The following is a 57,671-nucleotide window of genomic DNA, read 5'->3' on the forward strand; positions in this document are numbered from 1 at the left end:
GTTCCAGCGTATCGTACATGTATGACAGCTCCGGCTATCCTATTTACGGATATTATGGAGGAAGGCCCATCTATGCCTATGACACGTTCGGAAGCCCCATTTACTCCATCAACCTGATTCGTCCGAATTATTATATCCCCACGTGGGGGCCGGCTCCTTATTACCGCGGGCATTATGTCCGTCCCCACCATTGCCGGCCCATGGCAAGACCGCCGATGAAACCCCAGTTCAGGCCCGACCACTTCCGTCCGGGAAACAACAGGCCGGCCCCACACCCCGTACGGCCCAATCAGCGGCCGAACGTCGGAAAACCCGGCAATTCTCATCGGCCTCCGGTACACCATCCGGGAATCAACCAGCCCGGACGGCCTTCGCGCCCTTCCGCCAATCATCCTTCCCGTCCCGGCGGCTCGAATCGTCCCGGCATCAGCCGCCCGGAAGTCAATCGTCCCTCCAGACCGGATTTCGGACGTCCCAGCCGACCTTCCTCCCCGCCGGCTTCAAGGCCTTCCTCCCACAATCCGGGACATTCCGGCGTCAACCGTCCCGGCAGGCCCTCTTCCGTTTCCAGGCCTTCTTCCCCGCCCCATTCCGTCAACGCACCTGGCAGGCCGTCCTCCCGCCCTTCATCTGCGCCATCCCGTCCGTCTCCTTCTCCTAAACCTTCCAATCCCGGGCATTCCCACGGAACGCACAGAAGATAAGCTTTCCTGAACTGCCATTCATTGCAGGGCTGTGTTGCTCCGGGGATGCAAGATAGCCCTGCGTTATGGTTTCGTCCAGACAGCGGTCATTCTTCTCCGGGATTGTTCCAGACCCGTTTCCTTGTGGGGGGATCCGCCTTGCCTGGGAAGAAGCGTTTTCCGGCATTCAAACGCCGGAAAACGTCTTTCAATGCACCAGCCCCATAGACAGAAGGACCAGGGTCACAATGCCAATGGCGATACGGTACCAGCCGAATATGGAAAAACTGTGCCTTTGCAGATAGGATACCATCCATTTTACAGCCAGCCATGCGGAAAGCCAGCTGACCGCCGTTCCCACGGCCAAAGCTTCCCAGCCGAAAGATTCAAGCATCAGCGCACCGTCCTTATACGCATCATGGACCGTGGCTGCGCCCAGGGTTATCAATCCCAGCAAAAAGCTGAACTCCACGGCCGCCTCCACGCTCAACCCCACGAACATGCCTCCCAGCATGGTCATCAGGCTCCGGCTGGTGCCGGGGATCATGGCCACGCACTGGAGCGCGCCCACCGTCAGCGCTTTGGCCGGCGTCAGGCTTTCAATGGAAGCGCCGGAGTTCCCTTCATTGGAACGGCCCTCCCTGGCGCGCCAGGCGCAATACGCCAGAATAACGCCTCCCCCCACGATCCATGAATAAGCCACCGTGTACGTATTGAACAGATACTCCTTGATCAGGGAGGCGCAGCACAGGCCCACCACGGCGGCCGGAAGAAAGGCCAAAATAATGTTGACCAGCAGTTTCAGCCCGGCGGGGTTCTTGCCGCGCACGCCCTGCGCCATGGTTTTTACCCGGGGAAAATACAGGCTCAGCACCGCCAGGATGGCTCCCCCCTGGATGCAGACGGCCAGGGCGTCCAGGGCTTCCTTGCTCTGAGACATGTTCAACAGGGATTCCGTCAGGAGCAGATGCCCCGTGGAGCTGACCGGCAAGTATTCGGTCAGGCCTTCCACAATACCCAGAATAATAATTTCCAGAAGATTCATAATGTTGATGCGTGTTGGATGTAGTTACTGGTTGTAGGGAGAATTGTTGTTGTTGAAATCTTCTTCAAACCGGGCGATTTCCTCCCGGGTGCGCGCGGCCTCCTTGCGTTCATGCATCCAGGCGAGAATGATGCATATTTCATACAGCGCATACATGGGAACGGCCATCAGCATCATGGTGGCCACGTCCGGCGTAGGGGTGATGATCGCAGCCAGGATAGCGATAGCCACAATGGCATAGCGTCTCGTGGACTTCATCATATCATAGGTCAGCACTCCCAGCTTGACGAAGGGCATCACCACCACAGGCAGTTCAAAAGCCAGGCCGAACATCAAAATCATCTGCGTGGCAAAGGACAGATAATAACCGATGCGCCATTCATTGGAAATGCCGAATTCCAGGGAATAAGTGTAGAAAAACGCCAGTACCCGCGGAAGCACAATGAAATAACAAAACAGCGTCCCGGCCAGGAACAGGCCGAAACCGACAGCCATGCACTTATACAACAGGTGGCGTTCATGTTCCAGCAATCCCGGAATGATGAATTGAAGCAGGAAGTACAGCAGAAGGGGGAAAGAAATCACCACTCCGGCATACAGGGAAAGCTTGATGGTCAGCATGAACGCCTCCCCAGGCTGGAACGCGCTCATCATCTTGAGGGCCCCCCGCCCCGTTCCGTCCGCCAGAACGGCTCCTTGGGCATACAGGGCTTCCGCCAGATCCCGCACGGACGCGGAAGGGCTTCCTTCCCTGATGAAAATCTGTTTTCTGTCCTCCGGCAGCGGCTGCGCGCCGCGAAGCACCAGGACCGCCTCCGTCAAATCTGCCTGGGACGGGGAAACCTGGCGGAGAAACAATTCCCGCTGGGAAGCTCCCAGGCCCGTCATGGCCGTTGCCATTTCCTTGGCCTTGCCCCAGGCCTCCAGGCCAATCCCTGCCGGAAGATGGGATTCCTCAAACATATCCCACACCTGGTTGACGGGGCGTCTCAGGATATCCATCAGATTGGACGCAAACCCGGCACACAGAATCGTGCTGACGGTCAGGCACAGCGCCATCCTCAGCAGCATGGTCCGCAGGTCGTCCAGATGCTCCAGAAAGGGCTTTTCCTCATCTTCCCTCTTAATCTGCCACTTCTCCCGCAGACGGAATATGTGTTTTAAAAAGAACACGGCGTTAAATGAAGCCTAAAAACCCTCTCCAGGCAAGCCGCAAGGCCGACAACGTCCTAAAAAATCCACTGCCTCCGCACCCCCGTTTTTTGGCATGCACCCCCTGTATCTGCTTGACGCGGGCAGACAGGCCCTTACTCTCTTACCCATCATGAGTCACGTCAGAACAAGATTCGCACCTTCCCCCACGGGCTACCTTCACATTGGGGGCGCCCGCACCGCCCTGTTCAACTGGCTGTTCGCCCGCAAGATGGGGGGGACCTTCATCCTCCGCATTGAAGATACGGACAACGCCCGCAACACGGAGGAGGCTACCCGCGCAATCTTCACCGGGATGGAATGGCTGGGGCTGGACTGGGATGAGGGCCCCATGAAAGGCGGCGATTGCGGCCCCTATTTCCAAAGCCAGCGCAACGACATTTACGACGCCTACTTCAAGAAGCTTCAGGACGCCGGCCGCGTGTACGAAGACGGCGGAGCCTGGCGTTTCCGCTTTGACCGCTCCAAACCCGTCACCTTCCATGACCTGATTTGCGGAGACATCACCATCGACTACCGGGACGCTTCCAACACGCCGGACATGGCTATCCGCCGTGCGGACGGTTCCTACATCTTCCACTTTGTCAACGTGGTGGACGATATTGAGATGAAAATGACCCACGTCATCCGCGGGGAAGACCACATCATGAACACGCCCAAGCACATCCAGCTGTTTGAGGCTTTCGGCGTCACACCCCCGGTTTTCGCCCACATGCCGCTGATTTTGAACCAGGACGGCTCCAAAATGTCCAAGCGCGACGTGGGCGCCGCCCTGGGAACTTACCCGGAAGAAGGCTTTCTGCCGGAAGGCGTCATGAACTTCCTGGCCCTGCTGGGCTGGTCCCCCAAGGACGATACGGAAATCTTCTCCCCGCAGGAGCTGATCGAACGCTTCTCTCTGGAAGCCGTCAACCACTCCGCAGCCAAATTTGACATCACCAAATGCCGCTGGGTCAACCAGCAGCATATCATCGCCCTGCCTGCGGAAGAATTCGCTCTCCGGGCACGGCCTTTCTGTCTGAAATCCGGTTTGCCGGATTCCCCGATTCTGGACGCCGCCATCGCCACCGTGCAAACGAAAGTGCAGACCCTGGCGGAAGTTCCGGATAAAATCCGCTTCTTTTTTGACCTGGACATGGATCCGGAAGCTGTCTCCAAGGTTCAGCCGGAAGCGCTGGAACTGCTTTCCAAACTGGCGGACAGGCTGGAACAGGAACCGGAATGGGACGGACATGAACTCATCGGCGTGCTGAAAGCCTTTGCCAAGGAAAACGGCGTCAAAATGGGAGCCGTGATGTTCCCTGCCCGGGTGGCTCTCACCGGGTTAAGCGGCGGCCCGGATCTTTCCTCCGTCTTTTCCCTGCTGGGTCGGGAGGAAACCGTAAAGAGAATCCGCTCCTTTTCTCTGAACTGATTCCCGCAGGAATCAGCTTTCTCTTCAAACGCTCCGGAGAATTTCCGGAGCGTTTCCTGTTTACAAAGGGGCATTCCCCGGGAATTTGGAAAATGCCCCGCCCTTTCCATACGGCTTGCTCTGAAAAAACGGGCTTCTCCTTGTGAAGCTCCCTTCCGTCAGCAGGAGAATATATAACCTTGACCGTAATGCCCGCAGCCCCTAGAACAGGGACCATTCATGAGCATCCCTGATTACCGGATCTTTTTCCGCCGCTGCGCCGCCTTTTTTCTGGCGGGGTTTCTGGCCTCAGGCTCTGTGTTCGCACAGCAGACGGAACCGCCTTCCGCCGCCCCGGAACAGGTGAAGGAAGCCAGGACGGAACAGCCCCAGGCGCAGCCGGACCAATCGGAAATGGATGCGGTTATCATGGCCCTGTGCCATGAAATCACCATCCTGAAAAAGAATGAGGAAAAAAGGATGGCCGTCCGGGAAGTGCTCGTGAAGAACGCGGACGCCACCTACAATTATTTTGACACCAGGGTATATGAAATGTCCGCCGTGCTTTACGCCCTGGACGATCAAAAAATCTTTACGCTGGCTTTTTACTGCAAGGCAGCCACCAGGCTGGTGGAAATGTATTACGCCCAAAAACCGGACTTCCAGGAACAGGAGGAGCGGCTGGGCAAGGAAATAGAACGCATTAAAAAACTGGCTGAATCCCTGGAGGAAGTCGACACGGCCAACCTGTCGGAACCATCCCTGGTGCAAAGGGACGAAGCTCTGTATGCCTGCCAGGAACTGGAAAAATCCCTTCAGGAAGAAAAGGAGCAGTTCATTTACCTTAAGGAACTTTTCAATAATCTGAACAGGAAGATAGACACGCTGAACTATGAAAGCGCCCAAATGTTCACCTCCCTGTTCAACAGGATATTTTACACTCCGTCCCATGCGGCCAGGTATATCTTTCTCAAGCCGCTCAAGACGTATGAAATATGCATGAGCGTATGGGAAACATCCGCGGACAGCAAGCTCCAGCTTCCATCAGACTCGGAAACGCTCAAACACTACGGCCTTATCCTGCTGGGCATCATCCTGTGCTCCTACTGCCTTGCCCGCTTCATCGTCTTCCTGGGCTTCAAAAAAACGCTGAAAAAGACGGGCAACTACAACAAGCGTCATGCGTTCACCAACGTCACCACCATTCTTATCGTGGCGCTGATCCTCGTCATTGCCTCACTGCGCACGCCGAACTACCTGCTGGAGAGCGCGGCTTCCCTGGGCGCGGAATTCCTTCTGCTGGTCAGCGCCATCCTGTTCTCCCTGGTCACGCGCCTCCCCTACGGCACCATTAACTCCGGCATCCGCATCTACATGCCCTACCTTCTTCTGGGCGGATTCTTCATGCTTCTGCGCATGTTCATGGCCCCCAACATTATCGTGGATATTTCCATGCCCATCCTGTTCACGCTGGTTTCCCTCTTCTCCCTGCTGACCTGGGTGCGGCAGCGGCACAAGCTGCCCCGGCTGGACCGTTTCTTCTCCACCGTATCTTTGGTGTTTACTATCCTGGGCAGCGTTCTGTGCTGGACTGGATTCAGTTTCATGGCCTTCCTGGTCCTGATGACCTGGATCATGCTGATGACCAGCATCCTGTTGCTGGTGGGCCTGTGGGATCTGCTCCACCACTATGAAAAACGCCGGAAGGAACGGAACAAGCGGGTCATCCTGTGGTTCCGCCCTTTCGTCTCCAAGCTGGCGCTTCCCTGCCTGACCATCTTCCTCATCCTGTTCAGCCTCATCTGGCCCGCCGCCACCTTCGACATGGGGGACCTCATCATCAATAAAATTTTCGCCGCCACGGAAATCAAGGATCTGTTCACTTTCAGCTGGAGCAGCGTCATCACGGTCATCCTGATTGCCATTGTTCTCAACTACCTGATATTCCTGGGGAAAAATACGCTGCACGAAGTCTATGGAGAAGATTATGAAGTAGGCATCATCCCCACCTTCGTGACGCTCTCCTCCCTTTTTCTCTGGGGGCTCTTCGTTTTTACGGCGCTCATCATCATGAACGCCAATTACAACGGGCTGCTAATGGTCATGGGAGGCTTGAGCATGGGCATCGGCTTTGCCCTGAAAGACACCATTGAGAATATCATCTGCGGCCTCTCCCTGATGCTGGGGCGCCTGCGCCAGGGCGACATGATTGAATGCGACGGCTACCGGGGCCGCGTCTCCTCCCTGGGCTACCGCTCCACCATGATCGAGACGCTGGACGGCTCTATCATCGCCTTCCAGAACTCCCAGCTCTTCAACAAGAACTTCCGCAACATGACCCGCAACCATAAATTCGAATGCGTGAAGGTGGAAGTGGGCATTTCCTACGGAACGGACGTGGAAAGGGCGCGTAAAATCATTCTGGAAACGCTGGCTTCCCTGCCCTTCCTTTCCAAGGTCAAAAAAACCAGCGTGGTGCTGGACAATTTCGGAGACAGTGCCGTCAATCTGGGCGTATGGGTCTGGGTTCCCGTCATGACAAAATCCTCCAGTCTTTCCTCCGTGCGGGAACACATCTATAATGCGTTCAACGAACACGGCATTTCCATTCCGTTCCCTCAACAGGACCTGTACGTGAAAGAATTCCCCGGCGAAGAACCCGTCCTGGAAAAAGGCGCCCCCGTCCAGGGGGCCTGAACCATCCATTACCATACTACATCAACCATGTCCGACGACCATCTGACTCTATTAGGCTCTCAAAGCTCCTTCTTCACCAGCCCTGACGACGCCAGGCTGGAATCCTTCCCCAACCGCGGCACGCGTCCCTACACCATCACGCTGGATACCCATGAATTTTCCTCCCTCTGCCCCGTTACCGGGCAACCGGATTCCTGCCGCCTGACGATCACCTACGTTCCCGCGGAAAAGTGCGTGGAAACCAAATCCCTCAAATACTATCTGGCCTCCTACCGCAACTACCCGGCTTTCAACGAACAAATCGTCAACCGCATCACGGATGATCTGGTGGCCGCCATTTCCCCGCGGTGGCTGAAGGTGGAAGGACGTTTCTCCCCCCGCGGCGGCATCCAGCTGACCGCAACAGCCGAACACAATCCGGAAAACCGCCCTCTTTAATCCAGACCATGGACAAGATGGAAACAGCCGTACTGCTCAGCGGCGGACTGGACTCCAGCGTAGCCCTGCACTGGGCGCACAGGAACCACCGCGTCCGGGTGGCCCTCAGCTTTGACTATGCCTCCAACCACGCGGAACGGGAACTGGAATGCGCTGCCTGGCAAGCCGCCAGCCTGGGCATAGAGCACCGCGTGATTGACATCTCCTCCATCTCCGCCCATTTGAAATCCGCCCTTCTCTCCGGCGCGGACGATATTCCGGACGGTTCCTATGATGAAGAACTGATGAAACAGACCGTCGTCCCCTTCCGCAACGGCATCTTCCTGTCCATCGCCGCCGGGGTTGCGGAAAGCTGCGGAGCGCAGCAGCTCGTCATTGCGGCCCATTCCGGTGACCATAGCATCTATCCGGACTGCCGGGAGGAATTCATGGCCGCCATGACGCAGGCCATTCGCCTGGGAACCTACGCCGGTCTGGGCATCCTGCGCCCTTTCATCCACATGTCCAAGGGCGGCATCGCCGCCATGGGCCAGGATTTGGGCGTGGACTTTTCCCGCACCTACTCCTGCTACAAGGGCGGAGCCGTCCACTGCGGCGTCTGTTCCACCTGCATGGAACGCCGGGAAGCCTTCAGGGAAGCCGGGATTCCAGATCCAACGGCTTATGCGCCTGCGAAATAGCGGTTAAATGCCAGTAATGACCCGCCAAGGGAAAATCCCCGGCCTCCGGCCGGAGGGATGCGCCTATGCTTCAATGACATCGGGAAAACGCGCGGCAAGAGACCTCCGCACTCTTGCCGCCACTTCTTCCTCTCCGGCGTCCGCTTCTACGCGGAGCATCCAGGGAGCATGGACGGAAGCAAACACGCTGCGGCAGGCCGCCAGACCCTCTTCCGTCTCAAAAGCGTCGCGTTCCCCGCGGTTTCCGATGCGTTCCAACGCCGCGGAAACGGGAATATCCAGCCAGACCACGGCATCCGGCACCGGGGCAAACTCTTCATTGGCGGCACGGATGGCCTGCGGGTCTATGCCGCGCGCGCCCTGGTAAGCCATCATGGAAAGATAGTAGCGATCCAGCAGAACCCATGCCCCCCGTGCCAATGCGGGAGCAATCAGCGTCCTTACATGTTCCCTCCTGTCTTTCAGGAACAGGGCCACTTCCTCCTCTGCGGAAAGGCGTCCGGTCACGGCGGAATCCCGGAGCATCCGGCCCCACCGGCCGCGCGTGGGCTCAAAACTCTGCACCACTTCCAGACCCTGCCCTTCCAGATACTTCCGCAAGTGGCCGATGTGGGTGGACTTGCCCGTGCCGTCAATGCCTTCAAAGACGACCAGCCTCCCCTTTCTTTCTCCTGTAAAACTCATGGCTCAAAAGTGTAGCGGCGCCCCGGCTCAGGAACGACGATAGTGGAATCCGGCATTTTTGCGGATAACGTATGGCGCATCCACTCCACGGCATCCGGGTCCCCGTGCACCAGAACCACCTGCCTGGGATTCAGCTTCACGGCATAATTGACCAGGGCATCCCGGGTGGCATGCCCGGAAAAATCAAAACAGTCCACGGTGCACTTGCGGCGCACCGGCTGCCCCTTGGGCCGCATTTTCACCAGTTCCCCTTCAGGCGTTGCCTTCAACAGGCCCGCGGGAGAATCAGGATCCGCATATCCTACGAACAAAATAGCATTCTTCTCCTGGGGAAGAACCTGTTCCGCCATAACGTTGGAAAGCGTGTTTTCCGTCATCATGCCGCTGGACACCACGTAAATATTCCCCGGTGAACACACCAGCGGAGCTTTTCCCTTGCGCGGAAGGGGCACGGTCTGAATCTCCTCCTTCAGTTTAAATTCATGGTCATGCCTGCGCGTTGACCCGGCAAAACGGTCGTACAACAGGGAAACTTTCGCGCTCAGACCGCCGAAGTACACGGGAGTATTGGCGGGAATCACCCCCATCTGCTTGAAACGGTGGATATTGAACAGCATCTCCTGGCTCTTGCCGATGGCGAATACCGGAATCAGTACGGCACCGCCGCGCTCCAGCGTCTCCGCAATCGCTTTCCCGAACCTCACCATCTCTTCCGGCCTGGAATAGTGGGCGCTGCGCTGGAAACCACCGCGCGTGCACTCCATCACCAGCGTATCTACGCCGGATTCCGGAAAATCAGCCCCGGGAATCATGCTCTGGTCCTCAAACTGCACGTCCCCCGTGTAAAATACGGTATGGCCGCTCTCGCTCTCCAGCATCACGCCGGCAGACCCCAGGATGTGCCCGGCATCATAAAACGTGGCCAGCACGTTCTGACGAAAGCCCACGCGGAACACTTCGTTGCAGGATTTGGCATTCCAGGCGTCGCTCAATCTGTCCAGATCGTTATGGGTGAAAAAAGGATACTCCACAATGCCCAGGTCCAGCCTCTTGGCGCTCATCACATTCACGGAATTGTGCAGCATCACTTCAGACAGGGCTGCCGCGGCGGGCGTCATGAACACCTCCGCCGCAGGCTGTTTCTCCTGAAGCACGGGCAGCGTCCCCAGATGGTCCAGGTGGGAATGGCTTAAAAAAACGGCTTCCACGGAATTAGGTTCCAGGGAATCAAAGTCCGGCATGGCCGCCTTCCCCTCCTTCTTGGGGTGCATCCCGCTGTCAAGCACGATCCTGGTGCCGTCCATCTCAAGCAAATAGCAATTGGCCCCAATTTCCTCGGCTCCGCTGATATTGGTGAAACTGATCATTATATGCCGCAGGAGAGTACCCCGTGCCTCCCGCCGTGTCAATGCCGCAAGCCCGGGCATTCCTCTTCCGGGAAAGGAATGTGGGCAGATGGGGAAGACGCTATCTTCTACCCTGCGGAACGTTGTCGCGGCTGGTGGGAACAGGCTCGGAAAACGGCAGGGACAAGACAAATGTTCCGGTTTCTTCCGCGCTTTCCGGCACCTGTCCTGTCCTCTTCCCTTCCTCTTGCCGATGACAATGCCGGGAAAAGGGATACCCGCACAGCGCAATCGCCGCAAACGCTGCATCCTCTTAAAGCGTAAGAAAACACACACCCGAAGGAAGCCGGTAATTGCTCTGGACGCGGCCGGGGGCGCATGAGATAATAACGGAAGAGTTACCCTTCCATTTACGGCAAATTCCCCCCCAGCAGCCCCATGAAAAACAGGTTTCCCATTCCACCCAACGGCTCCAGGCAGCAACTCCTGGTCAGAGCCGTCAATTACTTCCGCAGCCGGGAAGGAGAACCGCGCCTTTTCACCAAACGCAAGATTGTTCTCCTCATCCTGACCGCTCTCTACGCTTTTTCCCCCATTGACCTGATTCCGGATTTCATTCCCGGATTTGGACAAATAGACGACCTGACCGTCATTGCTTTCACTTTCCTGGCCCTGTTCATGCCTCCCATCAGGGAAGATGGCTCCCATGAAGATCCGGAACCCTGAATTCCGCTACGCGCAACATCTCATGAGCGGTTCCTCCACCACCTTTTTCCATTCCCCCGCTGTCGTCGCCCTGGCCAGGGGAGCCGTTCTGATCGGTGTGCTGGCCGTATTGTTCTGGGGGGTGCGCTCCTGCATCACCGCCCCGGCGGAAAAGCCGATGGCTGTAGCGGAAAAACTGATTGAAGCCGGCAGGGAAATGGGCCTTACCCTGATCAATAAGGGATTCTCATCCAACCACGGCAGCGTGGCCCTGGTGGTGCAGAAGGATGAAAAAGTCGCCAATCTGGTTACCGTGGAACGGACTTTTGAATATGAATACCGTTATTCCACCACCTGGTGGTGGAGCAGAAAAACGCTGGTTCTGAAAGCGGCCTACCGCGCCCACGGAGGCATCAACCTAGAAGGGCCCGAACCTCTTCGGATTATCATTCCCGCAGACAACAAAAACTCCATTACGGCGGAGGGCCTTCATGGAACGCTGATTTCCTGCGAGATGGTGGAGGGTTCCCTGCGCATCGTGAAGGACGACGCCGGCATCTGGAACAGGCTGACTTCCGAAGATGCCGCCATTGCCGTCAACCAACTGAACGAAAACGCCCGGAAGCACATCATGGAGAGCGGCCTGAAACATCAGGCAGAAGAAAATTTCCTCAAACGCCTCCGGGAAGAAGCCGGTCAGCCGGAACAGCCGTCCGGGAAGGACCGCTGGTTTTGACACGCCCATGCGGGGGAGATAGGGAAAACATTTCCAATCCAGTTGCTGCACAAGCCTGCAAAACCCCATGAAACACAATCCCCCATTCCGCTCTTTTATCTTGCCAAACCGGGCTGTGTCCTATAAAGGAACGCACGTCATGGCCAATTTAACATTCACCCCTCCCGCAGACGGTGCAGCCGTCACCATGCAGAACGGCAGGCTTTGCGTTCCGAACAGACCCGTCATTCCTTTCATCATTGGTGACGGAACCGGTCCTGAAATATGGGCGGCGGCTTCCCGCGTCATTGATGCAGCCGTAGCCAAGGCCTATCAGGGCAGGCGTTCCATCGCGTGGTATGAAGTTTTTGCCGGGCAGAAGTCTTTTGATAATCTGAGCACCTGGCTTCCGAATGAGACGGTGGAAGCTTTCCGCAAGTACCTCATCGGCATCAAGGGCCCCCTCACCACCCCAGTGGGCGGAGGCATCCGCAGCCTGAACGTCACGCTGCGGCAGGATCTGGACCTGTTTGTCTGCCTGCGTCCCGTGCGCTATTTCAACGGCATTGAAACTCCCGTCAAGGCTCCGGAAAAAGTGGACATGGTTGTTTTCCGTGAAAATACGGAAGACATCTACGCCGGGATCGAATTCAAGGAAGGCACGGAGGACGCCAAGCTGTTTTTTGATACCATGAGCCGCATTTTCCCGGACCGCATGAAAAAGGTGCGTTTCCCGGAAAGCTCCGGCTTCGGCATCAAGCCCGTTTCCCGTGAAGGCACGGAGCGCCTGGTGCGCGCCGCCATTGACTATGCCGTGAACAACGGAAGGAAGAGCGTCACGCTGGTGCACAAGGGCAACATCATGAAGTTCACGGAAGGCGGCTTCCGTGACTGGGGATACGATGTCGCGCGGCGCGAATACGGCGCCATCCCCATCGGGGACGGCCCCTGGCTGAAACTTCCCAACGGTATCGTCATCAAGGATTGCATTGCGGACGCCTTCCTTCAGGAAATTCTGCTCCACCCGGAAAACTTCGACGTGGTAGCCACGCTGAATCTGAACGGAGATTACATATCCGACGCCCTGGCGGCGCAGGTAGGCGGCATCGGCATCGCTCCCGGAGGCAACATCAACTACCTGACGGGGCATTCCATTTTTGAAGCTACGCACGGCACCGGTCCAAAACTGGCCGGACTAAACAAGGCCAACCCCAGCTCCGTCATCCTGTCCGCGGAGATGATGTTGCGCTACATGGGCTGGACGGAAGCCGCCGACCTGCTGATTCAGGCCATCGACCGGGTAATTTCCGAAAAAACGGTCACGTTCGACCTTGCGGAAATGATTCCCGGTTCCACGGAACTTACCTGCTCCGCCTACGGGGACAAGCTGGTGGAAGCCCTGAGCTGACCTTTTTCCCAAACCTCTTTCATCAGGCTGCCTTCCGGCATATGGTTCGGAGGGCAGTCTTTTTTGTTGCAGCGGACCCCAGCCCCCCTGTCTCTCTCCTCTTCTTTCAGAACAGTCATGAAGCGGCTATCGAAAGTCCGGACCGTCACAGCTCCCGGCGAATGGCGTCCATCTGTTCCGGCGTATAGGCCGCTCCTTCCACGCCTCCGAACTGGCGGCGCAGGAATGTGAGGAGGTTGGCCAGATCCCGGGAATTCGTGATGCCGGGCGGCAGCATGGTGGAATCCCATGCCTTGCCATTCACCGTAATGGGGCCGGTCAGCCCCTGGAGGATGATCCTGACGATTTCCGCATCAGGCTTTTCTTTCAGCCATTCGGAACCAGCCAGGGGAGGATAGGTTACCCTGTCTCCCAGGCCGTCGTTGCCGTGGCAAATGGCGCATTTGGAGAGATACACGCCTTTCCCCTTTTCCATGACGGCAGCGGCGCGTGCTTTTTTCAGGCGTTCCATGTCCACGGCGGGAGGATGGGCGGCATAATCCGGGTGAATATGGGACATTCCCGGGGAAGAATGAATACGGTCGCGTTTCCGGGAAGGCTCCACCCTTCGGAGGGAAGCCAGGTAGTTCAGCAGATGCTTCCCCCGTTCCGTGGGAACCAGTTCCCGGCCCGGTTCCATCTGGACGGGGAGGGCCTCCGGGGAAGGAGCATTCCCTTCTACGGGGCGTTCCTCAAACAGTCCGGGCATGGCCGGACACACCGTCCAGGGCTTGTTGAACTGCGTTTCCCGCGGGTTGTAAAGATGCAGGGCCAGCCATTCCCGCGCCTGCGCGGCGCGGCGCGTGCCGCCGGACACGGCATCCTCATATTCCAGCCTGCCTGTGATATACTCCGCAGCATTGCTTAAATCCGGTCCAACCGCCGCCACGCCCGCCTGCGGCGCTCCTTCCCTGTTGAATTCGGCATCCATGTCTTCCGGCTCACTAACCCGGTAGGGAAAATCCGGATCCGTCCCGCGGTTAATTGCCGTCTGCCAGTCTTTTCCGGACAGGGAACGCCGGATAATCTGGGTATGGCACAGGGCACACCCCTCCGCGGCATAAATACCGGCGCCAGCCGCATCCTGAACGGGCCTCCTGACCTCCATGGAATCTGGAGGCGGAGCATGCAGGAAAATGGCAGCAGCAGCCAGCGCCACAACCGCCGCAACGGCTGAAATAAAGAAGAAGCGCGGCAAAAACGGAGGTTCCGGCTCCCGGCTTCCGTCTTCCTCTTCCACAGGCTGCCACAGGCAGAGACTGCCCGCCAGGCAAAAAGCCATGGCAACGGCGTGGACGCAGGCAGCCATGCCCACCCAGCCGCTCATCAGCTCCGCACGACGCGCCTCAGGAAAAGCCTGAACATCCAGGACGGCAAGCACGCCTACGGCATACGCCAGAAACACGCCGCAGACGCCTGCGCCCAGTAGCCGCCATGCCGCAGGGAAACGTCCGGGAGCCTTCCCCCCTGCCATCATCAACACTCCGGCCCCCGGCAGAATCCATAATTCCGGCTCATGCCACGCAGACAGGGAAAACTGCATCAGCTCCGGCGCACCTGCAACAAACACGTTCCATGCCGCCAGCAAGGCAAGCAGGGAAACCCCGGTCTTCATCCATATTCCTGTCTTCGTACCGGATTTCATCCAAAAAAGCGCCGCCGCCACAACGGCGGGAAGAACGGCGCACCAACACCAGACGGTACCGGCCTCCACCAACATCCACGGCACGGGAACCCCCTGAAGCCCCCCCAGCCCTCCGATCACCGGCGCCGCCGCCAGCACCAGGGCCATCCAGACGGACAGAATTCCAACTGTCCCCCCTTGCCCCATATCCAGCCGGAGCGCCGCCGCTCCCAGGGCAGCAAACATCAGCCCGCAGGACAGGCTCCCCCCCAGGGCGGAAACATCCAGCAGGCCATTCATGGATAATCCCTGCGTATATCCCAGCACCAGAAGGGCCGCAGCCACGCACCCGGCGGAAGAACTGAACAACAGCCGTACAGGCCACGGAAACGGCCGGAACCATGCGAGACACGCCGCCCCTGCGGAAAGGAAAGCGAAAACCGGACAGACCCACCAGTCAAAAGGCATCAGGAGCACGCCGCTCCCATTCCCCGCGGCAATGGTCGCCACCCCCAGCGCGACGCAGGCATGCCAGAGCCATTCTGCGGGTTTCCTCCACCGGCCCCCGCTTCCCGCCGCAACAGAAAACAGGACGGGGAGGGCCCAGCCGTACACCAGCATGCCGTAGAATGCGAACATGAGACGGCCGGCCGGCCACGGCAAAGGCCCTTCCTCCACCAGACCGGAGGCGTACGCCAGCGACCACAGGAAACCCAGCATGAAAGCACCTGCCAGCCAGAACAAGGGGAAAAACTCTCCCGGACGGCGGAGAAACAGAAAAAAAACGGCGGGGGTACGGTTCATCATGGTTTGGGAAATACCCTGCGGACGCTCAAGGCCCCCAGGAAGGAAAAACAGCAGATCAGGCCCATTCCCACCAGGAGCAGGACGAACGGAAGCCATGCCTTCCACGCGGCAGGGTTCAGCCCAAGGCCTGGGCCGAACATCCAGCACGCTTCCAGCAGGGAGCCCAACAGCACTCCGGCGCATACGGCGCCCAAAGCGGACGGACGGCGTCTCAACACGGGAAACAGCAATATGAGGAAAGGAAGCAAAAGCTGAAGAACGAGAGCCGCGGCCAACATCCCGGACCAGCCGGAAGAAGCGGCGTCTTCATAAAAGGACATTTCAGCCGGAATGGAGGCGTACCAGGTAATCATGTACTGCGAATATACAATATAGGCTTTCACCAGAACCATGGCCGTCAGCATGCCTCCCAGGCGGGGCCAGGGCAGCTCCTTCCCTCCGTCCAGCCGCTTCAGGAGCACGGCGGACAACACAGCGAACGCCAGGGACGCCAGCAGAACATATGCAATCATGTATACGGGGAACATGGAAAGAACGCTCTTCCCCGTTCCTCCCAGCATGTCCACCCCCAGCAGACCCAGCATCATCACCGTCACGATCATGCAAAAGGCAGCAGAGCCCCGGCGGAAGGAAGGCTGCCAGACATTTTTTTCCGCAACCAGCGTTTCCCATACCTGGGCCAAGCTCCAGGAAAGCGCCGCAACGCCCCCCACGCGCACGTACAGCCATGCCGGGTTCCACCATGAGAAGTCAGCCAAATCAAGAACGCCAAAGGCCTGGACACCGGGAGAGGAAACATCCGCTACCCCCCAGTAGCGTGCTGTTTCCGGAAAAATCACGGTAGTCAGGCAGCCGACCGTTCCGGCCAATACCAGAACACCGGGTAAAAACCCCCAACAACCCGCCGCCAGCACCCTTCTCAGAGCGATCCCCCAGCCGGAACCCGTCAGTGAAGACAGGCAGAGCCAGAACAGGCACCCCAGGCAGAGGCCGGAGCCGAAGACGCCTGCGGCCATTCCGGCAGCGGCGAACGGCCTTCTCAATTCCTGCAGCCTTTCCCCGGCAACCGTCATGTCGTCCCAGGGCATGGCCGTAAAAGACTGGCGCATCAGCACGCACCACAATAGAACGGAAAGTATCCACAGGGAGAGGGCTGCGGAACGCCCGGCCCAGCCGAATGCCGGACGGTCCCGGCGTTCCCTGCCTGTTGAAGATGTATTGCTGTTCATGGATGCTGTTCCTTCTGTTTAACGGCCGGTTCTTCCGGCAGCGCTTGCAAATGGCGGACAAACGCCGCCAGACACCAGATTTCCCGCGCCGTGAGAATGTTTCCGAAAGCGGGCATGTTCCCCTGCCCCGACCGAATGCTCCTGAACATTTTTCCTGGGGAATAGGAAGCGTACTTTTCATCCCGGAAGGAGCCTATTTGCGGATAGGTGTCATAAGCGGCCATGCTGCCGCGTCCGTCTCCGTCCTTTCCATGACAAACGGCGCAGTGCGCCAGATAAAGCGCACGCCCCTCCGCCTGCACGTCGCGGTTGCGGGAGATGCCGCCCAGTTCCAGAGGCATGGAATCCTCCTCTCCGCCCAGCATGCGGCCGGAGGAAAAATAGGAACCTTCCGCAGCAAAGGAATCCCGGTCGCCTTCCCGTTTCCAAGCCGTTCCGACGATGCCCAGGGACTGCGCCACGGAATGGGGGGGCGTCAGACGGGTTTTCCGGCCTGCGGGGGCAGAAGGCATCCCCACCTGCTGGGCATCCGCCAGAGGGCGTTCATTCATATTGTCAAACAGACGGGGAGCAGCATTTCTCCCATCGTCGTCTCCCGCCAGAAACCAGAACGCTCCCAGCAGAACCAGGGCGGCTGCCGCCATAATGCCGCCTCTCATGGCCGGCCTCCTTTCCCATGAACATGCTCGCGGGCATCCGGATTCAGGGCCTCAACCAGGGCGGCGGAACGCTCTTCGCATCCACCTTCCAGCAGAATGAAGTACCCGTTTCCGTGCTCATCCGTCCTGAAAAAATCACACTCGAACGCCCAGTCATGCCACTTCGGAAGAAGAGCCCCCCTCAGGAATCCGGCGGCGGTCAGCAATCCGGCCCCCAGCAAAGTACCCTCAAACAGGGGCGGAACGTATGCGGGCCAGTTGTCCCAGCCCTGCACCCTGCCCTGGGTCACAAGGGGATCCGCGCAGAACTGCGTCCAGTAAAGCCACAGGGCCACGGCCAGAAACCCGCAGACGCCGCCCGCAGCGGCCCACAGCCGGATGCCTGCGCCCACGGCCCTCCCGGCGTGTCTGTTGGCAAGCCGGACGGCGGCGCAAGGATAAGGGGCGCAAACTTCCCAGCGCAAATTTTCCTCCTTCACCAGCATGCGGACGGCCTGAAGAAGCGCCTTCTCCGAACCGAAGGAAAGCACCCAGCCGGAAATGACGGCCTTCTTCATGCCCCGCCCTCCTTGTTCAGGGATTGCTGTTCCCGCACGTCGCACAGGGAAAAGAACGGAGCCATACGCACCAGCGCCATATACAGGGCCATAAACAGACCCACGCTCCCGGCCATCATAGCCAAATCCGTCACGCTTGGGAAATAATCTCCGATGTTGGCGGCAAGCAGAGAGGCCTTCAGGGAATTCACGACAATCCAGAAACGTTCCATCCACATGCCCGCAAGCACTCCCAGAGCCACGGAGGCAATCACCCGGCGGTTGGTTCGCAGAGGGCGGAACCAGAACAACTGGGGCAGCGCCACGTTCCCGGCAACCATGACGATGATGAACACGGCATTCACGGGATTTCTGCCTGGAAACGGCTCCTGAGCGCCTCCATTCAGAATGGCGGCCAGATGCTCCCATAAATACATGGCCCCCATCACCAGGCTCAGGGCCAGCACCAACCGGGAACTTAAATCCAGAATGGCCGGAGTAACGGCCTGGCGAACGCCGCTGCCGGCCATCAGACGGCTCACCCCCAGCAGAATCAGCTGAACCATCGCCATGCCGCTAAGGATGGCCCCTCCTACGAAATAGGGCGGGAAAATGCTCTGGTGCCACCCCGACACCTGAGTTACGGAAAAATCGAAACTCACCACGGAATGAACGGATACCACGAGCGGAGTCAGAATAACCGCAAAAAGAAGGCTGGCCTTTTCATAGGCGCGCCACTGGCGCCCCGTACCCTGCCAGCCCAGCGCCAACCACCCGTAACGGCGCCTCAGACGCCCCTTGCAGCAGTCCCTCAGCAGCGCGAAATCCGGAACCAGGCCGATATACCAGTACAACAGGGAAAGAAGAAAATAGGTGCTGACGGCCATGACATCCCACATCAAAGGAGAGGCCATATCCGGCCAAATTCCGCTTACTTCCGGCAGGGGGGAAGCCATCCACGCCATCCAGACACGCCCTACGTGCACTACAGGGAAGACGGCAGCGCAGATGACCGCGCACAGGGTCATCTGTTCCGCTCCGCGCGCAATCGGGCTTCTCCATGACTGGCGCGTCAGCAGCAGGACGGCGGAAATCAGGGTGCCCGCATGCCCCAGGCCTATCCAGAAAACAAAATGCACAATGTCCAGCCCCCATACCACGTTATTATTCACCCCCAGCACGCCTGCCCCCTCTGCTGCAATGCGCCAGGAACTCCACCCGATGCCCCACGCCGCCAGCAATGCGCTGGCGAGAAACACGCCCCACCAGACAGGCCCCGGCGGCTTCCGCACCTCTGCCAGCATGGCCTCTACCGGAATATCGGCGGAGGGAACTGCTGGTGCTGGTCTGTTCATCATCTGCATAGGGACGCAAGCTCGTTAAAGCTTACTTGAGCGCTTTTTCCCGTCAATTCAAAAGGGGAACGCACGTGACATGGCGCACGGCTTCAGGAAACAGAGGCGGAATTCCCTTCGGGCAGGGAAAGATAAGCCACCCTCCTGCTCCTTCAGCGGCGGGGAAAAGGCCCATGGGAACCGTTACCCCCGCTTCATCCGCACTTTCACAAACATTCAAATAGCTGGAATTCCCGACCATGGCATTTTAACATGAATGGCGCATGGACATAAAAACGCTGACTTCCGGAGCCCTGATCAAGCACCCTTCCCGCGGCCTTCTGCTCGGAACCGGGCCTTTCCGGGAATCGGCGGAACCACCGGATTCCGGTCCCGCTTTTTATGTTGATACATTCCGTCTGGACGATCCGCGGCCATGGAAAATACCGTCAGCCCTTCTTTCTCTTTCACCGGAGGAAAGCCTCCTGCCGCCCGCTCCGGAAATCCGGTGGTCGGAACCGTCTCCGGACGCGTACGCGCAGGTTTTTGCGGAAATAATGGAACAAATCGCCACCGGGCAATTGGTGAAAAGCGTTCCGGCGATGCCTCAGTTCGGGGAAATGCAGCCGCCACACACCCCCCGGGAACTCATACCGCGGGCCATTAACAGCTCTCCGTCCCACTATCCCTACGCCTGGTGGACGGAACGGGAAGGATTCTGCGGAACCACTCCGGAAACACTGTTCCGCCAGCAGGGCCGCCTCCTGGAGACAATGGCCCTGGCAGGGACGGCCCGTCCGGAAGATGTGGGGGTTTTCATCAACGACGACAAGGAAATCCGCGAGCATGAAATCGTGGCGGGCAGCATTCTTTCCCGCCTGTCCCCCTACGGCAGCGTCACCAGAACGGCCCGCAGCGTGCTGAACCTCGGCACCCTGATCCACTTCGTCACCTACCTCACGCTGGAATCGGACGAACAGCACACTCCGGCTCACTGGATACGGCTGCTCCACCCCACCCCCGCCCTGGGATCCCAGCCCCGCACGGAGAAAACGCTCGCCCAGCTGGACGACTGGCGTTCTCGCCTGCGCTGTCCGCTTCGTTTCGGCGCTCCGTTCGGGTTTCTGGATGACGGAGACTTCTTCTGCCTGGTAGGCATCCGTTCCCTGTACTGGCAGGGGCAAAAGCTCTCCCTCTGCGCCGGGGGTGGCGTCGTGGCATCCTCCACCCTGACGCATGAATGGCGGGAGCTGAAACTGAAGAGGGATACGGTCAGGCGCAGTTTCCGCCTTCCATGACAAATCCGCCGGGCGCCTCCCGCCCTTAACGGCAAAAACATCATTCCGTCGTCCAGCAAACGGAAAGCGCATCAAATTTATCCTTCACCGGTATCCTCCATACCCGGCCTTCCCTCGTTACGCTGCGGCAAGGAACGCCGTCCATGCATGCGCTGACGGAAATACCCGCAGGCAAGCCGTGCAAAACCACTTCTGCGGACTCATGGAATGCACAGGGATCTCCCTCGCAGTTCCAGTCCAGCTCCAGGGAATTGGAGCCGCCGCGGTAAAGGAACTCATGCACGGCGCATTCCCCGTTCCGGTATGCATACCCGTCCCCTGCATCCTCATACAAATGGGAGGCCACCTCCCCTTCCGGCGCCCACCATACATCCAGCGTCAGCGGCGGGCGAGGCAGTTCCCCTGCATATTGCTGCACCGGCCAATGGGGGATCACCGCCCCTCCGCGGACATACACGGGCAGGAAAGAAAGGGGGCACTTCACCCAGACATCCTTTCCGGTGTCCTCCATCAGGCTGTCCGTGTGATAGGAATACCAGACGCCCTCCGGAATGTAGAGGAACCGGCCGCCTTCCTGCGGCTCATGAATGGGAACGACGTACAGATGGTCGCCGAAGAAGTACTCCGCCCCTCGCCAGTAGGTGTCCTTGTTGGTAAAACATTGCAGGGCCAGGGAGCGCAGCACGGGCATGCCCGTCTCCGCGTACCGGCGGAACTGCGTATAGATATAGGGAAGCAGGCGGTAGCGGCCCTCTATGGCGGCTTTCACGCAAGAGGTGACTTCCTGTCCAAACATCCATGGTTCCTGACCGCCGAACTCCCCGGAGGAATGATTGCGGAAAAAACCGTGGAAAGAAGCCATCTGCATCCAGCGGCAAAATAATTCCGGCGTGGGATGCCCCATGAATCCCCCCGCATCCGCTCCCGCGAAGGAAATGCCGGAAGCCGCAAGCCGCTGGCACTGGAAATTGGCCAGCTTCAAATGTTCCCAGTTGGACCGGTTGTCCCCTGTCCATGTGGCGGCAAAACGCTGCAGCCCGGCAAAACCGGACCGGGACAGCAGGAAAGGGCGCCGGTCCGGAGCATGGCGCTTCATGCCCAGCCAGGAGGCTTCCGCCATGCACTGCCCGTAAATGTTATGGGCCTTCTCATGGGAACAGGGCATGCCGTCATATTCATGCCGCGTATCCATCGGGAAAGTGCGGTCCGGAAAAACGACAGGTTCGTTCATATCGTTCCAGAGGCCTCGCACGCCAATTTTCCCAATATCCCGGCTGAACAGGCCCGCCCACCAGCCGCGTACGGCCGGAGCCGTAAAATCCGGGAAATTGCAAAGCCCCGGCCATACTTCCTCCGACAATAAATTGCCTTCCGACCGGCGGCAGAAATAATTGCGTTCCATCCCCTCTTTCCAGACCGGATTGGCGGGGTTGACCTTCACGCCGGGATTGACAATCAGGACCGTCTTCACACCGTCCTTCTCCAGGGCGCGGACCATTCCTTCCGCGTCGGGAAAATTCTGCCTGTCCCACGTAAACCCCTCCTTCCGTTCCATGTAATGATGGTCCAGATGCACGGCATCGCACGGAATGCCCAGGCTCCGGAAGCGTTCCACCAGGTTGTACACGGCCTTGTCCGGATAATAGCTCCACTTGGACTGGTGGTACCCCAGCGCCCACAAAGGCGGCAATTCAGGCGTACCGGTAAGGCGCGTATAAGCGGAGATGATGTCCAGCGGGCTGCGGTCGTAAATGAAATAATAATTCATCAGGCCTCCGGAGGCCCCGAAAGAAAGAACCTTTTCATCCGCAGAGCCGAAGTCGAAGAACGAACGGCACGTGTTGTCAAACAGCAGGCCGTACGCCTTCCTCTCCCGCAAACTGAGGAAAAAGGGAATACTTTTGTAAAGGGGATCCGATTCCTCATGAAAATCATAATGGTCCGCTCCCCACATGGAGAAATACTTGCCTCTCAGGTTCAAGGCGCACGGCTTGTCTCCAAGCCCGAAAAAATGCTCCGTTTCCTGAAGATTTTTCCGTATCCATACCCGGGCGTCTCCGGTCCAGTCCTTGCTCTCCCGGCCAAAGCCGCCCTCATCCGTCAGCAGGGGCTCATCCGTGGCAATATCGTAAAAATCCACCTTTTGCTCTTCCGGGCGGATGCGGATGCGAAGCAGGGACGTTTCAACGACATGCGCTCCGGACTCGTCATACTCACGGATTTCCGCTCCCGGGGCGGAATAACCCGGGCTGACGGCATAACTTGGCTCATCTTCCGGCACTGCCCCGGGGAAGTACGTTACGCGAACAATTCCGGCATCAGCAAGACACACGCTGAGAGTTATTTTGGAAACCGCATTCGTGTACTCCCATTTGACGAAACGCCCCCGGAGAGGAGGTTTTTTTCGTCGTTCAGGGATGTTGGACACGGTGCACATCGAAGCCGGGCGGAAGAGAGAATCAAAAGCGTTCAGTCCAGACTAAATTAATTTCATGACGAACGCAAGATTGAACTAATGCAGCGCTTTTCTTTTCATTATTAGAGTAAAATTATTCATAATAATCTAGACCGAACATGAAAAATCTGGTTTTATTGCGTTGGTGCACAACACGGCACGAGTCCGTACCCTTCCCGACACCGACAAACCACATCAACCGATGAGCACAATTCGAGTTCTTACATTAGGATGGGAATTCCCGCCCCTGGTTAACGGAGGGCTGGGCATTGCCTGCCTGGGTCTTTCCAAGGCGCTGGCAAAAAAAGTGGATTTAAGGGTAATCGTTCCCAAGGCCGATCCTTCCGTTCTTTTTGACGGATTCCAGCTCACCGGTCTCAATAACGTCTCCTACCGGGAAGTGGAACAAGTGGACCGGAAATATTCCTATGACAGCTTCGCCTTGGTGGAGCACGCCCCCATTGAACTGGATCCCTATACTACCGTGGAAGGAAGCTCTGGAGTAGTGAAATTCACCAAGGAAGGCCGCATCACCTTCTCCAAAACTCATGAAGCCGACCTCCAGCTGTTCAGAAACAAGGAAGACCTCTACGCCGGAGATCTGGCCCTGAAAGTCATTCAATTCTCAAAAATAGCGGTAAAAGTCGCCCTCCAGCAGGATTTTGACATTATCCACGCCCACGACTGGCTGACCTACCTGGCTGGCGTGGAAGTGAAAAAAGCCACGGGCAAGCCCCTGGTGGTGCATCTGCACGCTTCCCAGTTTGACCGGGCCGGAGCGGATGCCCGCGGCTGGATTTACGACATTGAAAAATTCGGCATGGAACAGGCGGATGCCGTTATCCCGGTCAGCAAATACACGGGGACCATTGCCAGCGGGCACTATGCCATTGACCCACATAAGATATTTCCCATTCACAACGGAGCGGATCCGGTCAAAGTTTTCAAAGGCAAGAAGAAATTCCCGGAAAAACTCGTGCTGTTCCTGGGGCGCCTGACGGCGCAGAAAGGCCCGGGATTCTTCCTTCAGATTGCCGCCAAGGTTCTGGAACAAACGGACGACGTACGCTTCGTTATGGCCGGCACGGGAGAAAAACTCCGCCAGTTGATTGAATCCGGAGCTTTCAAGGGCGTGGGCGACAAATTCCACTTCACCGGTTTCCTGAACAAGGACAAAGTCAATGAACTCCTCTCCATCACGGACATCTACTGCATGCCTTCCGTATCGGAGCCATTCGGCCTTTCTGCGCTGGAAGCGGCCCAATTCAACATCCCCGCCGTGATTTCCAAGCAGTCCGGCGTAGCGGAAGTCATGAAGGGAGCCCTGAAAGCGGACTTCTGGGACGTCAACAAGATGGCGGAGCATATCGTCCATCTCTGTACGGATGAGGAACTGTACCGGAAAGTAGTGGAACAGAGCACGGAGGACATCAAAGCCTCCACCTGGGACGCCGCCGCGGACAAGGTCATCCGGGTCTATGAACATGTGCTGAACCGCTAAAAACGCCTTTTTACCCTATTTAATAACTCTCAGCCCTCTCCCCCCCCTCCGTCCATGAGCAACATTTCCCTCACTTTCGTGGCTCATCAGCCCAACCGGCTGATTCATTATGACTTCTTCAAAATTGGAGAACACGCCTTTTATGAAGATGATGATCTGAATGCCCGCGTGCTCAGCACGGTGGCGGAACGCTGTTACTTCCCGGCAACCCGGCTGATGAAACAGCTTATTGAACTAACCGGGGGTAAATTCCGTTTTGGGCTGGCGCTCAGCGGAGTCATTTTGGAACAGGCCCTGTACCACAGGCCGGATCTGATTGCCGCTTTCAAGGATCTGGCGGAAACCGGCTGTGTGGACTTTCTGGCAATGCCTTACTACAACTCCCTGGCCTCCGTTTACTCTCCTCAGGAATTTGCCGAACAGATTGAAGAACACCGGGAACTCGTCAAAAAACTCTTTCATCAGGAATCGGACGTCCTGATGAATACCGGCATGCTGTACTCCAATGCCATTGCGGCGCAGGCGGAAACGCTCGGCTTCAAAGGCATCATGGCGGACGGCAACCCGGCCATGCTCAAGGGATTCACCAGCAATGAAGTCTTCCTGGCCCCCTGGGTGTATAACACCACCACCATCTTCCGCAACCGGGAACTCTCCAATGACCTGGCAATCATGCGGACTGATCCGGAATGGTCGGAATACCCTCTTTCCCCCACTACGTTCGCGGATTGGTTGACGCACCAGCAGGGAAGCGTCACTACCCTGTCCATGGATTATGAAACGCTGGGTGAACGCCAGTCTGACGCTACAGGCGTCTTCGAATTCTGGCGGACGATGATTCTTGCCTGCGTAGACGCCGGCAACCGGTTCATGACTCCGTCCGAAGTGGCGCGGGAAATCAAACCCGTTTCCGTCTGTGAATGCACCCAGGAAATGACCTGCTCCACTTTTGGAACCATGTCCCATTGGAACGGAAACGTCATGCAGGATGAAGCCCTCCGCAAAATCTACCGTCTGGAAAAACCGGTCAAGGCGGCCCATGACAAGGATCTCACCCACGTTTGGCGCAAACTTCAAAGTGCGGACCACTTCCACTACATGCAGAAGGAAAACTCCTTCACGCCGTATGCATCCGCCTTTGACGCATATATCTACTACATGAACGCCTTGGCGGATCTGCAAATACGCGTCAAAAGGGAATCCGGGAAAACGGTTCAGCCAAATCAGGGAAAAGCGTCCTGACCTCTTTTCCCCGAATACTGAAAATCCGGGTGGATTGCAGCCTGTTTGCCGGAAACATCATAGGATGATTCCCGGTTGCAGAAATTGTGTGGTCCCGGAATGCGGTCTTCCCTGGCCGCCTCTTTTGGATGCCATAAAGGCCTGAGGAGGTTCACGGGAAAGTTTAATATCCCAACGCCAGACGCTTCAATTTGTTGCGCAGGGTAATCTTCTGTGCGGAAGAAACGCGCTCCACAAAAAGGATGCCGTTCAAATGGTCGCATTCATGCTGCAGGCATCTGGCCAGAAGGCCGTTGCAGTCAATCGTTATTTCTCTTCCGTCAATCAGAAGCACCGTAGCCTTGACAAAGTCCGGCCTCACGACGGAAGCGCGTATCTTCATCACGCTCAGGCAGCCTTCATGAAAAGGATGCATGGGGCCGTAAGGTTCCAGAACGGGATTGGTAAACATCAAGGGCATAATGTCGGAAAGTTCCTTGTCCTCTCCGTTCACTTTAAGCCAGGTGACGGACTCTTCCTCCTTCGGGATATCAATCACCACCAGTTGCATGGGAATGCTCACCTGGGGAGCTGCCAGGCCGATGCCCTCTGCGGCGTACATGGTTTCCAGCATGTTCTCCGCCAGCGTTTTCAGGCTGTCGTCAAAATGTTCTACGGGGCGGCATTTTTCCTTCAATACCGGATTTCCATACTGCGCTATTTCCAATAACATCGGGAGGGGGGATAATATATTGTTAAGGCGCTTACCGTGCGCCGGACTTGTTGATTTCTATTCTGGCAGGAACCTCCCCTGCGTCAATACCCACAGACGTCAGCGCATCCCAAATGCCGACAATGACGCCGAACTCTGCTTTTTTATCCACGTCAAGTTGCAATTTGACGCCCGGATTTTCCTTTTTCAAGGCCTCCAGGACAACAGCCAGTTCATTCATCTCCACCAGCCTTCCATCCAGGGAAATGGCGGATGTCCCCGTCACGGCCAGAACGGCCCTCTGTTCAGAAGAAGGCTCCCCTTCCATGAATTCCGCACCGGGTACATCTATTTGAAGCAGGGACTGCGGCTTCTTCCACTGCGTATGGACAATGAAAAAAATCAGCAGAATGGTCAATATGTCAATCATAGGGACGATGGGTACCCCCATGCTCCTTGCTTTCTTGCGGTAAAACTGCATGGCCTTGTCAGCGTTGGGAATGATGGCAGCGGAAGGAAACCAGTCCCGTCAGCAAAACTTCCATGGAGGCGGAAATGCGCTCCAACTTGCGGGAATAATAAACATGGGCAATCACGGCCGGAGTGGCGATGGCGAGCCCGGCAATCGTTGTATTCAGCGCCTGGGCAATCCCCTGAGCGATCATGCCGTGACTATCATCCATTCCGAAAACGCTGAAAATCTGCACCAGGCCGCTGGCGGTTCCCAGGATGCCGAACATGGGGGCGATCATCACAATCATGTCCAGCAGGGGCAGGCCCGCCTGAAGCGTTACGAATTCCTTGCGGGCTTTCACCTGGATCATCTCCTTCAGGGAGGCTTCATCCTCCAGCGGGGAATTCAACGCATCCAGCACCAGGCGGCCCTCCACGGAATCCGAGTCCGCGGCAATTCTCTCCAATTCATTGCGCTCCACGGCGCCGCGGGTGTACTGCTCCACGGCCCTGGTCAGCGCGGCAGGGCAAATAAAACTCTTCTTCATATTGAACATGCGGTAAATAACGGCCGCAATAAGAAGAACGGAACAGGCCGCCAGCGGGTACATGAAAACGCCGCCTGCCTGGAAGAATGTAATGCAGTCCTTAATCAAGTTCATCATCATATATCTGTGAATGGTATTTGTTGTAGAATGGTAGGTTGTTAAAAATTGAAATCGAAATACATTTCCAAAGAATCCCCCACAACCATATTCCTGACCTCCGGAGGCATCGCAGGAAGCCTGGCGAGTTTGATGGCAAGAAAGGTAAAGGACTTCTGCACCTCGCTGGCTCCCACGCGGGAAGTCTGCCTCATGGAGGAAACCTTGCCATTCTTGTTAATCAGGATGCGGATGCGCACGGTTCCGGTAACAATCAGGTCGCGGTTCAAATCGCACTGACGGTACCACTGTTCCCCGATGGCCCGGTAAATGATCGCCTGGTACGTTCCCATAGGCGTAGCTTCCACATCCAATGTCGGACGGCGGCCAAAGCTGAATTTGCCGGTCTGCCTGGTCTTCCTCTCATGAGTCTTGAAGCCGGGCTGGCTTTCCGCATTAAACATGGGATCATACAGGGGCTGTTTCTGAACCGGTTTCGTATTGGGCACCAAACCCAGATCAGGAAGATTCAGGGGAGGATTGTCCGCTCCTTTCGCGATGCTCCTGGCCAGTTCCTCAAGCGGGTCCGGCTTCTCCGAATCTCCGGGTCTGGGCAACACTACCGCATGGGGAAGCTGCATGGCCCTCTCCTGTGTATGACGGACGTTTTGCTGGGCCGTTTTTTCCTCTTCCGATTTGCCTGGAATACCCTTTTTGACGGTAGAACGGGCCAGGGAATCGGGATGACCGGAAGACGGCATGGACGGTTCCAGAGGCTGGTAAGGAACATTGGAGGAAGCTCCGGGGGAGGCATTTTTGTTGCCGTCCCGTTCATGGCTTAAATCCCCATCCTGCCTTTCCTGGTTAAAAAGGACAATCTCTCCGTTTTCCCGTTCCACGCCATCCTGGGCGGGCATGTCCCTGTCGCCGTCCGGATCCTTCCGGCCTCCTTCCGCCCGCGTGTTTCTGTCGCTTTGGAATTTGGGAGCTTCCGGCCTGGTGGCGCTTTCCTGCTCCTCATTGGTCTTCACGACGGCAGGCAGATATTCCGCGGGCTCTTGTTTCCGGCCCTCCTGTTGAGGTTCCACTTTCTTTACCATGCGCGCGCTTACAGCCACTTTCCTCCGCTCCGCTTCAGCCGGACGTGGGGAAGCCAGCCATTCTTCAGGAACCAGACAGCTCCCCGCCAGCAAAAACAGGTGCGCCAGCACAGACAGCAACAGGCATGTGCTCCAGGAAACCCGGAACAGTCCGTTTCGCCGCCGTTGCCTGAAACTCATGGAGGTAAAGTTTTCACGGTTCCATGACGAATGCAATGTAGAAAGGAGACATGATGAAGGACGATTCCGTAATTTAGTATTGCACAAAACCATGTGCAGGATCATACTTGCTAGCGACCAAACACATGCCTTGCCATAAACGGCAAGGCCCTTATCTTATATACCATACACCTCGTTAACACCCATCTTATATGGCCAATCTCAACAAAGTCTTCTTAATGGGCAACCTTACCGCTGATCCCGAACTGCGCTACACTCCCAAAGGAACCGCCGTTACGGACATTCGCCTTGCCATCAACCGTTACTACGCAGGCGACAACAGCGAACGCCAGGAAGAAACCACTTTCGTGGACGTTACCCTTTGGAACCGCCAGGCGGAAGTCGCCGGCAACTATCTCAGCAAGGGCCGCGGAGTCTTTGTGGAAGGACGCCTGCAACTGGATTCCTGGGAAGACAAGGCCTCCGGGCAGAAACGCACCAAGCTGCGCGTGATTGGAGAAAACATCCAGCTCTTCCCACGCGGCGGTGAAGGCGGCGATATGGGCGGAGCACCGCGCCAGCAGTACCAGAATGCTCCCCGTTCCAATAACTACGGACAATCCCGCCCGGCCCAGAACTACAACCCGCCCCCCATGCCCTCCTCCAATCAGCCGTCCAACGACTTTGGAGACATGGACGACGAAATCCCGTTCTAAACGCAAATACCTCCTTTTCTTTTTACAGGCCGCCTTTCCTCCGGGTCAGGCGGTCTTTTTATCATTACCTTCCCCATGAACAAACGGCAACGCCGTGCTGTGAAGGGAAAAAGAGATACAGCCCCATTCCCGGCAATGGAGAAAAAGCACGGGAACAACGGACAAAAGGAAAAGCCTCACCGTTCATTTCAGCTTGGCAAAACCAGTCCGTCCCGGCATACTGGCGGCGTATGAAAATAGCCGTTATTGGAAAAGGTGGACGTGAACATGCACTGGTCAAGGCGCTCAAGGAATCTCCCTCCGCACCGGAAATGTTCTGTTTCCCGGGGAGTGACGCCATCAACCGTCTGGCTACCCCCATCCCGGCCAAGGATCTCCCCTCGCTGATCGACTGGATGGTTTCCAATAAAATGGATCTCTGCGTTGCCGGAGAGGAAAGCTATCTGGTCAAGGATGAAGGCTTGGCCAATGCCTGCACCCGTGCGGGCATCCCCTGCTGGGGACCGGTAAAAGAAAGCGCCCAGCTGGAAGCCAGCAAAGAATTTGCCAAGGACTTTCTGCTCCGCCACAACATCCCTACCGGGCAGGCCCGCGTAGCGGCCACATTGGAGGAAGCCCGGCAATTCATCGGAAACACCTATCCCACCGTGCTGAAATTTGATGGCCTGGCCGCCGGAAAGGGCGTAGCCGTCTGCATGAGCAAGGAAGAAGCCGACTCTTTCCTGAAAGAAGTATTTACGGACAGGCGCTTTGGTGAAGGGCGGCTGCTGGTGGAAGAATTTCTTACCGGGCCGGAAGTCTCCATCTTCGGCGCTCTGGTGGACGACCATTACCTTATTCTCTGCCCGGCACGGGACTACAAGCGCCTCAAGGAAGGCGATGCAGGCCCCAACACAGGCGGCATGGGAGCGGTGGCCTCCCGCCGGCTGGTGGAGCCGGAAATGCTGGAACGCATTGAAAAGGAAATCGTGGCCCCGACGGTAGCCGGGCTGAAAAAAGACGGACTGCCCTACCGGGGGTTCCTGTACTTCGGCCTGATGCTGACCCCAAACGGCCCCAAAGTCATTGAATACAACTGCCGCTTCGGCGATCCGGAATGCCAGGCTGTCATGCCCCTGCTCTCCGGAGACTTGGCCTCCTTCTGCCTGCATGGGGCCAAGGGAGAATTTACACCGGAAGAAATTTCCTTCCAAAACGGCTGGAGCGTCTGTTGCGTGCTGGCCTCCAAAGGATATCCGGAGACCTCCCATTCCGGCGACGCTATTCAGGGACTGGACGATATTTCAAATGCTTCCGTTTACCACGCCGGCACCAAATGGAATGCGGACAAAAACTGTTATGAAACCAACGGAGGCCGCGTCCTGGCCGTCGTGGCACAGGGGGACACTCTCTCCGAAGCGCGCCAGCGCGCCCACAACGAAATTAAAAAGATTCAATTTGACGGCATGCAGCGCCGGCCGGACATCGGCTTTGCCAGCTTCGTCTGATTTTCCATCTCTTTCCTCCCCGTCTGCCCCATGAAACCGGCAGCCCTTCTCTCCTTCCTGTTTCTTTCCTGCTCCGCATGCCTGATGGCGGACAACGCCGCGTTGGCCGCCAAGGCGCGTGAACAGGTAGGAGTGACGGTTTCCTACAATGGAGACTATCAATCCATCCCCTACCCCAACGGGGATGTTCCCCTCGAAACGGGAGTATGCACGGACGTAGTCATCCGCGCCATGAGGGCTTTCGGCCTGGACCTTCAAAAAGCCGTGCATGAGGACATGAAGGCCCACTTTTCCAAATACCCTAAAATATGGGGGTTGAAAACGACGGACCGCAGCATTGACCACCGCCGGGTCCCTAATCTTCGTACCTTCTTTGCCAGAAAAGGCTGGGCCGTTCCCATTACGGAAAACGCGGCGCACTACAAGCCCGGTGACCTGGTTACATGGAACCTGTCCGATAGTATTCCCCACATTGGCATCGTTTCCGACCGGAAAACGAAGGAAGGAACGCCGCTGATCATTCATAATGTCGGCTCCGGAACGCAGGAAGAAGACTTTCTGTTCTCCCACACCATCACGGGCCATTACCGTCCCGTGCTGGCTGAAGGGAAACAGAAAGCGCACCCCTGATTCTTACCCCGTCTTAGCACAACCTGCCATCACGGGCATTTCAGGATATTTTCCCGGAGTTGCGCGGGTCATCCAAGGAAAGCCGCGGAACAGGCAGAAGACGGTTCTTGCCGCCTCATTGATTCATCCGGCCCGGAATGCCCATGAACCTTCTTGCCAAAAGAGGGGGCTTCCGTCATCATGTGCGCATGGCTACACCTGCATTCTCCGACTGTATCAACAAGCTGGGCGTCGATGAAAAAGACGTCATCCCCTTCGGCCGCAACAAGGCCAAAATTTCTCTGGACGTATTGGACAGGCCGGCAGCCCCCGGCAAACTCATCCTGGTATCCGCCATCACTCCCACTCCCTCCGGAGAAGGCAAAACAACCGTTTCCATCGGCTTGGCGCAGGGATTGCAGGCCATCGGCAAAAAAGTCTGCCTGGCGCTCCGGCAACCTTCCATGGGGCCGGTGTTCGGCCGCAAGGGCGGAGCTACCGGAGGCGGCAAAAGCTCCCTGACGCCGGCAGAGGAAATCAACATGCATTTCACAGGGGACTTCCACGCCATCACATCCGCCCACAACCTCATCAGCGCCATCATTGACAACGCCATGTTCTTCCACACGCTGAACATTGACGAACGCAAAGTCATATGGAAGCGGGTCATGGACATGAACGACCGTTCCCTGCGTTCCATCATCGTGGGGCTCAACAAACAGGGGTTCCCCCGGGAAACAGGCTTCGATATCACCCCGGCTTCGGAAATCATGGCGTGCCTGTGCCTTGCCACTTCCTACAAGGATATGGAGGAACGCATCAACCGCATCGTGATCGGATTCACCACGGATGACAAACCCGTGTTCGCAAGGGAACTGGGCATTACCGGTTCCGTCATGGCCCTGCTGAAAGACGCCCTGATGCCCAATCTGGTTCAATCCGTGGAAGGAGTGCCCTGTTTCCTGCACGGCGGCCCGTTTGCCAACATTGCCCACGGCTGCAACTCCGTGCTGGCCACCAGGATGGCCCTGCATTTTGGGGACTATGCCGTCACGGAAGCCGGATTCGCGTTTGACCTGGGTGCAGAGAAATTCCTGGATATCAAATGCCGCCAGTCCGGACTGGATCCGGCGGCCATTGTCATCGTAGCTACGGCGCGCGCGCTGAAGATGCACGGGGGCACTGCCCTGGCGGATCTGAAAAACACGGACGTGGACGCGTTGAAAAAAGGCCTTGCCAACCTGGATGCGCATCTGGACGCTGCCGCCCACTACAAACGCCCCGTCGTGGTTGCCGTCAACAAATTCTTTGACGACTCCCGGGAAGAACTGGACGCCATCGTGAAACACTGTGCGGAACGCGGTATTCCCTGCGCCATTGCGGACATCTTCTCCCAGGGAGGAGAAGGAGGAAAAGACCTGGCCCAAATGGTAGTGGAAGCTGCGGACAAACACTCCGCTCCCTTCAAGCCTCTCTATGAATCCGCCCTGCCGGTGGAAGAAAAACTCAACATCATTGCCCGCAACATTTACGGGGCGGACGGTGTGGAATTGACGGCCGCCGCCAAAAAGAAACTGGCCCAGTTTGAAGCCAGCCGCCTGACGGACCTTCCCGTCTGCATGGCAAAAACCCAGAACTCGCTTTCCGACAACGGACGCCTACGAGGACGCCCCACCGGCTTCACCATCACCGTGCGCGACTTTGAAATCGCCAACGGAGCCGGCTTCCTGGTGGCCCTCTGCGGGGAAATCATGCGCATGCCCGCCCTTCCCGTCTCACCGAACGCCATGCACATCTATCTGGACGACAAGGGCAACGTCCAGGGGCTCTGAAAAATATCGCCAAACGCGCTGCACGCCATGAAAATCGCCATTCTGGGAGCCGGAGCCCTGGGCTGCTATTACGGAGCCAGGCTCCAGGAATCTGGCCAGGACGTATCCTTCATCGTACGTTCGGAATACGGCTATCTGAAAGAACACGGCCTTCAGGTGAAAAGCCTGCATGGGGACATCTCTCTGCCTCACATCAACGTTTACCGGGATACGGAGGAAGTCGGTCCGGTAGATCTCGTTGTAGTTGCATGGAAAAGCACGGCAAACGCCGGATTTTCCAGAGCCCTTCCCCCGTTGATGGGACCGGATACGACTGTTGTTACACTTCAGAACGGCATGGGGAATGCGGAGGAAATTGCCCGCATCATCCCGGCGGACCGTATCTATGTGGGCCTGTGCTTCATCTGCGCCATGCGGGAAAAACCGGGCCATGTCAACCATCTGGAAGGGGGCAACATCCAGTTTGCCCCCTTCATCCCCACTCCGGAAGGGACTGAAAAAGCCAGGGAACTCTCCGAGCTGTTTGCCAATGCCGGCATCAAAACGCGCGCCTTTGACGCCGCAGAGCAAATCCAGTGGTACAAACTCGTCTGGAACATCCCGTTTAACGGACTTTGCCTTGCTCTAGGAGGCATCAGCATTGCGGAACTTTACCAAAACCCGGAAAACGTCATGCGGGCGCGCCGCATCATGGAGGAAGTGGTGCAGGCAGCCAAAGCCCGCGGCTATGCCCTGCCGGAAGATTTGGTTGAATTCCACCTTTCCCGTACGGAAACCATGGGGGCTTTCATTCCGTCCAGCGCCGTGGACTACAACGAAGGCCGCCCCGTCGAATACACGGCTATCTGGGGAGACCCTCTCTCCAAGGCCCGGCAAGCCGGAGCCTCCGTGCCGGAATGGGAACTTCTGGACAAGGCCATCCGCAAGCGCCTGAACATGAATAATCATTCTGATTCTATTTAATAAACCAAGATGATACAAAGGTCTTATTATTCCAATGACCTACAATCTTTTTGCACCCAAACTCTAGAAGAAATTTTAGGGCAAATTGCTCTCCATACCCCATTTCCTTTAGATCAAAATTCACGTAATTCTTTTGTTCACGAAATTAGATTACTCCAACGCGTTCTTAAAAGTGTTCCCGATGGATCCATAGCCCTTGAATACACTATTCCTCGCATCGGAGAGCGAATAGATGTCGTCATCGCTTGTGCTGGTATTCTCTATATCCTTGAATTTAAAGTAGGAGAATCATCTTATCCAAGACATGCTACTGATCAGGTTGTAGATTATGCACTAGCATTAAAAAATTTCCATCAAGAAAGTTTTCAAAAGAAAATTGTTCCTCTGGTAGTTTGCACTCATGCTCCTTCTAAAGATTATCAACTTTTAATGAATCCAGATGGAGTTTATCTCCCTATCCTCTGCAATGATAATACCTTAGGTCCTATTTTAACAAAACTCACTAGCACTCTGCGTGATGACGAATTCCATTTTGGACAATGGTTAACTTCACCATACATGCCCGCTCCAACGATTATTGAAGCAGCTCAAGCGCTCTATCGTGGACATGGCGTCAAAGAAATTTCACGTAGTAGTGCCGGAGCTTACAATCTTAGTCTCACAACAAAGGTACTAAACCGTATTATTGAACAAAGTAAACAGCATCATCAAAAATCCATTTGTTTTGTTACTGGCGTACCTGGTGCCGGAAAAACGTTGGTAGGCCTTAATATTGCAAATGAACGGCATCAATACGATAAACAAGAACATGCAGTCTTTCTTTCCGGTAATGGTCCTTTGGTTGCTGTCCTGCGAGAAGCTCTAGTACGAGATGAAATTAAACGCTGTAAAGGAGAAATAACAAAAACAACATCTAAAAGAAAAGTTGCTGCCTTTATTCAAAATATCCATCATTTTCGTGATACTTATCTACCTCCTTCCGAACAAATTCCTGCGGAAAAAGTAACTATTTTTGACGAAGCACAACGTGCTTGGACAAAAGAGCAAACAGCTAAATTTATGTTAAAACGACATGTTCCCTCCTGGAACATGTCTGAACCTGAATTTCTCATTAGTGTAATGGATCGTCATCAAGATTGGGCTGTAATCATTTGTCTAATTGGAGGTGGCCAAGAAATACATACTGGAGAAGCTGGCCTTTTAGCTTGGTTTGATGCACTAAGAAACCATTTCCCCCATTGGAATGTTTATGTGTCCCCTCAAATCTCTGATGTAGAATATACGCGAGGAAAGTCACTTGAATCTCTCTTTACAGGATTACATCTTTATCAGGAAAAAAGCCTTCATCTTTCTGTCTCACTTCGTTCTTTCCGGAATGAAAAAGTTTCAGCGTTTGTAAAATCTCTATTGGACGAAAACTTACCAGTAGCTCAACAACTCTATCCAGCGCTCTCAATTAATTATCCTATTGTAATTACGCGTAGCCTAGAAAAAGCCAAACAATGGGTACAAAATAAATCCCGAGGTACAGAACGTTATGGGCTCATTTCTAGTTCAGGTGCCAAACGTCTACGCCAATTTGGTATTTGGGTACAGAACAGTATTCATGCAGAAAATTGGTTTTTAAACGATAAAGAAGATGTACGCTCTTCCTTCTTCCTAGAAGAAACGGCAACTGAATTTGATATTCAAGGTCTTGAAATTGATTGGGCAATCGTTGCATGGGATGCAGACTATCGTATAGAAAAAGGACATTTTAAAGCCTATAATTTTAAAGGTTCTAGTTGGAAAAAAGTTCATAAAAAAGATGCACAAATCTATCTTAAAAATACTTACCGTGTTTTATTAACACGAGCACGCCAAGGGTTTGTTATTTTCATTCCAAAAGGATGTGACGAAGATTTGACTCGTCAGTCCTCCTTTTATGATGGTATTTATTCTTATTTAAAAGAAATAGGTATCAAGGAGCTATGCCTTTCTGAAGAACAATAGCTTTCTCAAATTTTGTAAAACTATGCTGAAGACCATCGTCATTTTCATCATTGCCCTGCTGGGCTTCGGCATGATCCGCCTGCCTTTGCAGAATCATATTCTGGAACAGGAAAAGGCGGCGGGGCTGCTGGATAATCCGGCAGAGTTTTCCTCTTCCGATTATCTGGAACAACAACTCGCCATGGTCTCCCTGGGAGGGCTCCGCTCCCTGGTGGCGGCCGTGCTGAGCATGGAAGCTTTCGACTGTTTCCTGATTTCCGACTGGGCCAACCTGGAACGCCGCTACAACCAGGTTACTGCTCTCGCTCCTCACTCCGATTTCTACTGGGACAACGGATCGTGGCATTTGGGCAATAACGCTTCCTCCAGTTATCTGGACAATAAACGTCTTTCTCCCATGGAACGCCGGGAAGGCTTCCGCAAATACATTCAAAAGGGGCGCCGCTTCCTGGAAAAAGGCATCAACGCCAATCCTGACAGCTGGTACCTTCAATCCCTGCTGGGCAACATGTACAGCGATACCTACCGGCAGCCGGACTTTGAAAAGGCGGCGGAAGCCTACCGCAAGGCACGGGATTTGGGAGCGCCTCCCCTTACGGCCCGCAAAGAATTTTATGCGCTCGTCCGTGTTCCTTCCAAATCCAAAGAAGCTCTGGAACTGGGCCGGGAGTTATTCAAGGATCCCCGCAACAGGACCCCCAGCCTGGTGAGTAATATTTTTGTTCTGGAAAACAGGCTGAACATACCGGAAAAGGAGCGCATTCCCTTCCGGGAACTGTTTCCTACGGATGAGATCGCCCGTGACCTGATGACCAGCCATCTGGCCAATTCCCTGAAGTATCCGGTAGACGGGCTGAGAGAAGCCCTGGAATCCTTGCCTCCGGCAAAAGGCGAGTAAAGTAAACAGACGCAAATAAGGGTACATGGGAGGGACGGGACCCTGTGCCACAACCATGATTTCCTGTGAGCAAACGCGCTTGGCAAAACCTGCCCAAAGTGCTATGCTCTTTGCTTGCAATACCATGAGTAGAATAGCCCTGATTAGTGACATCCATGCCAATCTGCCCGCTCTGGAAGCAGTAATGAAAGATATAGAACAGCTTCAGTGCAACGCCGTTTACTGCCTGGGAGATGTTGTGGGCTATAACGCTAATCCGTCCGAATGCCTTGAATTCATCCGCAGCCTCCAGATTCCCACCGTGCGCGGCAATCATGATGAGGAAGCCATTAGAGAAAACAATCCGACGGGAATGAACCCTGTGGCGTATAATGCCCTGATGTGGACGCGGCAGCAACTTTCCGAAGAACAGAAAAAGTGGCTTCGCCGCGCTCCTTTCCAGCGCATTCTCCCTAATGAAATCGTTCTGGTGCACGCCACACAGGACAAACCAAACTCCTGGGCTTATGTCACGAATGTAGATACGGCCACCCACAGCGTCAATATGCTGCGTGACAATCAATTCCTGTGCTTTAACGGACACACGCACGTTCCCCGCACATTTATCCGCCATGAAGGAAGCATCCATGAATATGAATCCGGGGATATTCAGCTTCTTAAAACTAACAAATATCTGATTAATGTGGGTTCCGTGGGCCAGCCCAGAGACGGCGATCCCCGCGCCGCCTACGGCGTTTTTGACGAAGACAGCATGGTGTACTACCAGCGCCGCGTGGAATACGATGTAGAGGAGGCCCAAAGACGCATTCTGGCTGCCGGCCTTCCGGACATGCTGGCGCGCCGGCTGGGAGAAGGAATGTAATATTCCCCGCCTCTCGAAAGGCCATTCAGGAAGATGAATGGGAATTTGCCGTATTTTATTGTTTCCCTTTCATCTTAAGAAGAACAGGGCCATGCTTCATGTTAGCAAAGGCTCACAAATTTGTATTGCTACTTGCCTCACCTTCCACAAACCGGTAGAGTTCAGCGCGACGAATGAAGACCTATATCATCAGACGACTCCTTCTCATGCCCTTGACGCTTCTGGGGGTTACGTTTCTCGTCTTTTGCATAACCCGTTTTGTTCCGGGAGGTCCCATTGAGCAGATGATGCAGCAGCAAAGCATGAGCGCCCTGTCCGGACAGAAAGCCGGCTCCCAGCGCGGCGACAATAACCTGAGTGAAGCGGATATGGAGCGGCTGGAAGAACAGTACAGCCTGCAGGAGCCTATCATCACGGCTTATCTGCAATGGCTGGGCGTCCTGCCCAAAAAGATTTTCATTTCCCGTGAGGAATTCGGAGAAATCGGCGGAGCGGGAGAGGAAGACAAGGAGGATGAATATTCCGGTATTTCCGATACGCATACACGGATCAACCTGAATGAAACAGGAGAACAAGTCGTCGTCGTTCGCCAGGACAAGGATTCCGGCAGCGTGAAAGATGCTTTCTTTTCCGGCACGCCGTCCCGGAAAGCCTCTTCAGAAGGCTGGACCGTGGATATAGAATCCCCCATGGACCGCGCCGAACGCTGGGCGCGCCGCATGAGGCAGACGGATAATACGGAGGCCGTCCGCGACAAGGCCCGGGGCTATGCGTGGCGGGCCGTTATGTACAAGACCAGTTTTGACGGGCTGCTCCAGGGCACTATGGGCAATTCGTTTAAGTACAATGAACCCGTATGGGACATGATCAAGGAACGCATTCCCGTTTCCCTGTACTTCGGCATCCTGAGCGCCATTATTACCTACTCCGTCTGCATTCCCCTTGGGGTAGTAAAGGCCATCCGCCATAAAAGCCTGGTGGACAACATCTCTTCCGTCCTGATTTTCCTGGGATACTCCGTGCCTGGATTTGCTTTGGGCGCCGTACTGGTGGTGTATCTGGGCGCTCGGCTGGAATGGTTTCCGCTCTGCGGGCTGACGTCTCCGGACTTTGCGGACATGGGGTTCTGGCAACAGGCCGGAGACCTGCTGCACCATACGGTGCTTCCACTGATTTGCTATGTAGTCAGCTCCTTTGCCATCACCACCATGATGATGAAAAACAACCTGATGGATAACCTTTCCGCGGACTACATCAGGACGGCCATGGCCAAGGGCGTGAGTTTCAGAGGGGCCGTCATCAAGCATGCCTTCCGCAACTCCTTTATACCCATTGCTTCCACTCTGGGCAGCCTCATCAGTCTGATTGTGGCCGGCTCCATGCTGGTGGAAAAGGTTTTCGATATCCAGGGATTCGGGATGCTGAGTTACCAGGCTCTGATGGACAAGGATTACGCCCTGATCATGGGTACGCTGCTGCTTACCTCCTTCCTGATGGTGCTGGGCAACCTTCTCTCCGATATCATCGTGGCCGCGGTAGACCCGCGCATCAAATTTGAATAATACACATGGTTAGAAAACTGGCATACCTTTTGGTCATCCTGGCGGTGCTTACTGCCGCGGGAGAGCTGTGCGGGCTGCTCCTGCCCACGTTAAGCTGGCCCTTCACCGTCTCGCGGGAAATGAGCATGCTCAACATCGTCTGTACGGACCAGAACAACAGCGGCCTTCTGACGCCTCAGGGGAAATTCCTGTGGTTTGGCTGGGTTTGCGTGCTGGTCATGGGAGGCCTCGGTTTCTGGCTCATGCTGAAAGGCCCCCGGAGGTTCCATCCAACGCCGATCACCAGGCGCCGCATCCAGCGTTTTAAAAGCATCTCCCGCGGCTATGTATCCCTCATCATTTTGCTTGTATTAACGCTGCTGGCCTGTATGGACCAGTGCTTGGTGGGCAAGCGGGCCCTCCTTGTCGTTCAGGACGGCTCCTGGTACTTTCCGGCCATTATGCGCAAAGTATACAAGGGTTCTACATTTGGACAGACCGGAGATTTTGCGGATGCGGAAGCCAACTACCGCGAACTGAAAAAACAGGCAGGCCAGCCGGGAAAACCCTCCCTTGTCATCATGCCCCTGGTTCCGTACGATCCCACGGGAGATTCCACCAACCCCGGTTCGGAAGCTTTGATGGTGAATGAAGACGGCCTCGTCTGCGAGCCCGGCGGCAAGCCGTATTCCGGTTTGGCCTCCCGCTTGCATAAGGATGAAGAAGCCCTACCCCACATCAGCTACAAATTCCGCAAAGGAAAGAAAGTGGACCGGGCCACCGGATGGCTGGAAGACAGAACGGAGGTGTACAGCGCCACGTATGAAAACAACCAAATTGTGGCGGAACATTACAGCGGCCCCGGCACCAAGGAAGAATTCCTGAAACAGACGGATGAACATAAAATCAGCCGTATCTTCTACCACCCCTCCCCGCCCCTCAAGGGGGGCCACCTGCTTGGCACCAATACCCAGGGGGCGGACATCCTGGCCTATCTGTACGGCGGCCTCCAGGTAAATATGAAAGCCGCCCTATTCTACCTTCCTATCGTATATTTTATCGGCATCACTTTCGGAATGATGATGGGATACTTCGGCGGCATGTTTGACCTCGGCATGCAACGCCTCATAGAAATCTTCTCCCAGGTTCCCTTCCTTTTCATCATCATGATTATTTCAGATATGGTTCCCCTTCACATGAAGGGCATGTTCCTGATCATCAGCCTTCTCATCATGTTCGGGTGGATGTCCATGACCTACCAGCTCAGAACCTCCACCATGAAGGAAAAAGCGCGCGACTACGTAGCGGCGGCCCGCGTGCTTGGGGCTTCCACCAGCCGTATTCTTTTTGTCCATATCCTGCCCAACCTGGTCGCCATTCTGGTCACTCTGGTTCCGTTCAGCGTTTCCGCCCTCATTCTGGCTCTGGCTTCCCTGGATTATCTGGGCTTCGGCCTTCCTGACACATACGCCAGCTGGGGCCGCCTGCTCAATGACGGACTGGCGGATCTTTCCGCCAGCTGGGTGGTCACCTCCGCCTTTTCCGCCCTGGTGATTACCCTCCTGCTCGTCACCTTTATCGGAGAGGCTGTCCGTGAAGCCTTTGACCCCAAAAAATTCACTACTTATAAATAAAAGATTCCTGTTTTGCCATTCCCTATGCTCAAGCTGTCCACCATCTTCCGCTCCATCCTTTCTTCCGTGACGCTATCTCTTTTGCTGACAGCCGGAGCCGGTTGCAAGGATTCCTCTCAATCCCAGGGAGCTGGCTGGCAGCCAAACGTGCCTTTCGGCACGCTCCCTCCGGGATTTGATTCCTTCCCGGAACGATGGAACAAACAGATCAATGACCGCCTGGCCCGTGAGGAAGCCGCCAAGCAAAAGGAAATACGGGAACTCCGGGACAAATTTTTCAAGGAGGAAGATTCTAAAGTCAGGGAAAAACTGCAAAGCAAACTCATTGCGGATGAAGCAGCCCTGTCCGTCATTCACCGCAGGCAGACGGAAGGCGACTACATTAAATTCAAAACCCCGGCGGACATTCCCCAAGACCTGAAATGGGAAGATGGACTGGACAATCCGGAAATAGGAGATCCGAATGCCAAAAAAGGAGGCGTGCTGCGCCAGTGGGCCCCCGGCTCCTATCCGGACACATTCCGGCCCAACGGCCCGAACAGCAACAGCGGCTTCCGTGGCCCCCTGTATGATGAAATCATCATCGGCCTCGTTTCCATCCATCCGGTTACGGGAAAAATCATTCCTGGAATCGCTCATAAATGGGCGGAATCCCCAGACAGGCGCACCGTTTACTTTGAACTGGATCCGGATGCCCGCTATACGGACGGAGCCAAGGTAAAGGCCATCGACCTCCTGGTGAACATGTACATCCGCACTTCGGAATACAGCCGGGATGTGTTCTATAACAACTTTTTCTACCAGAACGCTTCCAACATCACCATTTACGACGACAGCCGCTTTTCAATCACGCTCCCCTTCGCCAAACCTCTGCTCCCGTACTACTGCACGCTGTTCATTCCTTCCCCTCCGCACTTTTACTGCGAGTTCGGCCCCAACTACGTGGAACGCTACCAGTGGCGCGTACCGCCCACCACGGGTGCTTACGTTGTCAAGCCGGACGGCATCATCCGCGGCCGCCAGGTAACGCTCCAACGCGTGGCGGACTGGTGGGCCAGGGACAAAAAATTCACGAAATACATGTATAATGTGGATCAAATCGTATACAACTTCATTGCGGAACCTTCCAAGGCCATCGAACTCTTCCGCATCGGAGAGCTGGACGTTTTGAACATCACCAAACCGGAACTGTGGCACGAACGCATGGAAATACCGGAGGTCCACAACGGCTACATTAACCGCAGCACATTTTACACCATTTACCCCCGCCCTCCTTACGGAGTCTTTCTGAATACCTCCAAGGCCCCCTTCAATGACCTCCATGTTCGCCGGGGGTTCCAGCACGCGCTTAATATCCAGAACATTATTGACATTACCTTCCGCGGAGACTACCAGCGGCTCAATTCCTACAATTCAGGTTTCGGCAAATTCACCAACCCTTATATCAAGGCGCGCTCCTATTCCCCGGAACAGGCCCGCGCTTATTTCGCCAAGGCGGGCTACACCATTCCCTGCCCGGACGGCATCCTCCGCAAGCCGGACGGCACCCGGCTCACCGCAGCCATCACCTTCCCCAATTCATCTCCTTCCCTGGCTTCCACCCTGGGCAAGCTGAAGGAAGACGCGCGCAAGTGCGGCCTAGAAATCCAGCTTGACCCTCTGGACTCCACCGTAGCTTTCCGCAAAATCATGGAAAAACGCGCCCAGGCCTCCTTCATGGCATGGGGATTCACTCCCCCCCATCCGATGAACGAGCAGGGATTCCACTCCCGGTACGCCTATGATGAGCGCGGTGGCCTTATTACCTATACCAATAACATCTGCGCTTACGCGGACAAGGAAATGGACAAGTTGCTGGACGCAGAAACAAACGCAGCCACGGAAGACGAACTCCAAAAGGCCACGTGGAAAGTGCAGCAGAAAATTGATGACGAAGCCCTGTGGGTTCCCTGCTGGACCACGGAATTCATCAGGCTGGGCTACTGGCGCTGGGTCAAATGGCCGAACAGCGCGACTACGCAATTCTGCCACCCCGTCGTATTTGACCCCATGGAAAGTTATCTGTACTGGGTGGATAACGATATTAAAAAGGAGACGCTGGACGCCAAGCGGGAAGGAAAAACATTCGAGGAAGTGGATGCCGTGTATGACCAGTACCGCTACATGGACTCCATTGAAAGCCTGGATAACAAGGATGGAGGCGGCAAGCTGCCGTCTGTGCCTGTCATCCCGGAAAGCGGCGCCCTTCTGGAACCTTCTGCCACGGAAAAATAACACATGAGCGATCCCCTGTTGGAAATCAAGAACCTGGTCACCGGCTTCGAAACGGAATCCGGCCTGTTGAAAGCGGTGGACGGCGTCAGCTTCACCGTCCCCAAAGGCACCTGCGTAGGCATCGTAGGGGAATCAGGCTGCGGAAAAAGCGTTACAGCCATGTCCATCGTCCGGCTGCTGCCTCAGCCCATGGGGAAAATTCTGGACGGGCAAATTCTGTTCAAGGGCCGCGACCTGGTTCAGGCAAAAGAGACGGACATGCACAGCATCCGCGGCCGCCATATCGGCGTCATTTTCCAGGAACCAATGACGGCGCTCAATCCCGTACACAGCATCGGAAGGCAAATTGGGGAATCCCTGATGCTCCACCGGGGAATGAACACCAGGGAAGCCCGGGATGCAGCCATCCAGCTCCTGCAGCGCGTCCGCATCCCCGCTCCGGAACAGCGTGTGGACGAATTTCCGCATCAGCTCTCCGGCGGCATGCGCCAGCGCGTCGTCATAGCCATTGCCCTGGCCTGCCATCCGGAACTCATCATTGCGGATGAACCGACCACGGCCCTGGATGTCACCGTTCAGGCTCAAATCCTGTCCCTGCTCAAGGATCTTCAGGCGGAAATGGGGTCATCCTCCATCCTCATTACACATGACTTGGGCGTCATCGCACAGAGCTGTGACTCCGTAGTCGTCATGTACGCTGGCCGCGTGGTGGAAAAGGCCCCTGTCCGGGAACTTTTTGCCAACCCTCGCCATGCTTACACCAAGGGACTGCTGGCCTCCATCCCTCAGCTAAGTTCCGTGCGGAAAACCAAACTGCCCACCATTCCCGGGCAGGTGGCCTCTATTGCGGATTTCGTTCCCGGATGCCGCTTCTGCCAAAGGCAGGGCGTGCCCGCTGAAGAACTCACGGAACGCCCTCCCCTCGTGGAAATATCCCCGGACCACTTCGTGGAAGCCTGCCCCCGTTGCGCCAACCTTTAACTTCTTTTTCTCCCAGCCATGCCGGAACCTCTCTTGCAAGTAGACAATTTGAAAATGTACTTTCCCGTCCGCTCCGGAATTTTCCTGCGGCAAGCGGGATGGGTCAAGGCTGTGGACGACGTTTCCTTCAATATTTACCCGGGGGAAACGCTGGGCCTGGTGGGGGAATCCGGCTGCGGAAAATCAACCATCGGTAAAAGCATTGTCCGCCTGTTGAAACCCACCGGGGGCTCCATCCGGTTCAACGGCAACAATATCGCCAGACTCTCCCAGCGCAAAATGAGGCCTCTGCGCCCGCACATCCAGATGGTCTTCCAGGATCCTGCGGAATCCCTCAATCAGAGGCAATCCATCGGTCAAATCGTAGCGGAACCCTTCGTCATCCACCGCATGGGCACCCCCGCCGCGCGCCGGGAATGGGTGCGCGGCCTGCTGGACCGCGTAGGGTTGCCGGACAGCGCTATTGACCGCTTCCCCTTTGAATTCTCAGGCGGGCAACGCCAGCGTATCGGCATCGCCCGCGCCCTGACGTTGAATCCCAGCCTCATTATTCTGGACGAACCTGTTTCCGCCCTTGACGTATCCGTCCAATCCCAGGTGCTCAACCTGCTGCTGGAACTTCAGGAGGAACGCAAACTCTCTTACCTGTTCATTGCCCATGATCTGGCGGTCGTCAAACACATCTCCGACCGCGTGGCAGTCATGTATCTGGGTAAAATCGTGGAAATGTCAGATGCGGAAACCATCTACCAAGCCCCCAAACACGCTTACACCAAGGCTCTTCTGGACGCAATCCCGGAACCGGACCCTGCCAGGGCCAACAAGCACCAGCCCCTGCCGGGAGACGTTCCCTCCCCCATCAATCCTCCGCTCGGTTCTGCTTTCGGCCACCGCATCCAGCACCCCTCCTATCCGGAGACGGTGGGCGCGGACCTTACCCCTGTGGAAATAGAACCGGGCCACTGGGTAGCCCCGGATCCCTGCGCTCTGGAGCCGGAAGACTGGAATAAGATCCGCCAGCGGTAAAAGTACGGTAAAACATTCATCCGTGCCCGCCGGGGCACAAGATATCCGCAAACAAATCCCCTGATTTTTCCGGCGGCAGGCAACAGCTCCCAATCGCCTGGCATCCGCACCGTTTCAGCTGACAGCAGGCATCCTCCTACACGTAAATCCGGGGCACGCGGGCGCTGATGCTGGTCAGAACGTTGCTGGGGATGGTATTGGCGCGGCGCGTCAACTCCTCCCAGCTTACATTTGGCCCCATGATTTCCACCAGGTCTCCGGTCTCCACATGGTCCATATAAGTAACGTCCACCATGATCTGGTCCATCGTCACACGGCCCAAAACAGGACAGTACTGGCCATTGATATACACCCTCGCTCCCTGGTTGGACAGGTATTGAAGATAGCCGTCCGCATAGCCGATGCCGATAGTGGCCACCTTCGTGCTCCCCTTCGTTATATAACAGTGGTTGTAGGAAACGCCGTGATTTCCCGGCAGCGTGCGTATCAGAGTAATGCGGCTGTACAGGGTCATGGTAGGCCGCAGCTCCTTATTATAGGGAGACGGCATGGGGGAATACCCGTACAGGATTCTGCCCAGCCTCACCATGTTGGCGCAGGGAACCTTGTAATTAAACACAGCGGCGCTGCTGCACAGGTGCCGAAACTTGTACCGGTGGCCTTGGGAAAGTTCGTTTACGGCCTCCGTAAAGCCGCTGATCTGCCCGTGGGTGAAGGAAATATCGTCGGAAGCTGCGGATAAATGGGAAAACACGCCCTCCAAATCCAGATAACTGAACTGTTTGAGTTTGTCCGTCAGGCCATGCAATTCGCTCGGTAAAAAACCGCTGCGCCCCATGCCGGTATCCACACCCAAATGAACATGGACGGTTTTACCGTAAAGGGCGCCCAGGGAATTGAAATGCTCCGCCTCTTCCATGCTGGAAAGAGCGGCGCGCCAGCCGTTCTGCACAATTTCCTCCCGCTCCCCCGCAAAACAGGGACCGAGAATAAACGGGCATGTTATTGCCCCGGCATCCCTCACCCGGCAGGCCTCCGCCACCGTGGCAACGCCAAAAAAAGCGCAATCTTCGCCATCCAGGGCCTTCACCACCCCTTCCAGACCGTGCCCATAAGCCTCCGCCTTCACAATAGCCATCAGACGGTGATCCGGCATGACGCGACGGACGACATTCAAATTGTGTCTCAGCGCATTGGTATCAATCTGGGCCCATGCTCTGGGAGGGCTTGTGCAACTCATGCCCGGAGTGTAGGAAGACGGTTGATGCTGTACAAGCCGGAATTAAGCCACCTTTCCACTTTTCCAAACGTTCCTTGAAGAAGACAGTACGCCGGTCAATCCCCCGGGAACTTGTTGACGGCGGAAAAGCGAAATCCTTTTTCACCCGATTTCAAAAAACTCCTTGCCAATCCCCGGCACGAACGATATATTCCCTCCGCACTGCAAATGCGCGGTTAGCTCAGTGGTAGAGCACATGCTTCACACGCATGGGGTCACTGGTTCGAAACCAGTACCGCGTACCATTTTCCTAAACACCCCGGAATTCAATATTCCGGGGTGTTTTTATATTTAGAACAGTCAGCAGATAATACTCAATTGGTTAGATATCCCATTTTGTTTCATGATGATTGTCTTGTCATCCATCCCTCATAAAGATAGTATGGATCAAGTAACCTTCCCACATCTGTTTAATGCCGCTTTTCAATTCAAATTCAAAACTGGAAATATTGAACCAAATCAAGGAGATCCCGTTCCAGCTGGAACGGCAAATTCAACATTTGGTGGAAGCAAATTTAAATACGTTGCTTGGGCTGGAATTCGTCAAATCCGAATTCACGATATCCGGTTCCGTTCAGAGGTTGAGAATTGATACATTGGCTTTTGACGGAAAAAATAAGGCTTTTGTCATCATCGAATACAAGCAGGATAAAAATTTTAGTGTTGTAGACCAAGGCTATGCCTATCTTTCTGCAATGCTTAATAATAAAGCCGATTTCATTCTGGAATACAATGAAGCCCGGAATGAACCGCTCAAGCGCAGTAGCGTAGATTGGTCTCAATCCCGGGTTATTTTTATTTCCCAGGGCTTTACCTCTTATCAAAAAGAAGCCATTAATTTTAAAGATCTTCCGATTGCTCTGTGGGAGATAAAAAGATACAGCAATCAAACCATCAGTTTTGAGGAAATCCGAAAACTCAATGCAACGGAAAGCATCAAAACAATTTCATCGAAAAACAGCGATGTAGATGCTGTCAGCAAAGAAGTAGTAGTTTACACGGAGCAGGATCGGTTGAAGAACATTCCGGAAAAGGTACAGGGTATTTACAACAGCCTCAGAAATAAAATCCTCGATTTAGGGGACGTCGAAATCAAAGCCACCAAGCTTTATGTAGCTTTCACGGTCAACGGTTCAAATTTCACGGATATCGCCTTACAGAAACAAGGACTGAAACTCTGGCTCAATCTTCCAAAAGGGAAATTGGAAGACCCCTACAAACTCGCTAGAGACGTTTCCAATATCGGCCATCATGGAAACGGATCTTACGAACTGACTGTAAAAAATGAGGACAGGATGGATTACATACTTACCCTGATTAAACAGTCTTATACACAAAAAGCTTAATTTCTACTGAGAGAAAAGCTTAACCGCGCCATTGCTTTCTTGATGAACGTTGCGTACTCCCGACAGTATGGGCATTGACTTGACTTCTCTTTCTCCGTATGCTCCGCCCGCATGTCTGCGTTGCTGATCACGTCTTTCATCTGGGCGTTGTCATTCGGACTTCTGGGAAACTGCCTGTCCGGCCTCCCTGCCAGCTTTGTCGCGATGGCGCGCATGGCCGGCTCGCTTGCCGTTTTCCTCCCCTTCGTCCGGAGGGTTCCTTTCAGTCATGCCTTGGGGATGATGGGCATAGGCGCCGTCCAGTTCGGAGGAATGTATCTTTGTTATATCGCGGCCTTTCACTATCTGCCTTCCCACCAGGTTGCCCTTTTTACAGCCACCACGCCGATTTATGTGGTTCTGATTAACGGTCTGATGAAAAAACAGCTTCCGCCGCTCCATCTGGCGGCGGCTATTCTTGCGGCCATGGGAGGAGCGGGCATCCTTTGGAAAGGATATTCCGCCGGTAACGGGGTGTTTACAGGAATTGTTCTTGTCCAGCTTTCCAATCTCTGTTTCGCGGCAGGTCAAATAGCCTACATTTCCTTGAAAAATTCCCGGTTCGGGAGAAGCGAAGCTTCCTGCTTCGCCTATGCCTATGCAGGCGCTCTGCTGGTCACGTTGCCCTCCGGCCTGCCGTCAGGGCTGGCCTGCTGGCAGGGGATTGCCGCCGAGCAATGGTGGCTGCTGGCCTATTTGGGGATCATCGCTTCAGGAGTCTGTTTTTTCCTCTGGAATTACGGCGCCCGGCGGGTAACTCCCGTGAAGCTGGCGGTTATGAACAATCTTAAAATTCCCCTGGCGGCCCTGACTTCCCTGCTTCTGTTCAGGGAGCATCCCAACATGTTCCTGCTGTTCATCGGCTGCCTGCTTATCCTGTCCTCTTTCCTGATCGCCCCCATCCCCTTCAAAAAAACTGCGCAGGAATAAATTCCAGACGCCTATATTCCGGACCGCATGCCCGATTCAGCCCAGCCCCGGGAAAAGCATAACACATCACATCCGTTCCATTTTAACGGAAAATTCAAGGAGCAGGTCTTTTCAGGCAGTGCTTTTCCCCCTTCATATTCAAACGCGGCTCCCATTTTCCTCCATTTTTGTGCTGCTTGCCGCCGCCCGGTGGCCGGAGAACGCGACATGTTACGCCAGATTCACCAAAAAAAACTGCGCGCCCGGCACACGCCGCCCACGCTCCTGATTGCGGACGCGCGCATTGACACGGACGGCAAGGCGCTCCTGCAATTGGAGCGGGACTGACGCTGACCTATTGAATGCCCTCTCTTATTTTCTTCTGTTCCAGCCGGGCATTCCCCTGTAGCATTTCTTTACCATGTCAGGGATGATGAATTGGCAGCAGCTTTTGTCGGACGCACGCTGGGGGTCCAGGCATCGGAGCACGGCGTCTCCGCAGAAAAACCGCAGCAATTATGACCGGGATTACGGCCGCATTCTGTTTTCCAGCGCGTTCCGCCGCCTTCAGGACAAGACACAGGTTTTTCCCCTAGGCCGCAATGATTACGTCCGTACCCGCCTGACCCACAGCCTGGAGGTAGCCCACATCGGTTCCTCCCTCGGCATGCTGGCTGGGGAGTGGCTGGCCAAAAAGGGTTCCCTGCCCGCACCTATCATGCCTTCCGATGTCGCCACCATTGTTTCTACCGCCTGCCTGGCCCATGACATCGGCAATCCGCCCTTCGGCCATTCCGGAGAAGACGCCATTGAAACCGCCCTGAAACGGCACGGCCTGGAGCTGCCTTTTGAGGGTAATGCCCAGGGATTCCGCATCCTGACACGTACAGGGGATCCGATGGAGGGCAGCGGCCTGAAACTGACGGCAACCGTTTTGGGCGCCTTTATGAAATATCCCTGTACGCAATCCTATTCCGCCGCCGTCAAGAAAGGCAGCATAGTTGCGGCCAACAAACTTGAATGCAAAAAATTCGGCATTGGGGAACAGGAAAGGGAAGCTGCTTCTTTCATGGCTGCCCATCTGGGTCTGATCCCGCGTTCCACACCTGATGCAGCCCATCTTTGCTGGAGCCGCCATCCCCTGGCGTATTTAATGGAGGCTGCGGATGATATCTGTTACCGCATCGCGGATATTGAAGACGGGTACTTTTCCGGCCTTCTGGATTTTGCTTCCACCAGGGATTTATTCAGTCCTTTCCTGACGGAATCCCAGCTCCGTTATGTCCGGGAGCTGGAAGAAAAGAAGGAAAAAGATTCCTGCATCCATTACATGCGCGCGATCGCCATCGGAAAAAGCATTCAATCCGCTGTGGACAGTTTTGTGAACCACGAGGAAGATCTGCTGCAAGGAAGGATGGAACAATCCCTGATAGACAGCTCGGAATTGTCCGCCCCGCTGAACGGCCTGTACCAGTACGCCATCAAGAATGTGTACCGCGCCAGGGAGGTTATTGAGGTGGAAGCCATGGGGTACAAGGTTCTGGGCGAATTGATCGACTTCTTTATGGAATGGGTGAACCATCCGTCCTCCGGACAATCCCAAAAAATCGCCATCATGCTTCAGGGCACCGACGTGCCCCAAAATAACGGAGGGGAGGCTGCGCGCCTGGCGCATATGCTTGATTATATTTCCGGCATGACGGATTCCTTTGCCCTGGAGACTTACCGGAAGTTGACCGGAATTCTGTAGCTCCTTCCGGAAAGCCGGCTTGTGGACGGATTGCAGAATTCCCCTCCCTTTCACTGAATAAAAAAGCTGCCCCATGCGGGGCAGCTGCCGTTAATTCCATGAATCCGGATTTCCCCGCTATTTCATGAAGCCGTTAAAAGCAGAAATTGGTTTCTATGTTTTTCAAACGTTCCCTGACGGCTTCCGGTACGGCGGCTTTTTCCTCCTGCGTATTGTAGGGACCGGAATACAGAACTTTCCCCGCGGAGTCCGTCACATGAACTGTGGTTCCCGTCCGGGAATTGGAAGAAACCACGATAGTCCCGTTGGCATCCGACATCCGGACGGAAGACATGCTCTGGCCTCCTCCGGAGACCTTGCCCATGGGAGGCATAGGCATTTGGTGAAGGCCCTGCAAGCTCCGAAGCATCTGCGCCGCGCCGGGAGTCAGGTTCATCCGGCCGATGATGTCGTCCATCCGGGAATCATCCATGGCGGAATCTCCCAAAAACTCATCCATCATCTGCTGAATATCCAGAATACGTTGAGAAAGATGAGGCCGTGCAGACATTCCGGAAAAAGGCGCCGCCTGACGCCGAACGGAGGGAACTGCGTGCGGCTGCGTGCGGGGATCCCCCTGAGCCGCCAATATTTCTTCAGCGGAAAGCGTTCCCCCATCCAGGGTAATTTCAGCAGTCTCCCGCTTTCCTTTCCGGTAGAATACCGCTGTAATCCTGTCTTCGGGAGCCTTTTCAGACAGGGCTTCCGTCACGGATTGCGGACCGGACAGGGAAACATCCCCCAGCTTGACGATGACGTCATTTTCCAGAAGGCCGGCCCTGGCCGCGGGGCTGGCCGGCATCACTTTGGTCACCAGCACTCCGGGGAATCCGCTCAGCTCCAGCTGGGCAACAAGCGCTTGAGGCACCGTGCCCGGAACAATTCCCAGTCTGGCCGGTTTGGAAGAGGGGAGAGGCCTGACCTGATGCGTATATGGCGTCAGAGGAGGCGGCTGAAGGTTATCCGTACTTCCTGCGGGCCGGTCAATGGAATATCCGGAGCCCGAACCTGCCAGCAATCCCAATGTCAGAAAGATACAGGGTTTCATATCCATGTGGGATAATATACAACATCTGTCCATACAATGTTCAAAATTCGTGCATTTTTTCTTCCTTCCCACGCCGCAGAATATCGGAGAATACCATATCTCCAAAATCAAAGATTCTCCCTTTGGGATAAAACCGCTGATTTTCCGGCTTCTTATCACCATGACGCCAGCCGGGCTTTTTTCCTCCCTACCAAGAAAAACTGGAAGGCCGCAACAGATCGCCCATTCCGGCGAGATGCATGCACCGCACTTTCTCAGTATTCCTTTTCAGGAAGAATCCTGCGTATAACGGCAGGAGCAATCACAGGTACACGCTCATCCCCTCCCTGCAGTTCAAAAATAGTGGGCGTCCGGAGCAACTCCCGCTTTTCACCGGGAATTACAGGCGTTTCAGCCTTTTCCGTGGAGGCTTCCCCGGCATTTCCGGCAGCCACCGTTCCGCCGGAAGGCACCAGTGCATGTTGAACCAGCATGACAGCCCCCACAGCGGCAGCCGCAGAAATGCCGGAAATACAGGCAAAACGCCGCCAGAGGGAGATGTTCAACGCTTTTTCCCGTTTCTCATCACTGGCGCAATTCATGGCTTGCGCCATTTTACAGACGGAAAATTCCAGCATGGAAGAAGCGGAAAGCCTTTTCAGCCGGGTTTCCATCTCATGTTCGGATTCCGCGCACATCAGGGCACAGCATTGCTCCCTGAACAGGACTCTTGCCGGAGAGGGCTGAAGACGTTTCAAGAGGGATTCCATCTCATGAATTTCATCATCGGAGATTTCATCGCGGCGGAATCGGTTGTTCAAAGGGAAGATTTCCTCACACTTTCCGGCCAGCCGGGAAATCAGTTCATCAGATACGGGAAGGGGCTGCAGGGCGGCAGTACCGCCGCCTTCCTCCCCTGCGGCAGATGATGTTGTCTCATATTTCATAAGGGCGGAACGGCGTTAGAATTGATTCTTTTTATTTCTTAAAGCCCTGCGGAGCAGGTCAATCCCGTAACGGTACCGGCTCGCCGCCGTATTCTGCGAGATTTCCAGCGTTTCCGCAATTTGCTGAAAAGTTTGCTCCCCCCATATTTTCAGGACAATGACTTCAGAGAACTTGGGAGGGAGCTTCCTGAGCTGCGTTTCCATGAATTGTTTGAGTTCCTCATCCGCCGCAGCGCTGGAAAACCAGGGGTCCGCATAAACATCCTCATCCTGTTCAGCGGCGCAGGCCTCATCTTCCCTTTTCTGGCGGCGGTCGGATTTGCGGCCATAATCCACCGCCAGACGCCGGATGGAGGCAAAGACATAGGAGAGCCACGCCTCCTGCCCTCCCACAAATTCCCCGGAAGCCTCCTTGCGCGCCAGGCGTATCAGGGCATCCTGAAGTATGTCCTCCGCATCTTCCGGTGAGCGGGACTGCTGGCGGGCAAACAACAGCAACTGGGCAGCATGTTCCCGCAGCCACTCATCCCAACTCAGCAAATGGCTGCTTTCTCCCTCAATCACCTCCTCTTTTCTGACATAGGCCGGCGTATTCATTTCTGCATATTCGTTCCCTTCATCAACCATAGCGCAACAGCCCCATTTTTTTGTTTAAAATAAAAAACGGAAAGGCATGGCAGCCTCCCGCAGAAGGCCGCCATGCCTTTCCGGACAACTTCTACTTCTCCTGATTGACAAATTTCCGCATGTTTTCAATCCATGGTTCCAGCTTTTTGGCCGCCTGTGATTCCGGATCGGCATCCCGGGCAATTTTCAAGTATTCCAGAACCTTGGGGAAATTACGTTCCAGGGCATACCCATCGCTGATATATTTGGCGATTTCCAGACGAATCGGAGGGAGCATGTCTTTATTTTCCAGCATATTCAATGCTTCCTTACGGGCGGCGAGCATATCTGCCGCAGAGAATTTTCCCGAATATTTCCGGCAGAATTGCTCCCACATAAGCCGTTGCTTCTCCATGGTTGCAGCCTTTTCAGACTTCCCCGCGAATCCGTATTTATCTTCCGGGTCCAAGACGGAAATTTCTGCAATCAACTCCTTCTGAAAAGGCTGCAAATCTTCCGGAAGCACGTTCAGGGCCTTAACAAGCTGCTCCAGTTTTTCCTTTCCTTTCAGCGGCAGGGCCGCCGCCACAGCCTCTTTCAACTTCTTCCTCGTTTCTCCGGCAGCCTCCAGTTTCTTCAGATATTCCTCCGGCGTCCTGGTCGCACTCATTATTTTAGCATAAGGAGCGCCATTCCCTTCCATCAGCAAAACAGTCGGGAATGAGGAAACGCCGTAACGGCGCATCAGATCTTCATGGAATTTAAGCTGTTCCGGAGGCATTTTCCCGGCGGTCTTGGGAAAATCCAGCTCCAGCAGCACGAATTGATGATCTGCCGCATATTTGGCGAACGCATCCGTGTCAAAAATATTCTTGCGCAGATAAATACATCCGGGGCACCAGTCGGAACCGGTAAAGTCAACCAGTACCGGCTGTCCGCTCTTTCCGGCTTTCTCCAGCGCCTTATTCCAATCAGTCTCCCAGGAGGAAGACGCGGAACAAATCAAAGCGGAGGCCAAGGAAAGAACGCCAATTGCAGGGAAAAATGAACTTCTCATGTTAACCGCACTATAGCATTATCCCTGCGCGTGTCATTCTTTTTTAAGAAGAACCGGCTTCATCAGAAACTCCTGAACAAAGACGCCTACTGCTGTGAGCGACGGCGGACCTCCTGGCTCAGGCGCATAGCGCAAAAATCCGGACCGCACATGGAACAGAAATGGGCTTTTTTGGCGTTGGCATGAGGAAGCGTCAGGTCATGGAAGGAACGCGCCTTTTGCGGATCCAGAGAAAGATTGAACTGATCCTCCCAGCGGAATTCAAACCTGGCCTGGGCCAAAGCGTTGTCCCTCCATTGCGCGGATGGATGCCCCTTCGCCAGGTCTGCGGCGTGGGCCGCCAGCTTGTAGGTGACCACGCCTTCCCTCACGTCTTCCCTGTCCGGAAGCCCCAGATGCTCTTTTCTGGTTACATAGCAAAGCATGGCGCAGCCGAGCTGGCCGATAATCGCCCCCCCGATGGCTCCGGTAATATGGTCGTAACCGGGGGCGATGTCCGTTACCAGCGGCCCCAGCGTGTAAAAGGGCGCTTCCATGCACCATTCCAGCTGCTTGCTCATGTTTTCTCCAATAAGATGCATGGGAACGTGGCCGGGGCCTTCATTCATGACCTGCACGCCCGCCTTCCATGCGCGCATGGTCAAATCCCCCTGCACTTCCAGCTCCGCCAGCTGGGCGAAGTCGTTGGCGTCCGCCACGGAACCGGGCCGCAGGCCGTCCCCGATGGAGACGGCAATGTCGTAAGCCGCCAGAATGGAACAAATTTCATCCCAGTGGGAATAAAGGAAATTTTCCTGTTCGTGGATCATGCTCCACTGCGCCATGATGGAACCGCCGCGGGAAACGATGCCCGTCATGCGCCGCGCCGTATGGTTCACGAACCTGAGCAGAAGGGCGGCGTGCACCGTCACATAGTCCACACCCTGGCGGGCCTGCTCAAGCAGGGTATCGCGAAAAACCTCCCAACTCAGGTCAGCCACCTTTCCTCCCACCTTTTCCAGAGCCTGGTAAATGGGTACAGTCCCGATGGGAACAGGGGAGTTTCTTAAAATCCATTCCCTCGTCGCGTGGATGTTTTTCCCGGTGGACAGGTCCATGACGGTATCCGCCCCCCAGTGAATGGCCCAGCGCAGCTTTTCCACCTCCTCCTCAATGCTGGACCCCAGCGCGGAGTTGCCTATGTTGGCGTTGATTTTTACCAGGAAATTGCGGCCGATGGCCATCGGTTCACATTCCGGATGATTGATGTTGGCGGGAATCAGCGCACGGCCCGAGGCAATTTCATCCCTGACGAATTCAGGCGTAAAGTAAGCAGGCATGCGGCAGCCCTTCCGGCGTTCCGGGGCATGCTGGTGATCCAGCCGGTCGCGGGCCACCATGCTGGACGGCCCAAATCCTTCCTGCGCCTCCAATTCGGACGGCCGCGGCATCATGGTAAGCGTTTCCAGGGCTTCCGCGGCCCCGTCCGGGCGGCTTTTGGCGTTCGGATAGCGGTCGTATATCGCCTTGAAAGCCTGTTCCCTGCCCAAATTTTCCCGGATGGCGACAAATTCCATTTCCGGCGTAATAACGCCCTGTTGAGCGTAATAACGCTGTGTCACAGGCGTTTTACCCGCGGCACGCAGGGAGCGCTCCTGCCCCTCATCCTCTTTCACATCCCCGCGGGCCCGTATCCAGGCGGCACGCAGGGAGGGAAGCCCGTTCTCTGCAGTCCCTTCATACGCAGCGTCCCCCCAGGGGCCGGAGCAATCGTACACGCGCACCGGGTCATTAGGATGGGAGGTCCCGTCGGGCAGCAAGGTATCGCTCAAAAGGATTTCCCTCATGGGAACCCGGACATCCGGGTACAGACGGCCCGGAACATAAATGCGGCGGGAACCGGGATAGGACAAATTGGAGGTATCGTTCATGGGATGAGTGCTGTTCTGTTTCGGCAGGGGAACAGCGGAAACGAAACCTCCCCGAAAAACGGGACAAGCCCGTTCCATCGAACTCCCTGCGGCGGAATTATTCGCATCAGGTTTGAAGGGTTCTGCGGAAACAGCATGCCGTTCCCGCAATCTCAGCCTTTATTTGGGCACCCCTGCCGAACTGGAAAAAGAATAACATGGACTTTCTCTCCATCCAAGCGTTTTCCAGCCCGGCGTGGTGAAACCGGAGAGCCAAAGGGACGGCCTCCATTCCTCCCCCCGGACAATCCCCTTCCGCCCTTGTCAAATCGGCGGGCATGGAAGGAATCCATCAACGCCCCGGCCCCGCTTCTTCAAAAGCGTGAATATTTTCCGGGCTTCGAAAAGAGCAAAAGTTTTACCAGCCCCCTGTGCGAAAAAAGAAAGACCTGTTTTCATCTCGTCAGCCATGTAAAGACAGGATAAACTTTTTTCTGGAATACGCCCTGCCGGCCGCAACCTTTCACCGGACACGGGGTTTATAGAAGGGTATTTCATGGACGAAGCACAAGACATGCCGCCTGCGGAACCAGACGAAGATGCCAAGCTGATGCTGAGGGTCAGGAATGGCGACGCTTCCGCCATGGAAATGCTGGTCCGCAAACACCAGAATTCCGTATATGCGGCTGTGGCCCGCATGTTGAACAACGGTCCGGAGACAGAGGACATCGCCCAGCAGGTATTCATCCGCATCTGGAAGGGAGCCGGGAATTACGAACCTTCCGCACGGTTTACCACCTGGATGTTCACCATCCTGCGCAATCTGGTGTTCAATGAAGTGCGCCGCCAGAAACGCAAGCCTACCACCTCCGCAGACGCCATGGAGGAGGAAGGTGGAATGGCCGTATTTCTGGAACCTTCCCAGGCCCCGGACGAAGCGCTGGAGCATACGGAACTCCGGCAAGCCGTGGACGCGGCAATCGCCGCCCTGCCGGAAAAGGCGCGGCTGGCCGTTCAATTGCGCCGTTTCGAAAATATGCCCTATGAGGAAATAGCCAGAGTGCTGGATATGACGGTTCCCGCTACCAAAAGCCTGCTGTTCCGCGCCAGAAACATGCTGAAGGAAGCTCTTGCTTCCTTTTTATCCTGACAATTTCGTCTTTCAAAAAATTAACAATACACTGCCAGCTT

49 protein-coding genes, 1 tRNA gene and 1 riboswitch (1 of these 51 running past the window's edge) are annotated in these 57,671 nt (G+C 55.5%); of the genes, 29 read left to right on the top strand and 21 right to left on the bottom strand.

The window, feature by feature from the left end:
* On the top strand, positions 1–704 hold the 3' portion of the coding sequence (locus B3075_RS01060) for a hypothetical protein (protein ID WP_290488687.1). It extends 121 nt beyond the left edge of the window; 704 of the gene's 825 nt are visible here — the last part of the coding sequence; the start codon falls outside the window, past its left edge; it ends in the stop codon at positions 702–704.
* A 187-nt stretch (positions 705–891) separates the two neighbouring features.
* On the opposite strand, the gene B3075_RS01065 is transcribed toward B3075_RS01060, so the two are convergent.
* Together B3075_RS01065 and tatC are read right to left on the bottom strand one after the other, a co-directional pair.
* Entirely contained in the window at positions 892–1,728 is an 837-nt protein-coding gene (locus B3075_RS01065) for an undecaprenyl-diphosphate phosphatase (RefSeq protein WP_094137068.1), read from the bottom strand.
* A gap of 24 nt (positions 1,729–1,752) precedes the next feature.
* Positions 1,753–2,901: a twin-arginine translocase subunit TatC gene (gene tatC, locus B3075_RS01070; protein WP_290488688.1), complete on the bottom strand. Its 1,149-nt coding sequence runs from the start codon at positions 2,899–2,901 to the stop codon at positions 1,753–1,755.
* A 151-nt stretch (positions 2,902–3,052) separates the two neighbouring features.
* On the opposite strand from tatC, the gene gltX reads away from it, so the two are divergent.
* The 4 genes from gltX to queC all read left to right on the top strand — a co-directional run bounded on the left by gltX (position 3,053) and on the right by queC (position 8,148).
* Positions 3,053–4,354: a glutamate--tRNA ligase gene (gltX, locus tag B3075_RS01075; protein WP_094137128.1), complete on the top strand. Its 1,302-nt coding sequence runs from the start codon at positions 3,053–3,055 to the stop codon at positions 4,352–4,354.
* Between the two features lie 219 nt (positions 4,355–4,573).
* Positions 4,574–7,030 carry a mechanosensitive ion channel domain-containing protein gene (locus B3075_RS01080; RefSeq protein ID WP_290488689.1) on the top strand — a complete coding sequence of 819 codons (2,457 nt, stop codon included), beginning with the start codon at positions 4,574–4,576 and terminating at the stop codon, positions 7,028–7,030.
* Positions 7,031–7,057: 27 nt separating this feature from the next.
* Entirely contained in the window at positions 7,058–7,468 is a 411-nt protein-coding gene (queF, locus tag B3075_RS01085) for a preQ(1) synthase (protein WP_290488690.1), read from the top strand.
* A gap of 8 nt (positions 7,469–7,476) precedes the next feature.
* Entirely contained in the window at positions 7,477–8,148 is a 672-nt protein-coding gene (gene queC, locus B3075_RS01090; RefSeq protein WP_290488691.1) for a 7-cyano-7-deazaguanine synthase QueC, read from the top strand.
* A 63-nt stretch (positions 8,149–8,211) separates the two neighbouring features.
* On the opposite strand, the gene tmk is transcribed toward queC, so the two are convergent.
* Entirely contained in the window at positions 8,212–8,832 is a 621-nt protein-coding gene (tmk, locus tag B3075_RS01095) for a dTMP kinase (RefSeq protein WP_290488692.1), read from the bottom strand.
* Positions 8,829–10,199, bottom strand: a complete 1,371-nt coding sequence (locus B3075_RS01100) for an MBL fold metallo-hydrolase (protein WP_179218515.1) — start codon at positions 10,197–10,199, stop codon at positions 8,829–8,831. The genes tmk and B3075_RS01100 overlap by 4 nt, the downstream gene beginning before the upstream one ends.
* A 417-nt stretch (positions 10,200–10,616) precedes the next feature.
* On the opposite strand from B3075_RS01100, the gene B3075_RS01105 reads away from it, so the two are divergent.
* The 3 genes from B3075_RS01105 (at position 10,617) to icd (ending at position 13,006) form a co-directional block, all read left to right on the top strand.
* Entirely contained in the window at positions 10,617–10,904 is a 288-nt protein-coding gene (locus B3075_RS01105; RefSeq protein WP_094137075.1) for a YkvA family protein, read from the top strand.
* Positions 10,885–11,619, top strand: a complete 735-nt coding sequence (locus tag B3075_RS01110) for a DUF4230 domain-containing protein (RefSeq protein ID WP_290488695.1) — start codon at positions 10,885–10,887, stop codon at positions 11,617–11,619. The genes B3075_RS01105 and B3075_RS01110 overlap by 20 nt, the downstream gene beginning before the upstream one ends.
* A 139-nt stretch (positions 11,620–11,758) precedes the next feature.
* Complete coding sequence (gene icd / locus B3075_RS01115) at positions 11,759–13,006, top strand: NADP-dependent isocitrate dehydrogenase (RefSeq protein ID WP_290488697.1); 1,248 nt, start codon at positions 11,759–11,761, stop codon at positions 13,004–13,006.
* 145 nt (positions 13,007–13,151) lie between these two features.
* Here icd and B3075_RS01120 read toward each other — a convergent pair whose 3' ends face one another.
* From B3075_RS01120 to nrfD, 5 genes are read right to left on the bottom strand one after another with little or no spacing between them, the layout of a single operon-like run.
* On the bottom strand, positions 13,152–15,476 hold the full coding sequence (locus B3075_RS01120; protein ID WP_290488699.1) for a c-type cytochrome: 2,325 nt from the start codon (positions 15,474–15,476) through the stop codon (positions 13,152–13,154).
* Positions 15,473–16,705 carry a hypothetical protein gene (locus B3075_RS01125; RefSeq protein WP_290488701.1) on the bottom strand — a complete coding sequence of 411 codons (1,233 nt, stop codon included), beginning with the start codon at positions 16,703–16,705 and terminating at the stop codon, positions 15,473–15,475. The genes B3075_RS01120 and B3075_RS01125 overlap by 4 nt, the downstream gene beginning before the upstream one ends.
* Complete coding sequence (locus tag B3075_RS01130; protein ID WP_290488702.1) at positions 16,702–17,364, bottom strand: c-type cytochrome; 663 nt, start codon at positions 17,362–17,364, stop codon at positions 16,702–16,704. The genes B3075_RS01125 and B3075_RS01130 overlap by 4 nt, the downstream gene beginning before the upstream one ends.
* Complete coding sequence (locus B3075_RS01135) at positions 17,361–17,921, bottom strand: quinol:electron acceptor oxidoreductase subunit ActD (RefSeq protein ID WP_290488704.1); 561 nt, start codon at positions 17,919–17,921, stop codon at positions 17,361–17,363. Before B3075_RS01135 ends, B3075_RS01130 begins: the two co-directional genes overlap by 4 nt.
* On the bottom strand, positions 17,918–19,258 hold the full coding sequence (gene nrfD, locus B3075_RS01140) for an NrfD/PsrC family molybdoenzyme membrane anchor subunit (RefSeq protein WP_290488706.1): 1,341 nt from the start codon (positions 19,256–19,258) through the stop codon (positions 17,918–17,920). The genes B3075_RS01135 and nrfD overlap by 4 nt, the downstream gene beginning before the upstream one ends.
* A 260-nt stretch (positions 19,259–19,518) precedes the next feature.
* Between nrfD and B3075_RS01145 the strand changes: the two genes are divergently transcribed.
* Positions 19,519–20,532 (top strand): chorismate-binding protein, encoded by a 1,014-nt coding sequence (locus B3075_RS01145; protein ID WP_290488707.1) that lies wholly within the window; start codon positions 19,519–19,521, stop codon positions 20,530–20,532.
* 40 nt (positions 20,533–20,572) lie between these two features.
* Here B3075_RS01145 and B3075_RS01150 read toward each other — a convergent pair whose 3' ends face one another.
* Positions 20,573–22,960: a TIM-barrel domain-containing protein gene (locus tag B3075_RS01150; RefSeq protein WP_290488709.1), complete on the bottom strand. Its 2,388-nt coding sequence runs from the start codon at positions 22,958–22,960 to the stop codon at positions 20,573–20,575.
* 229 nt (positions 22,961–23,189) lie between these two features.
* Between B3075_RS01150 and B3075_RS01155 the strand changes: the two genes are divergently transcribed.
* The gene (locus B3075_RS01155) at positions 23,190–24,488 is read left to right on the top strand and encodes a glycosyltransferase (RefSeq protein ID WP_290488711.1); all 1,299 of its coding nucleotides are present in this window, start codon (positions 23,190–23,192) and stop codon (positions 24,486–24,488) included.
* Between the two features lie 54 nt (positions 24,489–24,542).
* On the top strand, positions 24,543–25,730 hold the full coding sequence (locus B3075_RS01160) for a glycoside hydrolase family 57 protein (protein ID WP_290488712.1): 1,188 nt from the start codon (positions 24,543–24,545) through the stop codon (positions 25,728–25,730).
* A gap of 163 nt (positions 25,731–25,893) precedes the next feature.
* Here B3075_RS01160 and def read toward each other — a convergent pair whose 3' ends face one another.
* The 4 genes from def to B3075_RS01180 are packed head-to-tail and all read right to left on the bottom strand — an operon-like array spanning position 25,894 to position 28,798.
* Positions 25,894–26,442, bottom strand: coding sequence for a peptide deformylase (gene def, locus B3075_RS01165; RefSeq protein ID WP_094137087.1), 549 nt, complete (start codon positions 26,440–26,442; stop codon positions 25,894–25,896).
* A 31-nt stretch (positions 26,443–26,473) separates the two neighbouring features.
* Entirely contained in the window at positions 26,474–26,902 is a 429-nt protein-coding gene (locus B3075_RS01170) for an ExbD/TolR family protein (RefSeq protein WP_290488715.1), read from the bottom strand.
* Positions 26,903–26,909: 7 nt separating this feature from the next.
* A complete protein-coding gene (locus B3075_RS01175; protein WP_094137089.1) occupies positions 26,910–27,542 on the bottom strand; it encodes a MotA/TolQ/ExbB proton channel family protein in 633 nt (210 codons plus the stop codon).
* Between the two features lie 38 nt (positions 27,543–27,580).
* Positions 27,581–28,798 (bottom strand): hypothetical protein, encoded by a 1,218-nt coding sequence (locus B3075_RS01180; protein ID WP_290488717.1) that lies wholly within the window; start codon positions 28,796–28,798, stop codon positions 27,581–27,583.
* Positions 28,799–28,989: 191 nt separating this feature from the next.
* On the opposite strand from B3075_RS01180, the gene B3075_RS01185 reads away from it, so the two are divergent.
* From B3075_RS01185 to B3075_RS01245, 13 genes are all read left to right on the top strand, one after another.
* Positions 28,990–29,493, top strand: a complete 504-nt coding sequence (locus tag B3075_RS01185; RefSeq protein WP_290488718.1) for a single-stranded DNA-binding protein — start codon at positions 28,990–28,992, stop codon at positions 29,491–29,493.
* A 230-nt stretch (positions 29,494–29,723) separates the two neighbouring features.
* Complete coding sequence (purD, locus tag B3075_RS01190) at positions 29,724–30,980, top strand: phosphoribosylamine--glycine ligase (protein WP_290488719.1); 1,257 nt, start codon at positions 29,724–29,726, stop codon at positions 30,978–30,980.
* A gap of 30 nt (positions 30,981–31,010) precedes the next feature.
* A complete protein-coding gene (locus tag B3075_RS01195) occupies positions 31,011–31,610 on the top strand; it encodes a DUF1287 domain-containing protein (protein ID WP_290488721.1) in 600 nt (199 codons plus the stop codon).
* A 188-nt stretch (positions 31,611–31,798) separates the two neighbouring features.
* On the top strand, positions 31,799–33,421 hold the full coding sequence (locus B3075_RS01200; RefSeq protein WP_094137131.1) for a formate--tetrahydrofolate ligase: 1,623 nt from the start codon (positions 31,799–31,801) through the stop codon (positions 33,419–33,421).
* 27 nt (positions 33,422–33,448) lie between these two features.
* Complete coding sequence (locus B3075_RS01205) at positions 33,449–34,384, top strand: 2-dehydropantoate 2-reductase (protein ID WP_290488723.1); 936 nt, start codon at positions 33,449–33,451, stop codon at positions 34,382–34,384.
* 9 nt (positions 34,385–34,393) lie between these two features.
* Positions 34,394–36,376 (top strand): DUF2075 domain-containing protein, encoded by a 1,983-nt coding sequence (locus B3075_RS01210; protein ID WP_290488726.1) that lies wholly within the window; start codon positions 34,394–34,396, stop codon positions 36,374–36,376.
* Positions 36,377–36,398: 22 nt separating this feature from the next.
* Complete coding sequence (locus B3075_RS01215; protein WP_290488728.1) at positions 36,399–37,274, top strand: hypothetical protein; 876 nt, start codon at positions 36,399–36,401, stop codon at positions 37,272–37,274.
* A 124-nt stretch (positions 37,275–37,398) separates the two neighbouring features.
* Positions 37,399–38,136, top strand: a complete 738-nt coding sequence (locus tag B3075_RS01220) for a metallophosphoesterase family protein (RefSeq protein ID WP_290488730.1) — start codon at positions 37,399–37,401, stop codon at positions 38,134–38,136.
* 173 nt (positions 38,137–38,309) lie between these two features.
* Positions 38,310–39,698: an ABC transporter permease gene (locus B3075_RS01225; RefSeq protein ID WP_290491991.1), complete on the top strand. Its 1,389-nt coding sequence runs from the start codon at positions 38,310–38,312 to the stop codon at positions 39,696–39,698.
* Between the two features lie 5 nt (positions 39,699–39,703).
* Entirely contained in the window at positions 39,704–41,311 is a 1,608-nt protein-coding gene (locus B3075_RS01230; RefSeq protein ID WP_094137098.1) for an ABC transporter permease subunit, read from the top strand.
* 24 nt (positions 41,312–41,335) lie between these two features.
* The gene (locus B3075_RS01235) at positions 41,336–43,585 is read left to right on the top strand and encodes an extracellular solute-binding protein (protein WP_290488734.1); all 2,250 of its coding nucleotides are present in this window, start codon (positions 41,336–41,338) and stop codon (positions 43,583–43,585) included.
* 3 nt (positions 43,586–43,588) lie between these two features.
* Complete coding sequence (locus tag B3075_RS01240) at positions 43,589–44,566, top strand: ABC transporter ATP-binding protein (RefSeq protein ID WP_290488736.1); 978 nt, start codon at positions 43,589–43,591, stop codon at positions 44,564–44,566.
* 18 nt (positions 44,567–44,584) lie between these two features.
* Complete coding sequence (locus B3075_RS01245; RefSeq protein WP_290488737.1) at positions 44,585–45,592, top strand: ABC transporter ATP-binding protein; 1,008 nt, start codon at positions 44,585–44,587, stop codon at positions 45,590–45,592.
* A gap of 136 nt (positions 45,593–45,728) precedes the next feature.
* On the opposite strand, the gene alr is transcribed toward B3075_RS01245, so the two are convergent.
* Positions 45,729–46,832, bottom strand: coding sequence for an alanine racemase (alr, locus tag B3075_RS01250; protein WP_290488739.1), 1,104 nt, complete (start codon positions 46,830–46,832; stop codon positions 45,729–45,731).
* Positions 46,833–47,041: 209 nt separating this feature from the next.
* On the opposite strand from alr, the gene B3075_RS01255 reads away from it, so the two are divergent.
* From B3075_RS01255 to dgt, 4 genes are all read left to right on the top strand, one after another.
* Positions 47,042–47,116 (top strand) — tRNA-Val (locus B3075_RS01255).
* 168 nt (positions 47,117–47,284) lie between these two features.
* Positions 47,285–48,217 carry a DUF5655 domain-containing protein gene (locus B3075_RS01260; protein WP_290488741.1) on the top strand — a complete coding sequence of 311 codons (933 nt, stop codon included), beginning with the start codon at positions 47,285–47,287 and terminating at the stop codon, positions 48,215–48,217.
* Positions 48,218–48,328: 111 nt separating this feature from the next.
* Positions 48,329–49,186, top strand: coding sequence for an EamA family transporter (locus tag B3075_RS01265; protein WP_290488742.1), 858 nt, complete (start codon positions 48,329–48,331; stop codon positions 49,184–49,186).
* Positions 49,187–49,586: 400 nt separating this feature from the next.
* Positions 49,587–50,915: a dGTP triphosphohydrolase gene (dgt, locus tag B3075_RS01270; RefSeq protein ID WP_290488744.1), complete on the top strand. Its 1,329-nt coding sequence runs from the start codon at positions 49,587–49,589 to the stop codon at positions 50,913–50,915.
* A 133-nt stretch (positions 50,916–51,048) separates the two neighbouring features.
* Here dgt and B3075_RS01275 read toward each other — a convergent pair whose 3' ends face one another.
* The 6 genes from B3075_RS01275 to B3075_RS01300 form a co-directional block, all read right to left on the bottom strand.
* Positions 51,049–52,002: a PDZ domain-containing protein gene (locus B3075_RS01275; protein WP_290488745.1), complete on the bottom strand. Its 954-nt coding sequence runs from the start codon at positions 52,000–52,002 to the stop codon at positions 51,049–51,051.
* 254 nt (positions 52,003–52,256) lie between these two features.
* Entirely contained in the window at positions 52,257–52,928 is a 672-nt protein-coding gene (locus tag B3075_RS01280; protein ID WP_290488747.1) for a hypothetical protein, read from the bottom strand.
* Positions 52,929–52,943: 15 nt separating this feature from the next.
* On the bottom strand, positions 52,944–53,525 hold the full coding sequence (locus B3075_RS01285; RefSeq protein ID WP_290491992.1) for an RNA polymerase sigma factor: 582 nt from the start codon (positions 53,523–53,525) through the stop codon (positions 52,944–52,946).
* A gap of 121 nt (positions 53,526–53,646) precedes the next feature.
* Positions 53,647–54,540, bottom strand: a complete 894-nt coding sequence (locus B3075_RS01290) for a thioredoxin family protein (RefSeq protein WP_290488750.1) — start codon at positions 54,538–54,540, stop codon at positions 53,647–53,649.
* A gap of 137 nt (positions 54,541–54,677) precedes the next feature.
* Positions 54,678–56,501: a phosphomethylpyrimidine synthase ThiC gene (gene thiC / locus B3075_RS01295; RefSeq protein ID WP_290488752.1), complete on the bottom strand. Its 1,824-nt coding sequence runs from the start codon at positions 56,499–56,501 to the stop codon at positions 54,678–54,680.
* 65 nt (positions 56,502–56,566) lie between these two features.
* Positions 56,567–56,686, bottom strand: a riboswitch (TPP riboswitch).
* A 118-nt stretch (positions 56,687–56,804) separates the two neighbouring features.
* The gene (locus B3075_RS01300; RefSeq protein WP_290488753.1) at positions 56,805–57,038 is read right to left on the bottom strand and encodes a hypothetical protein; all 234 of its coding nucleotides are present in this window, start codon (positions 57,036–57,038) and stop codon (positions 56,805–56,807) included.
* Between B3075_RS01300 and B3075_RS01305 the strand changes: the two genes are divergently transcribed.
* On the top strand, positions 57,037–57,630 hold the full coding sequence (locus B3075_RS01305) for an RNA polymerase sigma factor (protein WP_290488754.1): 594 nt from the start codon (positions 57,037–57,039) through the stop codon (positions 57,628–57,630). The two genes, B3075_RS01300 and B3075_RS01305, sit on opposite strands and share 2 nt — an antisense overlap.
* Positions 57,631–57,671 lie beyond the last annotated feature (41 nt).

Source organism: Akkermansia sp. UBA7090, from assembly GCF_002493465.1.
Lineage (GTDB): Bacteria > Verrucomicrobiota > Verrucomicrobiia > Verrucomicrobiales > Akkermansiaceae > Akkermansia > Akkermansia muciniphila_A.

What these genes read in the sequence shown, in the direction of transcription:
- B3075_RS01185 (WP_290488718.1), top strand. Translation starts at nt 28,990, where the DNA reads ATGGCCAATCTCAACAAAGTCTTCTTAATGGGCAACCTTACCGCTGAT.
- B3075_RS01265 (WP_290488742.1), top strand. Translation starts at nt 48,329, where the DNA reads ATGTCTGCGTTGCTGATCACGTCTTTCATCTGGGCGTTGTCATTCGGA.
- B3075_RS01105 (WP_094137075.1), top strand. Translation starts at nt 10,617, where the DNA reads ATGAAAAACAGGTTTCCCATTCCACCCAACGGCTCCAGGCAGCAACTC.
- alr (WP_290488739.1), bottom strand. Translation starts at nt 46,832, where the DNA reads ATGAGTTGCACAAGCCCTCCCAGAGCATGGGCCCAGATTGATACCAAT.
- B3075_RS01300 (WP_290488753.1), bottom strand. Translation starts at nt 57,038, where the DNA reads ATGAAATACCCTTCTATAAACCCCGTGTCCGGTGAAAGGTTGCGGCCG.
- B3075_RS01170 (WP_290488715.1), bottom strand. Translation starts at nt 26,902, where the DNA reads ATGCAGTTTTACCGCAAGAAAGCAAGGAGCATGGGGGTACCCATCGTC.
- B3075_RS01065 (WP_094137068.1), bottom strand. Translation starts at nt 1,728, where the DNA reads ATGAATCTTCTGGAAATTATTATTCTGGGTATTGTGGAAGGCCTGACC.
- B3075_RS01160 (WP_290488712.1), top strand. Translation starts at nt 24,543, where the DNA reads ATGAGCAACATTTCCCTCACTTTCGTGGCTCATCAGCCCAACCGGCTG.
- B3075_RS01280 (WP_290488747.1), bottom strand. Translation starts at nt 52,928, where the DNA reads ATGAAATATGAGACAACATCATCTGCCGCAGGGGAGGAAGGCGGCGGT.
- nrfD (WP_290488706.1), bottom strand. Translation starts at nt 19,258, where the DNA reads ATGATGAACAGACCAGCACCAGCAGTTCCCTCCGCCGATATTCCGGTA.
- B3075_RS01275 (WP_290488745.1), bottom strand. Translation starts at nt 52,002, where the DNA reads ATGAAACCCTGTATCTTTCTGACATTGGGATTGCTGGCAGGTTCGGGC.
- B3075_RS01210 (WP_290488726.1), top strand. Translation starts at nt 34,394, where the DNA reads ATGATACAAAGGTCTTATTATTCCAATGACCTACAATCTTTTTGCACC.
- tmk (WP_290488692.1), bottom strand. Translation starts at nt 8,832, where the DNA reads ATGAGTTTTACAGGAGAAAGAAAGGGGAGGCTGGTCGTCTTTGAAGGC.
- queC (WP_290488691.1), top strand. Translation starts at nt 7,477, where the DNA reads ATGGACAAGATGGAAACAGCCGTACTGCTCAGCGGCGGACTGGACTCC.
- purD (WP_290488719.1), top strand. Translation starts at nt 29,724, where the DNA reads ATGAAAATAGCCGTTATTGGAAAAGGTGGACGTGAACATGCACTGGTC.
- B3075_RS01240 (WP_290488736.1), top strand. Translation starts at nt 43,589, where the DNA reads ATGAGCGATCCCCTGTTGGAAATCAAGAACCTGGTCACCGGCTTCGAA.
- B3075_RS01285 (WP_290491992.1), bottom strand. Translation starts at nt 53,525, where the DNA reads ATGAATACGCCGGCCTATGTCAGAAAAGAGGAGGTGATTGAGGGAGAA.
- B3075_RS01245 (WP_290488737.1), top strand. Translation starts at nt 44,585, where the DNA reads ATGCCGGAACCTCTCTTGCAAGTAGACAATTTGAAAATGTACTTTCCC.
- B3075_RS01200 (WP_094137131.1), top strand. Translation starts at nt 31,799, where the DNA reads ATGGCTACACCTGCATTCTCCGACTGTATCAACAAGCTGGGCGTCGAT.
- icd (WP_290488697.1), top strand. Translation starts at nt 11,759, where the DNA reads ATGGCCAATTTAACATTCACCCCTCCCGCAGACGGTGCAGCCGTCACC.
- B3075_RS01225 (WP_290491991.1), top strand. Translation starts at nt 38,310, where the DNA reads ATGAAGACCTATATCATCAGACGACTCCTTCTCATGCCCTTGACGCTT.
- queF (WP_290488690.1), top strand. Translation starts at nt 7,058, where the DNA reads ATGTCCGACGACCATCTGACTCTATTAGGCTCTCAAAGCTCCTTCTTC.
- B3075_RS01120 (WP_290488699.1), bottom strand. Translation starts at nt 15,476, where the DNA reads ATGATGAACCGTACCCCCGCCGTTTTTTTTCTGTTTCTCCGCCGTCCG.
- B3075_RS01220 (WP_290488730.1), top strand. Translation starts at nt 37,399, where the DNA reads ATGAGTAGAATAGCCCTGATTAGTGACATCCATGCCAATCTGCCCGCT.
- thiC (WP_290488752.1), bottom strand. Translation starts at nt 56,501, where the DNA reads ATGAACGATACCTCCAATTTGTCCTATCCCGGTTCCCGCCGCATTTAT.
- B3075_RS01305 (WP_290488754.1), top strand. Translation starts at nt 57,037, where the DNA reads ATGGACGAAGCACAAGACATGCCGCCTGCGGAACCAGACGAAGATGCC.
- B3075_RS01135 (WP_290488704.1), bottom strand. Translation starts at nt 17,921, where the DNA reads ATGAAGAAGGCCGTCATTTCCGGCTGGGTGCTTTCCTTCGGTTCGGAG.
- B3075_RS01145 (WP_290488707.1), top strand. Translation starts at nt 19,519, where the DNA reads ATGGACATAAAAACGCTGACTTCCGGAGCCCTGATCAAGCACCCTTCC.
- B3075_RS01080 (WP_290488689.1), top strand. Translation starts at nt 4,574, where the DNA reads ATGAGCATCCCTGATTACCGGATCTTTTTCCGCCGCTGCGCCGCCTTT.
- B3075_RS01125 (WP_290488701.1), bottom strand. Translation starts at nt 16,705, where the DNA reads ATGAACAGCAATACATCTTCAACAGGCAGGGAACGCCGGGACCGTCCG.
- B3075_RS01155 (WP_290488711.1), top strand. Translation starts at nt 23,190, where the DNA reads ATGAGCACAATTCGAGTTCTTACATTAGGATGGGAATTCCCGCCCCTG.
- B3075_RS01260 (WP_290488741.1), top strand. Translation starts at nt 47,285, where the DNA reads ATGCCGCTTTTCAATTCAAATTCAAAACTGGAAATATTGAACCAAATC.
- B3075_RS01175 (WP_094137089.1), bottom strand. Translation starts at nt 27,542, where the DNA reads ATGATGATGAACTTGATTAAGGACTGCATTACATTCTTCCAGGCAGGC.
- dgt (WP_290488744.1), top strand. Translation starts at nt 49,587, where the DNA reads ATGTCAGGGATGATGAATTGGCAGCAGCTTTTGTCGGACGCACGCTGG.
- B3075_RS01180 (WP_290488717.1), bottom strand. Translation starts at nt 28,798, where the DNA reads ATGAGTTTCAGGCAACGGCGGCGAAACGGACTGTTCCGGGTTTCCTGG.
- B3075_RS01130 (WP_290488702.1), bottom strand. Translation starts at nt 17,364, where the DNA reads ATGAGAGGCGGCATTATGGCGGCAGCCGCCCTGGTTCTGCTGGGAGCG.
- B3075_RS01215 (WP_290488728.1), top strand. Translation starts at nt 36,399, where the DNA reads ATGCTGAAGACCATCGTCATTTTCATCATTGCCCTGCTGGGCTTCGGC.
- B3075_RS01100 (WP_179218515.1), bottom strand. Translation starts at nt 10,199, where the DNA reads ATGATCAGTTTCACCAATATCAGCGGAGCCGAGGAAATTGGGGCCAAT.
- gltX (WP_094137128.1), top strand. Translation starts at nt 3,053, where the DNA reads ATGAGTCACGTCAGAACAAGATTCGCACCTTCCCCCACGGGCTACCTT.
- B3075_RS01110 (WP_290488695.1), top strand. Translation starts at nt 10,885, where the DNA reads ATGAAGATCCGGAACCCTGAATTCCGCTACGCGCAACATCTCATGAGC.
- B3075_RS01230 (WP_094137098.1), top strand. Translation starts at nt 39,704, where the DNA reads ATGGTTAGAAAACTGGCATACCTTTTGGTCATCCTGGCGGTGCTTACT.
- def (WP_094137087.1), bottom strand. Translation starts at nt 26,442, where the DNA reads ATGTTATTGGAAATAGCGCAGTATGGAAATCCGGTATTGAAGGAAAAA.
- B3075_RS01235 (WP_290488734.1), top strand. Translation starts at nt 41,336, where the DNA reads ATGCTCAAGCTGTCCACCATCTTCCGCTCCATCCTTTCTTCCGTGACG.
- B3075_RS01205 (WP_290488723.1), top strand. Translation starts at nt 33,449, where the DNA reads ATGAAAATCGCCATTCTGGGAGCCGGAGCCCTGGGCTGCTATTACGGA.
- B3075_RS01195 (WP_290488721.1), top strand. Translation starts at nt 31,011, where the DNA reads ATGAAACCGGCAGCCCTTCTCTCCTTCCTGTTTCTTTCCTGCTCCGCA.